This is a genomic window from Micromonospora sp. BQ32 (assembly GCF_059358895.1).
In genome coordinates this window covers 1-57,545 of the sequence record NZ_JCADBI010000016.1, presented here as the reverse complement: position 1 = coordinate 57,545, position 57,545 = coordinate 1, and the positions used below count along the sequence as shown (strand labels likewise).

Sequence of the window (57,545 nt, the reverse complement as noted above, 5' to 3'; positions counted from 1 at the left end):
GGGGCTGTCGGCCCTACCAATACCCCTGGGGGGTAGTTACGCTGTGGTCATGCGCGAACGGGTGATCCTCGTCGTCGGGTACGACGGGGCGGAGCTGCTCGACGTCGCCTGCGTCACGTCCAGTCTCGACATCGCCAACCGGATTGGCGCCGCGCCGCCGTACCGGATTGTCCTGGCCACCCCCGGTCAGCGGGAGATCACCTGCGACTCCGGGTTGCGACTCGCGGGCGAGGCGAGCCTGGAACGGTTCACCGGGCCGGTGCACACGCTGCTGGTGACCGGCGGCCGTGGGCACGAGCAGGCGGCGGCGAGCCCGCACCTCGTCGGTCACGTCCGGCGGCTGGCCGGTCTGGCGCAGCGGGTCGCGTCGGTCTGCACCGGGTCGACGGTGCTGGCCGAGGCCGGTCTGCTCAACGGCCGACGGGCCACCACGCACTGGATGTACGCCCACCGGTTGGCGGAACGGTTTCCCGACGTACGCGTCGACGCCGAACCGATCTACGTCCGGGACGGGAACGTCGCGACCTCGGGTGGCATGACGAGCGCCCTGGACCTGACCCTCGCCTTCATCGAGGAGGATCACGGGGCGGCCCTGGCCCGGGGCGTGGCGATGGGCACTGTGGCGTACCTGCAACGGCCCGGCGGGCAGGCCCAGATGAGCATGTTCCTGGCCCGCCGGACCACCGACGACGTCATGGTCCGCGAGATCAGCGACCACATCGTGAGCCACCTCGCCGACGACCTGAGCACCGCGGCGCTGGCCCGGCTCACCGGCGTCAGCGAACGTCACCTGTCCCGACTGTTCGTCGAGCACCTCGGGCAGACGCCGGGGCGCTACGTGCGCCGGGTGCGGACCGAGGCCGCCGCGCAGCTGCTGACCTCCACCGCTCTGCCGCTGGTGGCCGTGGCACGACGGTGCGGATTCGGCTCACCGGAGTCACTGCGGCAGGCGTTCGTCGACCGGTACGCGATGCCGCCCGCCCGCTACCGAACGACGCAGGCGGCACCCACGGGTTGATGCCACGGCTTCGGCCCAGCGCCCCAGCGATTCGGACACGATCGATCCCGAAGCGGTGCCGACCGCGGCGACGCCGGCAGGATCAGGGCCATGACTGAGCAGCCGTCAGTGCGCCGGCCGCGATGGGTCGACCGATGGCCGATCGCGGTCGCACTCGTCGTCGTCGCGGGCGCGGCCACCGTGATCGCACTGGTGAACGAGCAGGCCGAGCTCTTCGGGCCGGCAGTGGCCACCATGGCTGGTATCTACCTCATGGCGTACGCCCTCGGCCGGCCGTGGACCGCGTGGCTGGCATTCGTCATCCTGAGCGCCGTGGTGACCGGCCTGCACCTGCTGGCACGACTGCTCACGCTGCCGGTCGACCCGGCGGTCGGGATGACGCTGCTGCTGGTGCCGTTGTGGGTGTGGGCGGCAACTCGACGTCGCTTCAGCCCGACCCGGACGTTCTCGGTGCAGACCGCCGGCATGATGGTCTTCGGCGCGATCACTCTGCTGACCGCGACGACGCAACCGCAGGTGGGCACCGCCGTGGCGGGTGTCGGCTTCCTGGCACACGGCATCTGGGACGCCTACCACTACCGCGTCAGCCTGGTGGTGAGTCGCTCGTGGGCGCAGTTCTGCGCGGTTGTCGACCTCGGCGTGGGCATCGCGCTGCTCATCGCGGCCATAGGCTGACTACCCGACACACACCATTGTCAATGGAGAATCCGCAATGACCACACGTAACGGCAAGGTGATCGCCAACCAGACCATCTCGGTCGATGGATACTCGGCCGGGCACAACCAGACCGAGGACCGCCCGTTCGGCGACGACGGCGGTGACGGCTGGGGTCGCGGGCTGCATGCCTGGATGTTCGACGGCGCTGAGGAAAACCGGGCCGAGGTCGACCAGATCGACGCCGCCTCAGCGGTCATCATGGGGCGCAATATGTTCGGCCCGGTGCGGGGCGAGTGGGATCGGGAGTGGAACGGCTGGTGGGGTGACGACCCGCCGTTCCACGTCCCGGTTTTCGTGCTCACCCACCACGCGCGCGAGCCGCAGCCGATGAAGGGCGACACCACCTTCCACTTCGTCACCGACGGAATCGAGTCGGCACTCGCGCAGGCGCGCGCGGCGGCCGGTGGCGGCGACATCTCGATCCACGGCGGCGCGACCACCATCAACCAGTATCTCGCCGCCGGTCTGGTCGACGAGCTGCGGCTGCACATCGTGCCGTTCACCCTCGGCTCCGGCGTGCGGCTGTTCGACGGCGTCCCGCCACTGAAACTCGAACAGCTGACGTCGCGTGCGGCAAGCTCGGTCCTGCACGTGACCTACCGGGTGCTCGTCACTCCCTCTCAGTAGCCTGCCCGACGGGCCGGCGGAGAGCCGCAGCGGCAGAGTCGTACGAGGGAGAGTGTGGTGTCCGCTATCGCGTCACTGACCCTGGTCCCCAGGGACAGCATCACCGAGCTGGCCCGCCTGGCCCGCACATCGCCGTCGTCGTTCCGCGCGTACCTGGCGGAACACGCAAGCACGGCACGGCAGGAGTACGACTGGTCCGGATACTGCATGCTCTACGTCCTGACCTATCTGGAAGAGCGCGGCATCGACCTGGAGCCGTCGGAGTTCAATGCGGAGTCGGAGGCCATCAACAGCGCGTACGGCCTGACCACGCTCATCACTCCAGCCCGGCGGTTACTGGATCAGCTCGACCCCGCTGAGCACCGCGCGGAGAAGTTGGCCGCCCACTTCGAGGAGATGGGGGTGGACTTCGAGGACAGCGACACGGCCGGTCTGGCCGGCCTGGACACGCTGACGCTGTTGCGCGACTGCATCTCCGACCTCCGCGACGACCAGGTCTTGCTGCTCAACATCGGCTGAGGCCGACTCATCCGGGCGACGTCACCACCGCGCGATGGGTTGGCAGGGCCCGGCCGAGACGATGAACGCTCAGGCCGAGCGTGTGGTCTGGTGGGCCGTGAGCTGGAGTAGAAGTTCGACCGCACGATGTGTTCCGCCTTCGGAGCGCACCAGCTCTCCAATGTCGGCGGCCCTACGGGGCATCGTGGTGTCGGATCTCGTCGCTTCGACTGCCTCGATGAGGCGTTCGGCGGTGATCTGCCGCTGTGGGATGGGGTCCGGGGCGACGCCGATGGAATGCATTCGTCCGGACCAGAACGGCTGGTCACCGGTGAAGGGGCAGATCACCTGTGGGCGTCCGGCGCGCAGCGCGGCAGCTGTCGTTCCTGCTCCGCCATGGTGGATGATCGCTGCGGCGCGGGGGAAGAGCCAGTCGTGCGGAGCTTCGTCGACGACGTGGACGGAGTCGGTGTTCGAGCCTCCCATCGCGATCCCGCCGGCGCCGGTAGCGACAACGGCTCGCAGCCCGGCTGCCTGAACCACCTGTTGGACCATCTCGCCGATCGCCTCGGGGCTCTGGCCTCGCATACTGCCGAAGCCGACGTAGATCGGCGGTGCTCCGTTGTCGAGGAACCTGGCCAGGGCGGGCGACGGGCCCCTGCCTTCGCCGGCGAGGGTCCAGTATCCCGTGACAGGCGCGTATCCGGGCCAGTCGGCCGGCTGCGGCAGGACATGGCGACTGAACGCCTGCAGTACGAAGGCGGGGCCTCCGTCGGGGCGGCGGAACGGGTCACCGGACCCACGCCGAGACCCCAGCCCGAGTCGTGCACGCCACTGCTTCCCTACCGGTCCGAGGAGCATCTGAGGTGCGAGCGCGGCCGGTCGGTAGCTCAGACGGTTGAAGGGTCCGGGCAACCACGGCGGGGCCCACATCGGGCACGGAAAGGCGGCGGTCGGAACCCAGTTCGGTTGAAGTGCCACCGGGACTGAGGGCACACCGAGGGCCTCGGCGAGGTGCTGGCCGGGGAGCATGGTGTGGTGCACAACGACGTCGGTGTGGGCGGGAACGGCCGCGGTGATGTCGTCGAGCACGGCGGCCATGTACTGCCGGGTGCGGCGCACCACCTCGATGGCGGTCCGTTTCGCCTTCAGCCCGCGGTAGTTCGTCGCGAGTGCCTCCTGGATGTGGGGCTCGTCGGTGAGGCGGTTCCACTGGTCGTCGACGGGCGCGAACGGAACGCCGTGGGCAGCAGCGAGTGACTCGTAACACGCCGGCCCGGCCACCAGTACCTCGTGGCCGGCGTCGGACAGCGCGCGCCCCAGGGCGACGAACGGCTGTACGTCGCCGCGCGTCCCGAACGCGAGCACGAATGCCTTCATCCTGCTGAGATCCCCTCTGACCTGGCTGAAATTTCAGTACCGAGCATGTCTGACGTGGCCGGGATGGTCAAGTCCGGTTCGCGGAGAGCGGGCGATGTCGCCTGGGATCGGGGTGGCGAGCGGGCTAGGGTTTTCTCCTATGACCGACCAGGGCGCGACGGGGGAGGCTTCGCTGACGCAGCAGGCCTACACGGCTCTGCGTACCCGCATCGTGACCTGTGAGCTGCCGCCGGGGTCGACGCTCACCGAGCGGGGACTGGCCCGCTCGACGCCGTACGGGCTGACTCCGATTCGTCGGGCGCTCGCTCGCCTGGACCGCGACGGGTTGATCATCACGCTGCCCCGGGCCGGTTACGTCGTCAGCCCTCTCGACGCTCAGGACGTGTCGGAGCTGGTCGAGGCGTGGGACCTCATCGGCCCCGAGCTTGTCCGCCTGGGCTTGGAACGCCTTTCCGACGTCCAGGCGCAGGAGCTTGCCGGGCTGCTGAGCGAGTGGTCCCCGCCCGACACCGACGGTGAGTATCAGTTGGAAGCGGTCCTACGCTTCTCCGAGCTGTCCATGCGTGTCTTCCAGGTCCTGGCCATCGCGAGCGCGAACCGCTGGTTGCGGTCAGCCTTCGACCAGCTCTCGGACCAGATGTCGCGCCTGTGGGTCACCCTGCTCAAGGACCGCGAAGCCCCGGAACAGCTACAGCAGCTCATAGACCGCTGGAATCGACACATCACAGGCCGGCAGCCCGAAGAGATCGCCGAACACCTACCGCAGTTGATCAAAGACAGTGGCCGAGCGGCACGCGACCTGTTCCACGACCTCGCGACGACACCAGGTGGGCATCGACCGTTGTAGGGTGCGTGCCGTGGGATATTGGGTAATGCCTACAGGCCGTCTGCACCTCCCGGAGTCGGACGACGCAGCTGCGGTCGCCGCTGTCCAAGCGGCCATGGCTGAACGAGGTCTTTGGCACGAGCCGGATGGCTTTCCGTCGAATGCCACGCTGGTCGACCTGGCGGAGTCAGCCAGAGCCAAGATCGTCCGCGACGGAGACTGGATCGAGTTCGGGTACGACGACGAGGGCGACCCCAAGTGGTCGAACGAGGTAACGGTTTTCTACGTCGCGATCGCGCCGTTCGTTCGCTCGGGAACCCTCGATATCGTGGGCGAGGACGATTCCCGCTGGTCCTACACCTACGCCGACGGTCAGATCACCCAACAGGGTTGGAACGGTTGGGATGGATCCATCGAGCCGTTTGGCGAGTATGTGGACCACCCGTAAGCGTGGTCACTCACCGGCCGCCAGGACTTTGGAGAGCGGATCTCCTCGCCGGACAATCTCCCAGACCGGCCGCTGGGGCTCGTCGTTGTGCACGACGATGTCGGCGTGCTGGGTCGGGCGGGCCGTGGCGAGGTAGAGCTGCTGCGAGGGGATGTAACGCTCGCGCCAGCGTCGTTCGATGTCGGCCCGGGTTGACACCCGATCCTCCCGGATCACGGCACGATCCACGGTCTTCACCAGTGCCGTCGACACGAAGATGCGCAGATCCCACCGATCAATCAGTTCCGGGCGCAGGAGGAAGACGCCATCGAAGACGAGCACGGCGTCGGCGGGGGCGGTCGTGACCGGCGGGGACAGCGCGGCATCCGTGGCGCGGTCGTAGACCGCGGGTTGGAAGCGTCGGTCTCCCCCCGGGCCGAGCGGATCGAGCAGAACCCGGTTCAACGCCTCGTAGTCGTGGGCATCGTAGTAGCAGCTTTCGGCCGAGTACTCGCCGCGCGGATAGCGCTGTGCCCGGGGGAACAGGAAATCGTCGATCGTGGCGCGGATGACGTCACGGCCCTGGTCGCGCAGGACGACGGCCAACTCGTCGGCGAGGGTGGTCTTGCCTGCGGCGGGCGGTCCGTCGATGGCAACCCGCGTCGGGTGGGCGACCGTGACGGAGCCAACCGCCTCAGCCAGGCGCCCGAGCAGCTCGTCGCGCGTGCCTTGAACCATGCCCTGCCCCTCTGTCACTTCACCGCTCGCCGGTCGGGCCGGATTTGCACCCCCATCGAAGCCGGTCACACATCACGTAGGGTCTTCGGATGGTCGCACGGATCCTGGCGCACCTCCGCCCGCCGCTTGTCGTCTGCGGACACCTGGTTGCCCTGGTGTTGCTCGTCCTGGACGCGCGCCGTGAATGGAGTGCGTACGGGCTTGTCATGCTCCTCCTGTTGCTCGGTGCGCTTGCCGCGATACCAGCGGCGTTGGTCGACTGGCCAGGGTTCCGGCTGATCAGCCTGATCGCACAGACCGTCGGAGCCTGCGTCGTCGCGTTGGCTCTCCATGACTCGGCCGACAAGCGGGCTCTCTGGGTGTACGCACTGTCCGCCCTGGTGGCGGTGATCTCGCCGACCAGCCGGCCAGGGCTTGGCCGGACGACCATGATCGGCGTGGGGGCGGCAGTGGTGCTCACCATCGGCGTGTCGGCTCCAGCACTGGCCTGGGGTGGTGGTCAGCCCGAGGCGCTGGTTTGCGTGCGGCAGGGGCAGTCCGCTGAGGAGCTGGTGCGCGAGAGCCACCACTTCGACCCGGATCAGGTGATTTCGGGCTTCGGGTCGGAAGGGCCGCAAGCGCCGTGCCTGGAGGTGCTGTTCGATCCCGGTGCCACCGCTGGCGACGCCGCCGACGTCGTCCGCCGCTACTCCGTGGACCCGAGGGTCTCGTCCGTCAGCCGGACACGCTGACACTCAGCGCACAGGTGCGACCGAGGGACTATGAGATCAGGACGGGCGATCCGGTGACCTGCGCAAGGGGTGCCCTACCAGCGGAGACGCCTCTCGGCATCTCTCACCACTCCCCCGCCGGGCCGAGAGAGGAGACCTGCGTCGATCAGTAGAGCCACCGGTCGAGCACTCCGGGCCAGAAGTGGGTTGTATGGTCGCCGTCCCCGAACGCGGGCGGGTCAAGGGCCTTGATCCGCTCCAACAGGTCGGCGAGCTCCGCAAGTGCTTCGTCTTCGGCCTGTCCGTCTTCCTCCCAGCGGTCGATGACGGTCGAGCTGGTCAGCCAGCTACCAACCATGTGCAGCGAACACAGCCAGTGGGTGATCGTTGAGTTGACGAACCCGGTGCTGCCGTCCGACGACCAGATCTTCACCTCACCGCTCCCCGGCGCGGCACCGTACACCCAGTCCAGGTCATCGGCGTTCGCCAACCGGTACATCGTCGGCTCCGCGTGGAATGACACCGCACTCACGAGGCCATCGATCAGCGGTACGCCAGAGGAGACCAGCGCGGCCTTCTGCGGCTCGGGAAGCCGCCACGTCGCCACGTCCAGCTCGGTAGCACGCACCACCCGCCCAGTACCGGCCCAGCCCGTGACCGCCTCGAAGGCGGGAGGCAACGGAAGATCATCAACGGGCACGCCAATGAGGGTAGTCCGGCCACGGTTCCAAGCAGGCAGTGTGCGTTGTAGCGGCCAGGCATTCGATCATTGACCGGGCGGCGGGTCGTGCTGCTGCGGACTCAGTGCGGACCGAGGGTGTCGGTCTGGACCTCGATGCGGTTTGCCTGGGTCGTCGGCAGCATGGCCGACAAGGGGAATTGCGTGGTGGGGCGGGCGGGACTCGAACCCGCGACCGAGGGATTATGAGTCCCCTGCTCTAACCGGCTGAGCTACCGCCCCGAACACCGCGCCGGATCTTATCCCGCTCGGCGATCCGCAGCCAGCACCGAGCCGGCCGGGCGGGAACGCCCGCACCAGCACGATGGGCAACAGGAATATAACAGCGTGCTCGGGTACGCCTGTCAGCCGGCGCGCAGCTCGTCCAGCACGGCGCCGGCGGCGCGCCAGCCGCTGGTGAGAGCGCCCTGGATCGATGGGCTGTCCCGGTGGTCGCCGGCCACGAACAGGCCCTCCCCCAACGCCACCGGCTTGCGCAGCCGCCCCTGCGGTGGCGGTGCGGCGGGTAGCGCCTCGGGGATGGCCACGGTGGTGAGGTGGGTCCAGTCGGCGGTGGAGCGGCCGTACAGCCGGGTCAACTCGGCTCGGATGGTCGGCTCGGGTGGGGCCGTCGGGCCGACCACCGAGGTGGCGATCAGGTGCCGTCCGGTGGGCGCGTACGTGGTGGCGGCGTTGCTGAGCACCACCGTGTTGGCGACGAGTTCGCGTCGGTCGCCGTCGACGAGCAGGATCGGCTCGCTGAGCGGCGGCTCGGGCGCGCTGTGGTAGTAGGTGGTGTAGCTGTGCATGCGTACCGTCGCCAGGGCCGGCAGCAGCGCGGCCGCGGCGGGCGGGTCGACGGCGACCACGACGGCTCGGCAACGGATGTCGCCGGCCTGGGTGCGGACCCGACCCGGGGCGACCTCGGCGACCGGGGTGTCCAGGTCGAGCAGGTCGGCCGGCAGCGGTGCGGCGATGGCCCGGGGCAGCGCGGCCATCCCTTCGGCGGGCAGGCCGATCCGGCCGCGGGCGAAGGAGCGCAGCACCATCGCCAGTACGTGGCTGGAGGTGGAGAGTTCCCGGTCGATGAACACACCGGAGAGGAACGGTCGCAGCAGCTCCTCGATGATCGCGTCGGAGAGGCCGGCGCGGCGCAGCGCCGTCTCGGTGCTGGTTTCCGGCGCGGCGAGCAGCCGGGACGCGGGGAGGGTGGCGCAGCCGGTGGCGAGCGCGGCGAAGCGCAGCCGGTCGAGCAGGGAGCCGACCCCGGCGAGCGCGGTGCCAGGCCCGCCGGTCGGCTCGCGCAGCGGGTTGACCAGCCGTAGCAGCTTGTCGCCCTTGCGGACCAGCACGCCGGAGGTGAAGTACCCGAGGTTGAGCTGGTCGGTGTCGAGCAGCGTGCCGAGCCGGGGGTAGGCGGTGTTGAGCACCTGGAAGCCCCGGTCGATGAGGTGACCGTCGACCACGTCGGTGGCGACCCGGCCGCCGAGCCGGCCGTCGGCCTCGACCAGCCGCCAGGGCACGCCGGCGCGGTGCAGCCGGCGGGCGGCGGCGAGGCCGGCCAGGCCGCCGCCGACGATGACCACATCGGTTTCAGCCAGCACCGCGCGCCTCCCGCTCACCGTTCGCCCGGGACAACCGGCCCGGCCACCAGATCTTCGGCCCGATGTCGTACGCGAGTGCGGGCACCAGCAGCGACCGGACGATGATGGTGTCGATCAGTACCCCGATCGCGACCGCCGTACCCAACTCGACGAGCACCACCAGTGGCAGGACGGCGAGGGCGGAGAACGTCGCGGCGAGCACGATGCCGGCGGAGGTGATCACCCCGCCGGTGACGGCGAGGCCGGCGAGCACCCCGGCGCGGGTGCCGCGCTTGACCGATTCCTCGCGGACCCGGCTCATCAGGAAGATGTTGTAGTCGATGCCGAGCGCGACCAGGAAGACGAACGCGAACAGCGGGAACGACGAGTCCACGCCGGGGAAGCCGAAGACGTGGCGGAACAGCAGCGCGCAGAGGCCGAGGGTCGCCGCGAAGCTGAGCAGCACGGTGGCGATCAGCAGCACCGGGGCGAGCAGCGCGCGCAGCAGCAGGGCCAGGATGACCGCGATGACCACCAGCACCACCGGGATGATGACGTTCTGGTCGCGCTTCGCGGCGTCCGAGGTGTCCACGTTGATCGCGGTGAAGCCGCCGACCACCGCGTCCGCGCCGGGCACCTGGTGTACGGCCGCCCGCAGCTCGCGGATGGTCCGCTCGGCGCCGTCGCTGTCGGGTGGGTCGGCCAGGGTCGCCTCCAGCTGCACCCGCCCGTCGACGACCTTGGGGGCGGCGTTCTCCTCGGGTGGGCCGGTCTGCGGGCCGGCGGTGAGGGGGCGAATGTCGGCGACGCCGGGCACGTCCTTCGCGACCTGGGCGACCTGCCGGGCGGTCTGCTCGGTGGTGAAGATGGTGGCCGGGCTGCCGGTGCCGGCCGGGTAGTGCCGGGAGATCACTTCCTGGCCGTCGACCGAGTCGGTGCGCTGGGTGAACAGGTCGGACTGGCCGAGGGTGGTGGCGCCGAGCTGGGTGAGGCCGAGCGTCAGGAGGGCCAGCACGGCGGCGGTGGTCAGCCAGATCGGCCGGGCGTGCCGGGCGACGAAGCCGGCGACGCGGCTCCAGATGCCGTGTTCGGCCCGCGGGTCGGCCTGGTCGGCGCGGGGCCGTCGGGGCCAGAACGCCCACCGCCCGCCGAGCACCAGCAGCGCGGGTAGGAAGGTGAGCATCACCAGCAGGGTGGCGGCGATGCCGATGGCGGCGACCGGGCCGAGCGCCCGGTTGGAGTTGAGGCTGGACAGCAGCAGGCAGAGCAGGCTGACGATGACCGTGCCGCCGGACGCGATGATGGCCGGGGCGGCGCCCTTCCAGGCGGTCTTCATGGCGCCCCAGGGGCGGTCGTGCCGGTGCAGCTCCTCCCGGTAGCGGGCGATCAGCAGCAGCGCGTAGTCGGTGCCGGCGCCGAAGACCAGCACGGTGAGGATGCCCTGGGCCTGCCCGTTGAGCTTGACCACGTCCGCGTCGGCGAGCAGGTAGACGAAGACCGAGGCGAGGGCGTACGACATCCCGGCGGCGAGCAGCGGGAAGATCCAGAGGACCGGGCTGCGGTAGACAACCAGCAGGATGACCAGCACCACGACCAGGGTGACCAGCAGCAGCGGTCCGTCGATGGCGGCGAAGACCTCGATCAGGTCGGCGAGCAGGCCGGCCGGGCCGGAGACGTCCACGGTGAGGCCGTCCCGGTCACCGCCGGTGATGTCGCGCAGTTGCTCGACGACAGCGCCGATCTCCTCGCCCTCGGCGTCGTCCACCGGTACGACGACCTGGAGTGCCTGGCCGTCGTCGCTCGGGATGGGCGGGGGCAGTGGGGTGACCACGCCGGGGACCTGGGCGAACCGGGCGGCGTCGGCGCTGACCCGTTGCCGGTCCGCGTCGGTGATCCCGGCGGGCCGCTCGTAGACGACCAGCGCCGGGATGGTCTGCCGGTCGACGAAGTCACCGGCGAGGCCCTGGGCGCGGGTCGCCTCGGCGTCGGTGGGCAGGAAGGCGGCGTTGTCGTTGGTGGCGACCTCGCTGAGGCGCCCCGCGTACGGGCCGGCCACGCTGCCGATCACCAACCAGGCCAGGACGACCGCCACCGCGATCAGCGTGGCCCTGCCGCCTCGTCCGGACATCCGCACTCACCCCAGGGATCGATGCATCAATCGACGCAGCGGGAGCCTCAGTCGACATCGACCATCCTGCCGGGCAAGCAGGTCGAGGGTGGGTGAAACTGGGTCACACACACGAAACGCCCGCCGGCCGGCGAGCGGCTGACGGGCGTGTGTGAAGCTCCCCCGATTGGACTCGAACCAATAACCTGCCGGTTAACAGCCGGCTGCTCTGCCAATTGAGCTACAGGGGATCGTGCTCCGCGCGACTTCGGATCTCCCCGACGCCGTGCGACGGGACAAGAGTACAGGACATCCCCGGGTGGTGGTCCAGTGGGTTCCCTCCCCTCCGTCACATTGACAATCGGGGTAAATCGCCATCCCGGCACAAGCATGCTTGAGCGGAGAGCAGGATGGGTAGTTAGCTGCGGACAGAGGACGCAGGCGCGAACAGGTCGCCTTCCGACGGGGCAACTCGCCGGGGCGACGGCGCGTCAGGTACGGAAGGAGCCGCCATGCGCGGAAAGATCATGTTTCTTGGCGGGCTGGCTGCGGGATTCGTCCTGGGCGCCCGTGCCGGCCGGGAAAAGTACGAAGAGCTCGTGGTCCGGGGCCGCAAGGTGCTCGACCACCCGACCGTCCAGGAGGCGGCCGGGGTCGCGCAGGCCCAGGCCAACAAGCTCTACAGCGAGGGCAAGGACAAGCTCGGCCAGACCAAACTGGGCGAGAAGCTGGGCACCGGTAACGGCAGCTCCGGCAAGCAGGAGTTGACCGCCGCCGACGACGCGTTCGCCGGCACGCCCGCCACCGTGGGCGCCAAGGCGGGCACCAGCACGGTCGGCACGACCTCCGGGTCGCCGTCGTCCACGAACCCCCGCACCAAGCCGTCCGGCTCGGGCACGAACGCCAGCACGCTCTGACCAACCGCACGTCGACGGGCCGGTCGCCGCAGGGCGACCGGCCCGTGGTCTGTCCGACGTGCGGTCAGTCCTTGCTGCTGAACGCCGCGTCGAAGGCGGCGCTCGGTGCGTCGAAGGCGAGCCGGCGGACGAACTGCAACGCCTCCGGGGCGCCGACCAGCCGGTCCATTCCGGCGTCTTCCCACTCGACCGAGATCGGGCCGGTGTAGCCGATCGCGTTCAACGCGCGGAAGCAGTCCTCCCAGGGCACGTCGCCGTGGCCGGTGGAGACGAAGTCCCACCCGCGGCGCAGGTCGGCCCAGGGCAGGTGCGAGGCGAGCCGGCCACGCCGGCCGTCGCCGGTACGCACCTTCGCGTCCTTGCAGTCCACGTGGTAGATCCGGTCGGCGAAGTCGAAGATGAAGTTCACCGGGTCCAGCTCCTGCCAGACGAAGTGCGACGGGTCCCAGTTCAGCCCGAACGCGGGCCGGTTGCCAATCGCCTCCAGCGTCCGCTTCGTTGTCCAGTAGTCGTACGCGATCTCACTCGGGTGCACCTCGTGCGCGAACCGCACCCCCACCTCGTCGAACACGTCGAGGATGGGGTTCCACCGGTCGGCGAAGTCCTGGTAGCCGCGCTCGATCATCGACGGCGGCACCGGCGGGAACATCGCGAGGGTGTGCCAGATCGACGAACCGGTGAAGCCGACGACGGTCTTCACCCCGAGCTTCGCCGCCGCCCGCGCGGTGTCCTTGATCTCCTCGGCGGCCCGCTGACGAACCCCCTCGGGCTCCCCGTCGCCCCAGATGCGGCCGGGCAGGATGTCCTGGTGCCGCTCGTCGATCGGGTGATCGCAGACCGCCTGACCAACGAGGTGGTTGGAGATCGTGAAGACCTCAAGGTTGTGCTTCGCGAGGGTCTCCCGCTTGCGCTCGACGTACGAGTCGTCGGCGAGCGCCTTGTCGACCTCGAAGTGGTCGCCCCAGCAGGCGATCTCCAGACCGTCGTAGCCCCACTCGGAGGCGAGCCGGCAGACCTCCTCGAACGGAAGGTCGGCCCACTGGCCGGTGAAGAGCGTGATGGGTCGCGCCATTGTCCTTCTCCCCTGTTGTGATGGGGGATTCCTTGTGCGGACCGGGGCGAGGGTGACCGGACGTACGTGGCGGTCGGGCGGTCACCGGTGGGTGCGGAACACACCTGAGCCCGGCGGGTTGCGCCTCCCACCGGGTCACCGGCCACCAGCACGGTCGCCGACCCCCACCCTATTTCCGCACGCCCCCATCGGGGAAGCCCTGCGGTCGGCCGATCATCCGACCATTTCCTCGGGCGCGGGCAGGACAGCCCGTACGGTGAAGCCGCCACCGGCGCGCGGGCCGGCCGAGAACGTGCCGCCGAGGCGCTCGGCGCGCCTGCGTACCCCGAGCAGACCTCGCCCGGCGGCCTGGCTGCCGCCGCCGGACGGAGCGGGACCGGCACCCTCGTCGCGGACCTCGATGGTGATGCCGGCGGCGTCGTAGCGCAGGCGGACCCCGACCGGAGCGCCCGGCGCGTGCCGGCACGCGTTGGTCAGCGCTTCCTCGATGATCCGGTACGCCACCACGTCGACCGGGCCGGGCAGCGGCCGGGGTTGCCCGGCCATGCTCCACCGCACCGGTTGACCGGCGGTGAAGCCCTCCACCAGCGCGTCGAGACGGTTCAGGCTGGCTGTCGGCTCGGACGGGTCGTCGGGCTCGTCCGCCCGGCCCAGCGCACCGAGCAGCTGATGGCCTCGCGCCAGCACCGTCCCACGCCACTGCGCGAACAACCCCATGCAGGTCAAGGTACGGCAGCCCGCTGCGAGCCGTCCCCCGGCGTCGCCCGAACGCGCCCACCCGTCGGCGTTCTCGAAGGCACCGCGTCGACGGGCCGCGTGCGACGGGCGAGATCTGCGAGTCGGGGCACCCATCGCGGGTGACACCACTTCCCGAGCCTCATTGCTCCGCCAGAGCCGACCAGCCCGGCCGGTCGGGGCACACCCGGCCCGGCATGGTCGGCGCTGGGCGGGAGGGGCCGACGCCGTGAGCGTCGACCCCTCCAGCTCTAGTCGGTCAGGGCAGGGTCCACTTCTGGTTGGCCGCGTTGAGGCAGGTCCAGAGGTGCACGATGGTGCTGTCGGCGGAGTTGTTGCCGGAGACGTCCAGGCACTTGCCCGACGACGGGTTGCGCAGGGTGCCGTCGGACTGGGCTGCCCAGTTCTGCGCGCCGCTGCCGTTGCAGGTCCAGAGCTGGATCTTGGTGCCGTTGGCGGTGCCGCTGCCGGAGACGTCCAGGCACTTACCGAGCGCCTTGATCGTCGAGCCGGACACGGTCCAGCTCTGCGCCGTGCCGCCGTTGCAGGTGTAGATCTGGATCTGGGTGCCGTCGGCGGTACCGCCGCCGCGTACGTCCAGGCACTTGCCGGCGAGACCCTTGATCGGGCCGACCCCGGGAGTGCCGCCACCCTTGACCAGGGTGAAATCGTCCAGGTCGAAGAGCCCCGTGCCGCTACCGGTGAAGGTGAGGTAGAGGTTCTGGGTGCCGGACGGGACGTTGGACAGCGCCGTGGTGACGTTGGCGTACGTCGTCCAACTGCCGGTGTTGGGCACGGCGACCGAGCCGAGCACCGGGCCGGTGGCCGAGCCGGTGCGCACCTGGATGGTGCCACCCGCCCCGCCGGAGACGACCCGGGCCGTGAACGAGGTGACCCCGGTCAGGTTGACCCCGTTGTACGCGGCCCAGTCACCCGGGTCGACGTAGCCGACGGTCTGCCCACCGTTGGCGCCCTCCTTGGTGAACGCGGAGACGCCGTTGGCCGAGCTGAACGTCTCGGCCTGGATCGTGCCGGTGGGCGGCGGGGTGGTGCCCAGCTCCTTGATCCGGATGTTGCGGAAGAAGGTGTCGTCACCGGTGCCGTGGTTCTGGATGCCGATGTGGCCGGCGAGCGAGCGGACCGGGTCGGTGTTGGTGAAGTCGTTGATCTTCACTCCGTTGAGGAAGACCTGTAGCCGTTCCCCCTCGACCAGCAGCTCGTAGGTGTTCCACTCCCCCGGTGCGTTCAGCGCCGCGTCGCGGGCGGCGATGTCGGCGGCCTTGTACGTGTAGATCGCGCCGGTGGTGCGGTCGACCGCGTCGGTGGCGTCGATCTGGACCTCGTAACCGTTGTTGATCGCCGAATACGGGTCACTCGACGGCGGGAACCCGATGAAGACGCCGGAGTTGTCGTCACCGGCCAGCTTCCAGTCCAGCTTCAGCGAGTAGTTGGTGAACTGCTTGGCGTTGTACCAGTACAGCCCCATGCCGCCGACCGAGGTCAGGGTGGCGTCGGAGTTGGTGAAGCTGCCCGGGCCGGCCTGTGACCAACCGGCGGTCGAACCGTTGTAGAGCGGGGTGTAGCCGGTCTCCGGCCGGCAGTCGGCCTTGCTGCGACCGGAGGCGTACCGGATGCCGCCGAGCAGGTGGTTCCGGAACCCCGACTCCGCGTACGACGCCTGGGTGTGCCCCGCCCCGGTGTAGAAGGACCGGCCACCGCTGTAGCTCTTGCACCAGCTCAGCGGGTGGTCGGCACCCATCCCGCCGCCGGAGTACGACGACTCGTCCAGGGTGGCCAGCACGTGCGCGCTCGACCGGGCGTTGGTGCGGTAGTTGTACCACTCGTCGGTGCGGGTCCAGGTCTGCGGCAGGTGAGCGGTGGCCGCGTGGCCCCGGTCCTCCACCTTCATGTTGGCCTGCTGGATCGCGGGGTGCGAGGCGAACCACGCGCCCACGAGGTTGCCGTAGAACGGCCAGTCGTACTCGGTGTCGGCTGCGGCGTGCACACCCACGTACCCGCGGCCGGAGCCGATGTACGACTCGAAGGCGGTCTGCTGGCTGGCGTTGAGCACGTCGCCGGTGGTGTTGAGGAAGACGACCGCCTCGTACTGGTTGAGGTTGCTCGTGGTGAACGCGGCGGCGTCCTCGGTCGCGGTGACGGTGAAGTTGTTCGCCGCCCCCAGGTCGCGGATGGTCTGGATGCCGACCGGGATCGCGTCGTGCCGGAAACCGGCGGTCTTGGAGAAGACCAGCACGTCGTACGGGGCGTCGGCGGCGCTGGCCGGGGTGGCCGGGGTGGTGCAGGCGATGACGGCGAGTGCGGCCATGGCCGCACCGAGGACGGGTCGCAGGCGTCTGCGCATATCGCTCTCCTAATTGCGGTTAGGAGGGGCCCCTCACACCACACTAGGCGTTGTCGAAGGGCCCCTCCCGCCAGCTCAGGGCAGGGTCCACTTTTGGTTGGCGGCGGTGGTGCAGGTCCAGAGGTGGACCACCGTGCTGTCGGCGGAGCTGTTGCCGGAGACATCGAGGCACTTGCCCGACGACGTGTTGCGGAGCGTGCCGTCGGCCTGGGCGGCCCAGTTCTGGGCGCCACTGCCGTTGCAGGTCCAGAGCTGGATCTTGGTGCCGTCGGCGGTGGCACCACCCGAGACGTCCAGACACTTGCCCAACGACTTGATCGTGGAGTTGGGGGTGACCGCCCAGGTCTGCGCGGCGCTGCCGTTGCAGGTGTAGATCTGGATCTGCGTGCCGTCGGCCGTGGCGGCGTTGCGCACGTCGAGGCACTTGCCACCGAGGCCCTTGATCGGCCCGGCCCCGCCGGCCGGGGGCGTCCCGGTGACGAAGGTGAAGGCGTCCAGGTCGTAGAGCGCCCCGGTGCCCGACCCGGCGAAGGTCAGGTAGAGCGTGGTCGTGCCGGTCGGCGGGTTGGTGATCGTCCCGTTGACCGTGGTGAAGGTTTCCCAGCCACCGGTCACCGGGACCGTGGCCGAGCCGAGCACCGTGCCGGTGGCCGAGCCGGCCCGGACCTGGAGGGTGCCACCGGCACCCGCCGAGGAGACCCGGGCGTTGAACGAGGTCACGTTGCCCAGCCGGTACGGCTGGAACGCGATCCAGTCGCCGTTGTTGATGTCACCGACGGTCTTGCCCCCCTCGGCCGGGGTCTTGCTGAACACGTTGATCCCGGACGAGGTGCCGTAGAACTCGGCCTGGCGGTGCCGCGGCGGCAGCGTGTGCTGGGTGTGCGTGGTCAGCCCACCAGCGTCGGTGTACTCGGCGTCGAAGATCGCGAAGATGTTCGCCGCGTCGTCGTGCTCACCGTCGACCGGGATGGTGATCGAGCCCGAGCAACCGGTCTTCGAGGTGATCTGGTGCCCGTGCTGGTCGTGCCCGAGCACGTAGGTCATCTTGACCTTCGTGCAGTCGATGGTGCCGTCCTCCGGATCGGTGACCGTGATGCTGTACGGCACCGTGTCCCCGAAGCCGAACAGCTGACCGTTGCCCGGGTTGTTGATCGTGACTGTGGGCGCGGTGTTGCCGACGCTGATCTGCACGCTGCTGGTGCCGGTGGCACCCTGCGGGTCGCGCACCGTGAGCGTGGCGGTGTAGGTGCCGTTGGCGCTGTAGGTCTTCGTCGGGTTGGCAGCGGTCGAGGTGGTCCCGTCACCGAACGCCCACGAGTAGGTCAACGCGCCGCCCTCGGGGTCGGACGAGCCGGCCGAGGAGAAGGTCACCGCGAGCGGGGCCGCACCGGAGGTGCGGTTGGCGCTGGCTTTCGCGGTGGGCGCCCGGTTGCCGCCGCCGACGTAGTCGAAGCGGTAGAGCGCCGAGTTGGCGTCACCGTTGAAGTAGCCGGTGCCGTAGTCGAGCACGTAGTACGCGCCGTCCGGGCCGAACGCCGAGTCCATCACCTGCTTGCCGACCCAGGGGAAGGTGTCGATGACGCCCCGGGAGCCGTCGGCGTTGACGTGGATCGGCTTGATCCAGCCTCGGCCGAACTCGGTGGCGAAGAACTGCCCGTCGAACGACTGCGGGAACTTGGTGGTGGAGGTCGACGAGGCGTTGTACCGGTAGACCGGGCCGCCCATCGGCGACTCGGAGCCACCGCCGAACTCGGTCGGGGTGCCGGCGTCGCCGGCGTACCGGATCCAGGCCGGCTGGGCGGGCGGCAGGGTGGTCAGGCCGGTGTTGCGGAACGAGTTGTTGGTCGGCCCGCCGGTGCAGTTGTACTTCGCACCGCTGGCGCTGGTCGCGAAGTCGAACTCGTTGTACGTCTCGGTGGTGGTGTTGGTGCCGGTGCAGTACGGCCAGCCGTAGTTGCCCGGCGCGGCGACCCGGTTGAACTCCACCTGGCCGGACGGCCCGCGGGTGGAGCTGGTCGAGCCGGCGTCCGGCCCGTAGTCACCGACGTAGACCACCCCGGTGGCCTTGTCCACGCTGATCCGGAACGGGTTGCGGAACCCCATCGCGTAGATCTCCGGCCGGGTCCGGGCCGTGCCGGGGGCGAACATGTTGCCCGACGGGATGGAGTACGTGCCGTTGGCGTTCACCTTGATCCGCAGGATCTTGCCACGCAGGTCGTTGGTGTTGCCGGCGCTGCGCTGCGCGTCGTACGCGGGGTTGCGGTTGGTCCGCTCGTCGATCGGCGAGTAGCCGGACGACTCGAACGGGTTGGTGTCGTCGCCGGTGGAGAGGTAGAGGTTGCCGGCGGCGTCGAAGTCGATGTCCCCACCGACGTGGCAGCACACGCCCCGGCTGGCCGGGACGTCGAGCACGTCGACCTTGCTGGCCTGGTTGAGCGTGAAGTCCGAGTTGAGGGTGAACCGGGAGAGCCGGTTGACGCCGTTCCAGGCCGAGAAGTCGGTGCCGGTGGCCGGCGCGTCACCGCCGGGGGTGGAGAGCGGCGGGGCGTAGTAGAGGTAGATGTGGCGGTTGCTGGCGAAGCCCGGGTCGATCCCGACGCCCTGCAACCCTTCCTCGTCGTGCGTGTAGACCGACAGGGTGCCGATCACGGAGGTGGTGCCGTTGGCGTCGGTGCGGCGCAGGGTGCCGTTGCGGGCGGTGTGCAGGACCGAGCGGTCCGGCAGCACCGCCAGCGACATCGGCTCACCCATGTCGGTCACGCCGCGGGCCAGCTCGACCTGCTGGAAGTCGCTGGCGACGATCGTGTGCGCCTGGGCGGGGGCCGAGCCGGCGGCGAAGGTGACCGTGCCGGCGGCGACCGCCAGCAGCAGCGCTGATCCGGCGGAGAACCATCGTCGGGACCGTTGTCTGGGAGCGTCCTTCATGGACATTTGTGCTGTCCCTTCCTGACGAGTGACTGCCAGGCCGGGCGCGCGCCGTCGCGCCGGATGCCGTAGCGGTGGTGGGGGTCGATGGGTTACCGCGCCGCCGGTTCACCTCGACGAAACATTGTCGTGTTGGTCACGACACTAAGTCGCACGTGTCGATGTGTCCATACCTTCCGGCGGTTCAGCATCAACTTTTGTCGATTTGATCGAAAGTCGCCGGTCAGGCGCGTCGGTCGATCGCCTGCCCGGCCAGCGCAACCAGGGCCGCGCGGGCCTCGTCGGCCACCACGGCGCTCTGCAGAGCGGAGAGCGCGGCCTCGGTCCGGACCCGGATCATCTGCTCGATCCGCTCCCGGGCGCCGGTCGCCTCGATGATGTCGCGCAGCTCCGCCGCGCCCTCGGCGTCCAGCGCCGGGTTGCCGAACAGCTCGCGCAGCCGGATGGTCTGCGGTCGGTCGGCGGCGCTGCGGGCCAGCGCCATCATCACCGTGGGCTTGCCCTCACGCAGGTCGTCCAGGACCGACTTGCCGGTGACCGCCGGGTCACCGAACACGCCCAGGACGTCGTCGCGGAGCTGGAACGCGTCCCCCAGCGGGTCACCGAACTCGCCCAGCGCGGCGATCAGCTCCGGCCCCGCGCCGGCCAGGGCCGCGCCGATCTGCAACGGGCGGGTGACCGTGTACCGGGCCGCCTTCATCCGGATCACGGTGAGCGCGCTGGCCACCGAGCCATCCCCCACGCCCGAGACCAGGTCGAGGTACTCCCCCGCGATCACCTCGGTCCGCATCAGCGCGAACACGCTGTACCCCCGGTGCACCTGCTCGGTGCTCAGCCCGCACTCGTGGAACATCTGATCCGACCAGGCCGCGCAGAGGTCCCCACAGAGCAGCGCGGTGTTGCGGCCGTACGCCTCGGGGTCACCGCGCCACGAGGAGCGGGCGTGCAGGTCGGCGAAGAGCCGGTGCACCGAGGGCTCACCCCGGCGGCGGTCACTGCCGTCCAGGATGTCGTCGTGGATCAGCGCGAACGCGTGGAACAGCTCCAGGGCCGCCGCGGCCACCACGATCGGGGTGCCGTCGGCCGCCCCGGCGCCGCGCCAGCCCCAGTAGCAGAAGAGCGGTCGTAACCGCTTGCCACCGGCCAGCACGAACCGTTGGAGCGCGGTGAACACGCCTCGCGGCGCCCCGTCCGGCCAGTCCGGGCCCTGCCGGCTGAGAAACCCGGCCAGCTCCGCGTCGAAGCGCGCCCGCAGCTCGCTGGCGTCGGTGGGCGCGACGGTGACCGTCATGAGCCCTCCCCCGACCCGCCCGTACCGCCGGGGCTGAGCCCGGCCAGCTCCAGCAGCAGCGCCTTGACCTCGGTCGCCGCGATCTTGTCCCGGGCGGCGGTCGGGTCGGAGCAGAGCAGCACCGGGCCGTCCGCCGGGTCGTCCGGCAGCCGCCCGTGCGAGCCGCGCACCGCCCGCGCGCCGGCGTCCAGGCCGACCGCGCTCATCAGGTACCGCATGCCGAGCTTCTTGCGGGCCAGCGCCACGCCGGCGCGGGCCTTCGCGGCACCGGGGTTGGCCGGGTCGAAGAACAGCTCCGCCGGGTCGTAACCCGGCTTCCGGTGGATTTCCACCAGCCGGGCGAAGTCCGGTGCCTGGGCGTCGTCCAACCAGTAGTAGTAGGTGAACCAGGCGTCCGGCTCGGCCACCAGCACCAGCTCACCGGCGCGCGGATGGTCCAGCCCGTGTGCGGCCTTGCCCTCGGCGTCGAGCACCTCGGCCACCCCGGGCAGGTTGGCGCAGAGCTTCGCCACCGCCGGCACGTCGGCCGGGTCCCGGACGTAGACGTGCGCGATCTGGTGGTCGGCGACCGCGAACGCTTTCGACGTCCACGGGTCGAGGTACTCCATGCCCGCCTGGGTGTGCACCCGCAGCAGCCCCTCGGCGCGCAGCAGCCGGTTGACGTCCACCGGCCGGGACACGTCGGTGATGCCGTACTCCGACAGCACCACCACTGTGGCGTCCCGGGCCCGGGCGGCGTCCAGGAGTGGGCCGAGCACCGCGTCCAGCTCGGCTGCCGCCGCGGCGGCCTGGGCCGACGACGGACCGAAGCGTTGCAGATCGTAGTCCAGGTGCGGAACGTAGACCAGCGTCAGGTCGGGTGACACGTCGGCGAGGATCTGCTCGGCGGCCTGGCAGATCCACCGCGACGACGGCAACCCGGCGGTCGGCCCCCAGTAGGTGAAGAGCGGGAACGTGCCCAACCGCCCGGTGAGCGCGTCGTGCAGCTCCGGCGGGTCGGTGTAGCAGTCCGGCTCCTTGCGCCCGTCGGCGTAGTAGACCGGGCGGGGCGTCACCGTCCAGTTGACGTCCGCGCCCATGGCGTACCACCAGCAGACGTTCGCGACGGTGTAGCCGGGTTCGGCCCGTCGGGCGGCCTGCCAGAGCTTGTCCCCGCCGACCAGCGCGTTGTGCTGCCGCCACAGCAACACCTCGCCCAGCTCCCGGAAATACCACCCGTTGCCGACGATCCCGTGCCCGCTGGGCGGCTCGCCGGTGAGGAACGTGGACTGCACCGAGCAGGTCACGGCGGGCAGTACGGTGCCCAGCTCGGCCCGGAAGCCGCCGTCGGCGACCCCCCGCAGCCGAGGCATGTGTGCCAGTAGTCGGGGCGTCAACCCCACCACGTCGAGGACCACCAGTCGCCGGCTCATCGCGTCACCCCCATGCTCACGGATCGCTCTGCGGTCAGGCCGAGGCCGACCAGTTCGTCCCGGGCGAAGGCCAGCTCCGCGGCGATGCCGGCGGCCAGCTCCGCGTCGGTGCCGGGCCGTCGGGCGGCCGGCAGCACCCCCCAGGTGTACGTCTCGACGTCGAGGTGGTCGCAGCCGGCGGTCGGGCCGTCGAAGAGCGCTCTCAGGGCCGCGCGGAGCACCGGCAGGGTCGAGCCGAGCGGTTCCTCGGGCGGGGCGTGCAGGGGCACGTGGTAGTGCACCCGCCACGGGCCGGGCAGTGCCCGGTCCAGCGCCTCGTCCAGGTCGTCGGCCGCGTACGTCGGGTCGGCCGGGTCGGCCAGACCGGCGCATCCGGCGCCCCGGGTCTGGTGCAGGAAGCGTGGCTCCACCCAGCGGCGCAACGCCTCGGCCCCACCCTCCGGGTCGGCGGCCTCGACGGCGGCCGAGACCTGCACCTTCACCACCGGCAGTCCGGCCGTCCGCAGTCGGTGCAGCGCCTCGGCCGGCTCCTCCCAGGCGCAGGCCAGGTGGGCCAGGTCGAGGCAGACACCCAGCCGTTCGGTGTCCATCCCGGACAGCAGCTCGGCCGCCTGACCGGTGCTCTCCACGACACAACCGGGCTCCGGCTCGAAGGCGACGCGCACCTCGCGGCCGGTGTCCCGCTGCACCGTGGCGAGGCCGGCGGCCAGCTGCTCCAGCCGGCGGCGGGCCGCGTCGGCCCGGCCGGTGTCCCACGGTTGACGCCAGGCCACCGGCAGGGTGGAGATCGAGCCCCGGGCGGCGTCGTCGGGCAGCAGGTCGGCGAGCACCCGGGCCAGATTCAGGGTGTACGTCAGGCGTTGCTCGGTGGTCCAATCCGGGTGGTACACGTCCTGCTTGACCACCGGAGCCTGGAAGGCCGCGTACGGGAAGCCGTTGAGGGTGACCACCTCCAGCCCGCGCGCGTCCAGCTCGGCGCGCAACCGGCGGCGTAGCGTCGGGTCGGCGGCCAGCTCGGCGGCGACCGGGGCGGCCAGCCACAGGCCGAGCCCGAGCAGGTCGCTGCCGAGCGCCTCGCGGACCGGCACCGCGTAGGTGTCCAGTTGACCGAGAATGCCGGCGAGGTCCTCGGCCGGGTGCACGTTGGTGCAGTAGCCGAGGTGGACGGTCTCGCCGCCGGCATGTCGCAGCCGCATCAGCTGCCGCCGCGCAGGATCGAGTTGCCGGTCTGCGGGTCCACGGCGGCGGCGGCGTCCAGGTCGCTGAGATCCAGCCGCCCCGACTGACCGTAGAACTCCACCGGGTTTCGCCACAGCACCTGGTCGACGTCGTCGTCGCTGAAGCCGGCCAGCAGCATCGCCTCGCCGGTGGCCCGGGTCAGCAGCGGGTCGGAGCGTCCCCAGTCGGCTGCCGAGTTGACCAGCATCCGTTCCGTGCCGTACTCCCGCAGCAACTCCACCATCCGCTGCGGGGTCATCTTGGTGTCCGGGTAGATGGAGAAACCCAGCCAGCAGCCGCTGTCGCGGACCAGTTTCACGGTCACCTCGTTGAGGTGGTCGACCACCACCCGACCCGCGTCGATGCCGGATTCGGCGACCACGGCGAGGGTCCGCTCGCAGCCGCGCGCCTTGTCCCGGTGCGGGGTGTGCACCAGCGCCGGCAGGTCGTACGCCACCGCGAGGGCGAGCTGCGCCGCGAACGCCTCGTCCTCCTCGGGCGTCATCGAGTCGTACCCGATCTCGCCGACCGCCACCACCGCGTCCTTGTCCAGGTAGCGGGGCAGCAGGTCGAGGACCGGGCGGCAGCGCGGGTCGTTGGCCTCTTTGGGGTTCAGCGCGATGGTGGCGAAGTGGCGCACCCCGAACTGCCCGGCCCGGAACGGCTCCCAGCCGATCAGCGAGTCGAAATAGTCGGTGAACGAGGCGGCGCTGGTGCGCGGCTGACCCAGCCAGAACGCCGGCTCCACCACCGCGCGTACTCCGGCGGCGGCCATCCGTTCGTAGTCGTCGGTGGTGCGCGAGGTCATGTGGATGTGGGGATCGAAGATGCGCATTCACGCCTCCCGGGGCAGTGCGGCGGTGAGCCGGTGGAGCAGGTCGGTGGCGTCGGCGGGCAACTCCCGGCCGGCGGCGTGCCGTTCGGCGGCCAGCGCGGCCAGCATCGCGGCCAGCTCGCCGTCGGCCCGGGTGTCCAGGTCGGCCACGGCGGCCAGGGGGACGCCGCTGAACACGCACTTGAGCACCGCCTGCCGCCAGGCGGCCGGGTCGAGGTGCCGCGCGTACGGGCCGAGCGCGGCGGCGACCAGCCGGGTGTCGTTGGTCCGGATCGCGTCGTGCAGCAACGGGACCCCGTCGGCGCCGATCGGCAGCAGGGGCAGGGCGCGCAGCACGGCTCGTCGTTCGGCCGCGTCACCGTGTTGGTAGAGGCGCTCGGCGTACGCCGCGTGCTCGCCGGGCAGGCTGGTGAGCAGCAGCACCCGGGCCGCGTCGTCGGCGGTCCAGCCGGGGGCGTCGGGCAGCGCGGCCCGACCGCAGCGTCGGCCGACGGCGGGAAAGAGCCGGGTGATCGCGGTGGGCTCGGTGGTGACCCGGCGCAGCGCCGTGTCCAGCCAGTCGGGATCGGGTACGCCTCCCAGCGCGGCCCGTAGTGAATCCGGTGTCATCCCGTCTCCTCCCTTGTGCTGCTCCCCGGTGCCCCGCCACCCTTTGCTCTGCACCTATATATGCACCGGGGCCTCTTCCGCGGGTTGCGCTTTGGCGGGTGTCGCCTCGGCAGGTGTCGCCTCGGCAGGTGTCGCCTCGGCAGGTGCAGAGCAAAGGGTGCGGGCAGGGTCCTCATCGGTTGCCGCGGCGGCCCGCAGGAACTCGATCGACCGGGCGGCCACGGCGGGTGCGGCGTGCGAGTCGCGGGGCAACTCCACCGCGACCAGCCCCTGGTAGCCGGCCGCCGCCAGGGCGGCCAGCACCGGCGGGAAGTCGATCTCGCCGACGCCGAACTCCAGGTGCTCGTGCACGCCCCGGCGCATGTCGTCGATCTGCACGTTGACCAGGTGGTCGGCCACCTCGGCGACGCACTGCGGCACCGGCCAGGGTTCCAGGCACCGGCAGTGGCCGATGTCGAGGGTGATGCCGAACCGGGCCGGATTGTCGAGCGCGGCGTGCAGTCGACGCCAGTCCGCGATGTCCTGCACCAACATGCCCGGCTCCGGTTCGAAGCCGAGGGTGACGCCGGCGGTGTCGGCCGCGTCGACCACTGTGGCGCAGCCGGCCACCAGCCGGTCCCAGGCGCACTGCGGTGACACCGCCTCGGGCCGGACCCCGGCCCAGAACGAGACCGCCTCCGCGCCCAGGTCGGCGCCGACCCGCACGGCCCGGCGCAGGAACTCGATCCGCCGGGTCGGGTCGTCGTGCAGCAACGTCGGGGCGTGCTTGTGCCACGGGTCGAGCAGGTAGCGGGCGCCGGTCTCGATGACCACCGCCAAACCCAGCGACTCCAGCCGTCGGCCGACCGCGGCGACCCGGCGGGTGAGCCCGGGCGCGAACGGGTCCAGGTGGTCGTGGTCCAGGGTGAGCGCGACCCCGTCGTAGCCGAGATCGGCGATGACGGCGAGCGCGTCGTCGAGCCGGTGGTTGGCGAAGCCGTTCGTGCCGTACCCGAGGCGCAGCGTGCTGGCGTCGGCGGCCGGCGCGCCGGGTCGGGGCGCGGGGACGCTCATGTCGGGGAGACCTTCCGGGCCAGCCGTCGACCCAGCGGCGCGGCCGCCGCGACGGCCACCCCGAGCAGACCCGCTCCACCCCGCGCCGTGAGGGCCCCCTGGAGGGCCGGCAAGCCGGTGATCCCGGCGCCGACGGCCGCGCGGACCCGCCCGGCCGACGGGTCCCGGACCACCTCGGCCTGGGCCGCGCCGTACCGGGCCGCGTACCAGCCGGCCAGCACGGCGGGCAGCACCGCCGCGATCGTGGCCGATCGGCTGCGACCCGCGCGCACACCGTTCTCGCCGTGGGTCTCGGCCCGGTCGGTGACCCCGGCCTGGTCCGTCGTTCGGAGGGCGGCGCGTCGGGTGCCCGGCAGGGCGACGGCGGCGCTGGCGGCGACCAACGCGGTGCCGGCGAGGGTGCGCATCGGCAGGGTGGCGTCGGCGCCGGTGACCTCCCGGCGGGACAGCGCGGTGACCGTCCAGGTGTGCGCGGCGACGGTGGCCGCCGCCGGCAACGCCCGGGTCATCCGGCCGCCGGACGCGCCGAGCAGCACGTCCAGCCCTCGGCAGGCGGCCATCACGGCCGGGCCGGCGGCGGTGTTCTTGGCCAGCAGGTCGTACCCCCAGATGGTGGCGGCCAGCGGCACGGCGAGCGCGGCGGCGCGGCGACCGCCCACGGCGGCGGCCAGGCCCACACCGGCGGCCGTGAGGCCCGCCGCGAGACCGACCGCGGCGGCCGGGGTGACCCGCCCGCTCGGGATCGGCCGCTCGGGCCGTTCCTCGGCGTCCAGACGCCGGTCGGCCCAGTCGTTGGCGGCCATGCCGGCCCAGTAGAGCAGCACCGAGGCGCCGGCCAGGGCCGGGGTACGCGGGCTCAACGCGCCGGCCGCCGCGGCCCCGGCGATCACGTCGCCGGGCACCGAGAGCGCGGCCGGCGCCCGGACCAGCTCGGCGAGATCAGCCAACGTTGTCATGGACACTGTCCCCGCCGTCGTGCAGTTGCCGGGTGAAGGCGGTCAGCCGGGCCCACTGCTCGCCCAGTGAGTGGGTGGGCGCGCCCAGCGGGTCCTTGAAGAAGAAGCCCAGGTCGGCCAGCGGCCCCACCTGCCCGGCGGCGTGCGCGGCGGCGGTGAGCCGGGCCAGGTCGAGCACCAGCGGCGCGGCCAGCGCGGAGTCGCAGCCGTGCCAGGTGAACTCCATCCGCATGCCGGTGCCGAGGAAACCGCTGAAGGTGATCAGATCCCAGGCGGTCTTGAAGTCGCCCAGTTCCTCGACGTACTCGATGCGGGTGCCGCCCTGCGGGACGTAGCCCAGCGTCTCGCCGAGCACCCGCTGCTTGCTCTGCACCTTCGCCGCGTTCGCGGCCGGGTCGGCGAGGGTGGCGCCGTCGCCACCGCCGAGCAGGTTGACCCCGGACCAGGAGCCCACGGCCAGGTTGCGCATCGCGAACATCGGCGCGAGCACCGACTTGACCAGGGTCTCCCCGGTCTTGCCGTCGTGCCCGGCGTACGGCAGGCGGGCCTCCTCGGCCAGCGCGGCCAGCGCCGGCAGCCGCAGCCCGGTGGACGGGGTGAAGTCGACGTACGGGCAGCCGGCCACCACTGCCGCGTACGCGTAGAGGGAGCTGACCGGCAGCACCTCGTCCGGCCCGTCGAGGGCGGCGCGCAGCGCGGCTGGGTCGGCGTGCCCGGGGTGCGGTCGAGGGGCCGGCTCGGTGGCGGAGACGTTGACCACCACCACCCGGCCGAGCTCGTGCCGCTCGCGGAAGCTGGTGAGATCACGGACCACGGCGGCGGCCCGATCGGCCTGGGTGACACCGTCCGGTGCGGGGCGCAGCTCCTGCTCGACCACGCCCAGCTCGTCGCGGAGCGCGGCGACCAGCCGCCAGGGGATGACACCGGCGTCGGCCAGCGCCTCGGCGCGCTTGCACAGCGGGGTGGTGACCAGGTCGTGTCCGCCGAAGACCAGATCGGCGAAGGCCGGCAGGGCCGGGCCGCGCAGCTCGGGCAGCTCGGTGACGCAGCCGGTGGGCCCGGCCAGGCCGGCCCGCAGCGCGAGCCCCCCGACGATGCTGGTGGTCGCGACGGAACCGCGCGCTCCTACCAGCCAGACACCTGTTCGCATGGTGCTCCTTCCCCTTCACGAGGAACCGTCGGTACCGCTAAATATAGGAATATCAGAATATGTTTCGGAAAGATACGGCCCGGTTTCGGAAAGTTTCGGCCCGGGTGGATGGGCCCCGTCCGCCCGCCCCGCACCGGAACAGCACCGGCTTCCGACGTCGGCGTCGGCGGCGACGACGCCGGACCGGATCCCGGCAGGTGCGAGCAGACGGGGCTGGTAGGCAGGGTCGGGTCGGCGTCTCGACCCTGCCTCCCCCGCATCCGGCCGGTCGGGGCGTTGGCACACCCCGGCCGGGCGTCTCAGGCCGCCGCGCCCACCGGAACACTCACCGAACCACGATCCGCCGGAACCGGCGAGCGGGTGCGGTACGGGTGGGGGCGGCGGCGGGCGGTGTCATCAGGTCCTCCGGATCTTCACCGGTGGTGGCGGTCCTCCGGTGCGGCCGGGGAATCCCGGTCCGGTCGCACCGGACGACCGTCCTGCTCGTGCGCCACCGGGCCGTACGGCCCGGCTGCACGCTCTCCGATGCCGACCTCTGTCCCGGCCACGGGGCGCAATCCGTGGCTGGTCCCTCGCCGGTCGGCTTCGGAAAGCCGGTCGGGCGATGGCGGTGCGAACACCGCCGTCGCGGATGGTCAACGGTCAGACGGCCGCTGGGGTCAGCGTCGGCTCCACCTCGGCCCACGAGGAGCCGAGCTCCGCCGAGCGGGCCACCGCGTCCAGCACCAGCTGGACCTGCAACGCGTCGGCGAAGGAGGGAGTCGGGTCGACACCGGTGGCGACCGCCTCGATGAAGTCGCGCATCTCGTGCGTGAACGAGTGCTCGTAGCCGATGATGTGGCCCGGGGGCCACCACGCCGACATGTACGGGTGCTCGCCCTCGGTCACCAGGATGCGGCTGAAGCCCTGCTCCACGGCCGGGCGGGTCGCGTCGTAGAACTCCAGCTCGTTGAGGCGCTCCAGGTCGAAGACCACACTGCCCAGCGAGCCGTTGATCTCGACCCGCAGCGCGTTCTTACGGCCGGTCGCGAACCGGCTCGCCTCGTACGTGGCCAGAGCGCCACCGTCGAGCCGCGCCACGAAGACCGCGGCGTCGTCGACGGTGACCGCCCCGGTGGGCGCCGTGTGGCCGTCCACCGTGGCCGCCAGACCGCTCGACTCGGCGGGCAACGGCCGCTCCTTGACGAAGGTCTCGGTGACCGCGCTGACGCCGCTGATCCGCTGACCCGTGACGAACTGGGTCAGGTCGATGATGTGCGCACCGATGTCACCGAGCGCGCCGGAGCCCGCCCTGTCCTTCTGCAACCGCCAGACCAGCGGGAACTGCGGGTCCACGATCCAGTCCTGCAGGTACGTCGCACGGACGTGTCGAATCACCCCGAGCCGTCCGTCGGCGACCAACTGGCGCATCATCGTGACCGCGGGGACCCGGCGGTAGTTGAACCCGCACATCGACCGCACTCCGGTGGCCCGGGCGAGATCCGCCGCAGCGGTCATCGCCCGTGCCTCCTCCACCGTGTTGGCCAACGGCTTCTCGCACAGGACGTGCTTGCCTGCGGCCAACGCGGCGAGAGCGATCTCGGCGTGACTGTCGCCCGGGGTGCAGATGTCGACGACGTCGATGTCGTCCCGGTTGATCAGGTCACGCCAGTCGGTGGTGTACGCGTCCCAGCCGAGTGTGTCGGCGGCGTCAGCCACCTTCGCTGTGTCTCGGCCGCAGATCAACGCCATCCGGGCCCGCGCCGGCAGGTCGAACACGCGGTTCACGGTGCGCCACGCCTGTGAGTGCGCGGCGCCCATGAACGCGTAGCCGACCATGCCGACCCGCAGTTCTTTGTCTGTCGTGGACAAGGTGGGTCTCCCCCCGGTATGTCAGAACCCGAGCTTGTCGTAGCTGCTCGCGTTCTCCTTGGTGATCGTCTCCGAAGCCAGGGTCACTTCCTTGGGCACCTGCAGCTCCGTCAGGTCGCCCAGGCCCCGACCCTGCGCGATGAGCCGCGCGAGCGAGACCGCCGAGGAGGCCATCGACGGGTTGTAGGTGACCGTGGCCTTCAGCACGGTGTTGTCGGCCTTGATCGCGTCGATCGCGAGCTTGGAGCCCGCGCCGCCGACCATGAAGAACTCCGACCGGTTGGCCTGCTTGATGGCCGCGAGCACACCGATGCCCTGGTCGTCGTCGTGGTTCCAGATCGCGTCGATCTTCGGCAGCGCCTGGAGCAGCTGGGACGCCTCGCGCTGGCCGCTGTCCGAGGTGAACTCGGCCGAACGACGGTTCCTCACCGTGAACCCGTAGGTCGCCAGGGCGGCCTTGAAGCCGGCGCTGCGCTCGACGGTCAGCGGAATCTCCAGACCGGCGATCTCGCCGATGACCGGGTTGGCGATGCCCTTGTCCTTGAGCATCTTGCCGATGAAGTGCCCGGCCGAGACGCCCATGCCGTAGTTGTCGCCCTTGATGACCAGCCGCGAGGCCAGCGCGTCGGGGAACGCCCGGTCGAGGTTCACGATCGGGATGCCCGCCTGCATCGCCTGGAGGGCAACAGCGTTGACCTCCTTGCCGTCGTGCGGCAGCACGACGATGATGTCCGGCTTCTGGGCGATCAGGGTGCCGAGCGTGGAGCGCTGGGCCTCGGAGTTCGACCCACCGTCGACCTCCTTGAACTCCACGTCCGAGTAGGCCGCGGCCTGAGCCTTGGCGTTGGCGTGGATCGCGCCCATCCAGCCGTGGTCGGCGGCCGGGGCGGAGAAGCCGATGACGACCTTCTTGCCCGGGGCGTTGTTGCCCTCACTGTTTCCGGCGGCCTTGGTCTGGGTGCTGGCGGCCGGGGTCTCGTTGCTGGTGCAGGCAGTGAGGAGGGTGGCAGCGCCCACTGCGGCTCCACCGAAGAGCAACCGGCGGCGCGACAGGTCGCGACTGTGCTGGGTCATGAATGACCTCCTGGGAGCGGGATTTGACTTATTGAGGGTGTGCGAGGCCCGGCCACCGTCGAATTTCTCGACGTCGCCAGGACAACGGTGCGGTGCGTCAGGTTGCGGTGGTGACCCTGTTCCGCGCGAGGAGCCGAGTGACGGACTTGAACTGGAACTGCTGGACCAGGACGGCGGCGACGATGATGCCGCCCTTGACCATGTTCTGCGCCTCGATGGAGAGGCCGTTGATGGCGAAGAGGTTCGTGATCGTGGCGAAGATGATGACGCCGAGCAGCGAGCCGACGATCGTGCCTCGACCACCGCTGAGCAAGGTCCCGCCGATGATCGCCGCGGCGATCGCGTCCAACTCGTACAGGTTGGCCATCGCCGCCTGCGCCGAGGTGGCCTGCGAGGTGAGCATGATGGCGGCGATACCGCAGCAGAGACCGGAGAGCGCGTAGAGCAGCATGGTGTGCCGCCGGACGTTGATACCGGCCAGCCGGGCCGCCTCCGGGTTACCGCCGACGGCGATGGTCCGCCGGCCGAAGGTGGTGCGGTTGAGCACGACCCAGCCGGCCAGCACGACCGCGCCGAGGATGTAGACGAGGATCGGGATCCCGATCACCTTGCGCGCCGCGATGTCGTTGATGAAGGTGCTGCTCGACACCTGGGTCTGCTTGTTGGAGATCGATGCCGCGAGCCCACGCGCGGCCACCAGCATCGCGAGCGTCGCGATGAAGGGGACCAGCCGCCCGTACGAGATGAGCACACCGTTGACGAGGCCGACGCAGATGCCGACCGCGAGGGCGGTGAAGATCATGCCGCCGGCGCCGTAGCTCTGGGTGGCCACCGTGGTGCACCAGACCCCGGCCAGCGCGACGATCGCGCCGACCGACAGGTCGATGCCACCACCGATGATCACGAAGGTCATCCCGACCGTGACCACGCCGACGACCGAGGCCAACTGGAGGATGGCCAGGACGTTGTTCCAGACCCAGTTCGGGTCGCCGTACAGGTCGGGCTTGGTGACCGCGCCGACCACGATGAGCGCGGCCAGCACCCCGATCAGACCGAGGTTGCGCTTGGCGCCGTCGCCACCGTCACCCCGCCACCAGGAGAGCTTGCCCCCGGATCCTGCCTTGTTGCTGGCCACCGCCGTCTCCGCCGGGTCCACCGGCGGCGACTGCGCCGGAAGCTGCGGGCGCTCCGGTGTCGCGGTGGGAGTGGGAGTCGCGTCGCTCATGCCGGTGCGCCTTCCATCAAGGACCCCGCCATCACGAGGTCAAGCACAGTGTTCTCGTCGAGTTCGCCGGCCGCGGCTTCGCGGACGACCCGCCCTTCCCGCATCACCAGCACCCGGTCGGCCAGACCCAGCACCTCGGGCACCTCGCTGGAGACCAGCAGCACCCCCACGCCCTGAGCGGCCAATGCCCGGATGACCTGGTAGAGCTCAGCCCGGGCGCCAACGTCCACGCCCCGGGTCGGCTCGTCGAGAAGCAGCAACTTGGTGCCGCCGAGCAGCCAACGCCCGACCACCACCTTCTGCTGGTTACCGCCGGACAGCGTGCGTACCGGCCGGTCGACGTCCCGGGGCCGCAGCTCCAGGGTCTCCGCGATCCGGTCCGCCTCGGCGCGTTCCTTCGCGGCGTTGGTGAAGCCGAGCCGCGCGTACCGGCCGAAGGTGGCCAGCGTGACGTTGCGGTAGATCGGCTCGCCGAGCAGCAGCGCCTGGCTCTTGCGTTCCTCCGGGGCCATTCCCATGCCGGCGCGAACCGCCGCGCCGACGCCGGGCCGCAGGGCCTTCCCGTCCATCCGCACCGTGCCGGCCTCCGGGAGGCGGGCACCGTAGATCGTCTCCAGCAGTTCGGAACGACCGGAGCCGACCAGCCCCGCGATGCCCACGATCTCCCCGGCACGCACGCTCAGCGACACGTCGGCGAACTCGCCCGCGCGGGTCAACCCCTCCACCTGGAGCAGGTCGGCACCCGCGGAGTCGTCGGTCGGCCGGTCCGGGAAGACGTACTCGATGGTGCGGCCGGTCATCCGGCTCACCAGGTCGCGGGTCGGGGTGTCGCGCGCCGGCAGGTTCGCCGCCGTGGTCCGGCCGTCCTTGAGTACGGTGACCCGGTCGCCGATCTCGCGGATCTCCTCCAACCGGTGGGAGATGTAGATGACGGCGATGCCCTGTGCGGTCAGCTCACGGATGATCCGGAACAGGTTGCCGACCTCGTCGTGGGCCAGCACCGCGCTCGGCTCGTCCATGATGATCAGTCGGGCCTCGTGGGACAGCGCCCGCGCCATGCTGACGATCTGCTTGCCCGCCGCCGGCAGTGACCGGACCATCCGCCCCGGCGGAATCTCACCGTGGCCGAGCCGGCTGAGGATCTGCCGGGTGTGCCGGGCCATCCGGCCGCGCCGGACGAACCCGAAGTTGCGGTACTCGTGCCCGAGGAACGCGTTCTCCGCCACCGACAGGTCCTCGACGAGGTCGAGCTCCTGGTAGATGGTGGCGATGCCCGCCTTCATGGCGGCCTGCGGGTTGGCGAACGTGGCCGGCTCACCGCGCCACTCCACCTGCCCGGAATCCGGTTGGTGCACCCCGGCGAGCACCTTGATGAGGGTGGACTTGCCGGCGCCGTTCTGCCCGAGCAGGCAGTGCACCTCGCCGGCACGCACCTCCAGCTGCACGCCGTCGAGCGCGCGTACGCCGGGGAAGGTCTTCACCAGGTCGGTGAGGCGCAGGACCACCTCGCCCGCGACGGTGTCGGCGGGAGCCTCGACCAGCGGCGCCTCGGCGACGGCCTCGGCCGACGCGGTGGCGGGGTCATCCTCGGGCAGAGCCACAGTCTCCTCCTCGCTCACGACGGAACCTCGAACAGCTTCATGCGGCTTCCCCGAAGGCGACGTCGCTCGCGAGCACCGCCGCGCCGGTGACACCGGCACGGCCGCCCAGCTCGGACAGGACGACGGGAAGGTTGCCGGTGGCCAGCGGCAGTGACCTGCGGTAGACCACACTGCGGATCTCGGCGAGCAGGATGTGGCCCAGCTGGGCCAGCCCGCCGCCGATCACGATCATCGACGGGTTGGTGAAGCTGACCAGGCCGGCGAGCACCCCGCCGACCCGCCGTCCGCCGTCCCGGATCAACTGAATGCAGGTCACGTCGCCCTCGACAGCGCCCTCGGCGACGTCCAGCGCGGTGACGACACCCCGCAGCGCCAGCCGCTCGGCCAGCGCCGGCGACGTCCCGCTGCGGGCGGCGGCTGCGGCGTCCTTGGCCAGCGCGGCGCCGCTGAACAGCGCCTCCAGGCAGCCGACGTTGCCGCAGGAGCACATCGGACCGTGCGAGTCGACCTGAATGTGGCCGATGTCGCCGGCACAGCCGTCGGTGCCCCGGTAGACCTCGCCGGTGAGGTAGATGCCGCACCCGATGCCGGTGCCGATCTTCACGAAGAGGAAGTCGTCCACCGAGTGGGCGACCCCACCATGTCGCTCGCCGATCGCCATGATGTTGACGTCGTTGTCGACCACCGCCGGGCAGCCGTGCTCCCGGCTGAGCAGCTCACGCACCGGGAACCGGTCCCAGCCCGGCATGATCGGTGGTGAGACCGGAACGCCGTCACGGAAGCTGACCGGGCCGGGTACGCCGATGCCGACCGCGTCCAGTCGCTCGTACGCGCCGTCGACCCGGGCCTTGTGCAGCAATTCGTTGACCCGTTGCAGGGTCACCTTCGGGCCGTTGCGGATATCGGCTGCCTCGGCGTAGTGGGCCACCGGTTCGAGGCGGCCGTTGACCACCTCGACGTCCATCGAGCTGGCGCCGAGGTCGACGGCGGCGAAGCGCAGCTTCGGGTTCAGCTCGACAAGCGTCGAGCGACGCCCACCTCGGGATGCGGCGAGCCCGGCCTCGGCCACGTAACCCAGCGTCACCAGGCGATCCAGCTCGGCCAGCATGCGCGGACGCGGCATCTGGAGTCGATCGCCCAGCTCGGCCCGGGACACGGCGCCCTCGTCGCGGAGCAGCCGCAACAGGCGCACGTGCAGGGGGTCGACGGTGCGCACCCGGGTCCCCCTCTTCTTTGGCAGCGTTCACATCGACGCAATGTCGATGTGTTGTGTCCGACACAGTAAGAGCGTTCCACGCCGCCTGTCCAGAGCTTCAGCCGTTCCGAGACCAACTTTTGTCCGAAAGAACAAAAGCTACTAGTCGATCAAGGAAAGGATCACGGAACGCCCGCGTCCCCTCGCCGGCAGTTCCATCGACGGACACGCAATCGCCCCGCCAGCCGATCCTCGGTGGCGGGGCGATTGGCGCGGGGCGGTGGCCGCGGGCGATCAGGGCTGAGCCGTCAGCGACGGCCGGCAGAATTTCGCTTCTTGCGGAGCTTGCGGTCGTCGCGCAGCTCGACGTACGGCTCGTCGTCGACCGAGTGCCCGGCCGAGATGGCGCGGCCCCGCTCCAGCTCGGCGTCGAACTCGGCGCCCAGCAGGATCGCGATGTTGCTCAGCCAGAGCCAGACCAAGAAGATGATCACCCCGGCGAGCGCCCCGTACGTCTTGTTGTACGAACCGAAGTTGCTCACGTAGAAGGCGAACAGGCCGGAGATCACCAGCCAGATCACCACGGCCAGCACGCCACCCGGGCTAACCCAGCGGAAGCCGCCGTGCCGCGCGTTCGGCGAGGCCCAGTAGAGGATCGCGAACATCAGGCTGACCAGGATCAGCAGGACCGGCCACTTGGCGACGTCCCACACCGTGACGGCCGTCGAGCCCAACCCGATCACGTCACCGACCGATTCGGCGAGACGCCCGGTGAAGACCACGATCACCGCGCTGACCAGCAGCAGCACCCCGACCACCGCGGTCACGCCGAGCCGGATCGGGAGCGTCTTCCAGATCGGCCGCCCCTCCGGCACGTCGTAGATGGTGTTGGACGCACGCATGAACGCACCGATGTAGCCGGACGCGGACCAGAACGCGGCCAACAGACCGACGATCGCCGCGATGCTGGCCAGGCCGCCGTTTTGCTGCGCCGTATTGATCGCACCCTCGATGATCTTCTGGATGCTGTCGTTGGGCACCGCCTGGTTGACGGTGTCCTTGACGCCCTCGGTGGCGCTCTCGCCGAGCAGGCCGAGCAGGGAGATCAGCACCAGCAGGCCGGGGAAGATGGACAGCACCCCGTAGTAGGTCAGTGCCGCCGCCCAGTCGGTCAGGCTGTCGTCCTGAAATTCGGTGATCGTCCGGCGCAACGCCGCCTTCCAGCCACTGCCGGGCAGGTCGGTGGGGCTGTCCGGGCCCGCGTCGGGCCCGACCGGCGTGGTGGCGGGATCACGCTCACGCTGGGCGGAAGACTCGTCCGAGGCCATCGCCCCTCCTCCTGATCGGCGGTGTCACCTCCGGACATGCCCCGTCGACGGGCGCGGATAACCCCTATTTGTAGAGCAACCTGCCCATCCGGCGAGAAGCCACCAGCAGGCCGATCGCCACCATCGCCACCAGGTAGACCACGTCGAGCAGCCAGAGCCACCCACCGCCGCCCAGCGCGACCCCCCGGATCAGGTGCACCGCCCGGTACAGCGGAGTGATCTCGACGAGCCAGTGCAGCACTGTCGGATATGCCTGCGCCGGCACGAAGGTGCCGGAGAAGAGGAAGAGCGTGAACTGCGCGGAGCCCATCAGGTCGAAATCCTGCCAGCTGCGCATGAAGGTGGAGATCGCCATGCCGAGCGCCCCGAACGCGAACCCGACCAGCACCGCAGCCGGTAGGGCGGTCAGCGCGCGGGTGACGCTGGTCAACTCCAGCGCGACCATCACCCCGAGGAACGCCGCCGAGTAGGCGCTGCCCCGCAGCATCGCCCAACCCAACTCCCCCACGGCGATCTCGATCGGCCGTACCGGGGTGGCGATCATCCCGTCGTACAGCTTCATGTACTTCATCTTGCCGAAGAAGTTGAAGGTGGTCTCCGCGAGCGCCCCGGTCATCGCCGAGGAGGCGAGCATCGCCGGGGCCACGAACTCGGCGTACGAGACCAACCGCCCGTCGGGCAGCGGCAGGTCGCCGACCAGTGCGCCGACGCCCACCCCGATGGAGAGCAGGTAGAGCAGCGGCTCCACGAAGCCGGAGAGCAGCAGCAGCCAGTAGACCGACTTCAGCGCCGCGACGTTGCGCCCGATCACCGACGCCGACCGCCGGGACGCGGCGGAGACGTCGACCAGCCGGGGCAGGATCAGCGTGATCACGACACCCTCTCTGCTTGCTCTTTGGGTTGCTTTTCAGACGACGAGCTTGCGACGGAACGCGCGCACCGCCAGCAACCAGCCGGCGACCGCCCAGGCGGCCAGGTAGAGCAGGTGCCCGACGACCGACCACTGTGGGGCGACGCCGAGCGTGGCGGCGCGGCACAGGTCCACGGCGTGCCACAACGGCGTCGCGTACGCCAGCCAGCGCAGCGCGTCGGGCAACGACTCGACCGGAAAGAACACCCCGGCGAAGAGCGTCATCGGGATGACCGCGAACCGGAACAGCATCGCCAGCCAACTGTCGCTCGACACCGACGCCGCGTACGCGAAGGTCGGCGCGGCGACGGCCAACCCGAGCAATGCCACCACCGGCAGGGTGGCCACCGCCCACGGCGACCGCAACGCCCCGAACAGCCCGGTGACCAGCAGGAACGCCACGATCGTGGTGAGCACCCGGAACAGCACGAAGGCCAGGTGCCCGGCCACGATGTCACCCACCCGCAGCGGCGACGCACCCTGCGCGAAGTAGGTCTTGACCCACTGGAAGTTACTGAACACCGGCCAGGTCGAGTCGCCGACGGTCACCTGGAGCGCGGTCGAGGCGATCAACCCGGGGACCAGCCAGTCGAGGTAACGCACCCCGCCGACGCCCTGGTCGATGTAGGCGCCGACGCCAAACCCGAAGCCGAGGACGGTCAGCACCGGCAGCAGGAACGAGGAGAACACCCCGGCCCGCCAGGTGCGCCGCAGACCCACCAGGTAGTGCTCGAACACCGCGTACGCCGGCACCCATGGGAACCGCGCCGATCCCGCCACACTCACCCGACCACCCCGCCCGCCGCGCCGGTCACCACGACCTGTCTACCCCCGGGGTACGACAGACCGCCGGTCACCCTATGACGACCCCCGCGACGGTGTCGCCCGGGTTTCGCGGCGTCGCCCGGCCACGGCGTCGCCCTTGATCGACTCGGCTTCCTGAAAGTCGGGGTGTCAGAGCCACCCCGATGCCGCGACTTCCTGAAAGTCGAGTGGATCTAAGCGGCGTGGCCGCTAGCTACCGGCCAACGGCGTCGGACTCGACGAATGCGCGCCACGCGTCGGGCGGGAAGACCAGCGCGGGGCCGATCGGGTCCTTGGAGTCGCGCACGGCCACCAGCCCGGGCAGGTTGCTGGCAACCTCCACACAGTTGCCGCCGCTGCCGTTGCTGCGGGTGCTCTTGCGCCACCGGGCGCCGGTCAGCTCCATGTCTCCGCCACTTCCGCGATCAGGTCGAGGGACTGCTGCTGCGATAGTGCCTCACCCCGGATCGACTCCCACACCTCGACCATCTGCCGGACGTACTCGGACCGGTCGATCACCTGCCCGTGGCGCTGCCCGTCCAGGTAGACGACGTCCTCACCGGTGGCGGCGGTGGCGATCACGAAGGGACCATCGAGCCCAGCGTACGCACCGGCCGACAGCGGCACGACCTGGATTCGGACCCGGGGCAGGGCCGAGCCGAGCTTCACCAGGTGACGCAACTGCTCGCGCATCACCTCCGGCCCGCCGACGCGGCGGCGCAGCGCGTACTCGTCGACGACCAGGCTGAGTAGCGGTGGCCGGTCCCGGGTGAGCACGCCCTGTCGGTCGAGCCGGGCGGTCACCTGCTGCTCGACCTCGTCCGTCGCGAAGAGCCCGGCGCCGGCCAGGATGGCGCGGGCGTAACCCTCGGTCTGCACCAGACCCGGCACGTAGAGCGGCTCGAACGAGCGCAGCGCGGTGGTCTCCTGCTCGATGCCGGCCCAGTCGCGGAACCACGGCACCACGGCCTCCCGGCTGATCCGCCGCTGGATGCGTTCGAACCGACCGTCGGCTGAGAACACGGCGTCACACCGGCGGGCGAAGTCCAGACTCGGCCGGCGCTCGGATGTCTCCACCTTGGCGACCAGCGCCCCGGAATAGCTCAACGCCTCGGCCAGCGCCGTCTGTGACATCCCGTTGGCGGCTCGGGCCAGCCGCAGCTCCTCGGCGAAGTGCTCCAGCATGGACGAACTCTCCACGGACAACCCCCGTACATTCCCGTACCGTGCCGGGCCGATCGCCGTACGCGCTGGTCGTCGGCGTGCGGAACCTCCCACCGTAGTCGGCTTCTCACCAGACTGTCACGCAGCGGAACCGCTCACGGGATCAGACGGCGGGCGGAACCAGGCCGGAAGCGCCCCGTGACCCCCGATCCGGGGCGCTCCCCACCCACCCGATGGAGGTTCCCCCGTGCGACTCACCTGGTCGACTCATGACGGTGGCGGGCGCTGATGCCCCGGTACCGCCCACACGTGGCGGCCCGCCCGTCCTGGCGCTGCCGGGTCTGCGGCGCGGCGTGGCCCTGCTCGCCGGCCCGCCTGGCGTTGCTCGGCGAGTACCGCGAGGACCGGATCGGCCTGCTCATCTACCTCGCCACGGTGCTCTACGAGGCGGCCGGGGACCTCGCCGGCCAGGCCGGTCACGACCGACTGAGCGACCGATTCATCACCTGGGCCAGATCCCGTTGAGCGATGATCGTTGGCAGCTCGGCAGCTCGACACACGGGAACGGTTGCTGCTGAGCTGCCAACGATCGGATGGTTGAACCGTCAATGGTCGGACCGGGTGCTCGGTGGCCGGGCCGAGGTGTCGACGGGCGGGCAGCCCCGACCTCGGCGGCTACGCCGGTCGGGCCGGCCGGTACCCGCGGACCAGCGCCTGCACGGCGTACCCGAGCAGCAGCACTCCCGCGCCGGCGCCGACCACCAGACCGGCGGAGACCGCCGAGGCGAGGCCGGTGACGAGGCCCGCCGCCGCCACCAGGCACAGCGCGGCACCGAGTGGACGCAGCAACGGATCCCGCAGGAGCGGGGCGAGCGGGAAGAAGTGCAGACCGACCACCAGGCAGACCAGCACCGGGACGTACTCGGACCAGCCGGCGGCGACCAGCACGGCGGCACCCAGCCCGGCGGCGGCGAATTCGGCGACGACGATGAGCAGGTACGGGCGATCGGCTGCCCGGTCACGAGGGCTGCCGCTCCCCTGGAGTCGGGCCGACAGCACACCGCCCGCCACAGCGGTGAGCAGTGCGACGATGCTGCCCACCACGAGCAGGGCACGCAGCGGTTGCTCCGCCGCCGGCACACTGAACCAGACCATCGCGAAGATGCCCAGGTAGAGGGCGGTGAGCCCGGCCTGACGTCGGTTGGCGGTCACCAGATCAGACATGAAACTCCCCCGGGTTACGACAGACCGCCGGTCACCCTACGACGGCCCCGTCGCCTTTGTCGCCCGCGTTCCACCGCGTCGTCCGGAGCCCCGCCCGAGGCCCGGCGCTGCCGGCTCCCGGCCACCTCGCCCTGAGTCCCGACCGCTTGATCGACTCGGGTTTCAGGAAATCGGGCGGTCCGCGCGGCCGCAACACCCCGACTTTCAGGAAGTCGAGTGGATCTTCGTGGGTGTGGGGCGGTTTGCCGGAAATGTCACGGGCGGACCCGCCAACGCCACTCGCCGACGGTCAGTCGACCAGGGTGCGGCCGGTCAGGTGCAGGAAGACGTCCTCCAGGCCGCTGCGCCGGACCAGCACGTTCGCCGGATTGAGCCCCAAAGCGCTGACCTCGGCGACCGCCGCGTCGCCGTCGGGCACGTAGAGCAGGACCCGGTCGGGCAACACCTCGACCCGCTCCCCCAGCCCGTCGAGCTTGCCGGCGAACGGCTCCTGCGACTCGGCGGCGAAGCGCAGCTCGACCATCTCGCGGGTCGAGTGCTGCTCGATCAACGCCCGGGGCGAGCCCTCCGCGACGATGCGCCCGCCGTCCATCACCACCAGCCGGTCGCAGAGCTGCTCGGCCTCGTCCATGTAGTGCGTGGTGAGCACCAGCGTGACGCCCTGCTGCTTGAGCCGGAACAGCCGCTCCCACACCAGGTGCCGGGCCTGCGGGTCCAGCCCGGTGGTCGGCTCGTCGAGCAGCACGATCTCCGGATCGTTGACCAGCGCGCGGGCGATGGTCAACCGACGCTTCATGCCACCGGAGAGCGGCTCGACCTTGCTATCGGCCCGCTCGGTGAGCTGGACGAAGTCGAGCAGCTCGGCGGCGCGCTCCCGAGCCGCCCGACGGGAGATGCCGAAGTAGCGGGCGTAGACGGTCAGGTTTTCCCGGACGGTCAGCTCCGGGTCGAGATTGTCCAGTTGGGGGCACACCCCGAGGCGCGCCCGGATCGCCGGCCCGTCAGCCACCGGATCCATGTCGAGGATGCGCAGCTCACCCCCGCTCGGTGGGGAGATGCAGCCGACCATCCGCATGGTGGACGACTTACCCGCGCCGTTGGGACCGAGGAAGCCGAACGCCTCACCCGGGCGCACCTCGACATCGATGCCGTCCACGGCGGTGAAATCGCCGAACCGCTTCACCAACCCGCGAGCCTGAATCAGTGGTCGCCCCGAAGTCACCGCCCGACCCTAACCGCCGGGTCCGACAGCCCTCCACGCAAATACACGCCGCGTGCAGGGACGTGCGACGCGAGAGGTGCGGGGCGGCGACGCCCGCGACCCGCCGGTCACCCCGAGCACGGGCGACGAAACGCCGATCGATGCCCCACCCGTCAGCCAATCGACGTGTATCGTCCTTCCGTGTCACCCATCAGCGCGCCCGATGGTTCGTCGTCACCTGCCCGACCAGCCAACTCTCCCGCCGATGGGTCCGCAGCGAGCCCCGACGGCGGGCCACCCCGACCACGACCGGAAGCCGAGCCTGCGGAGCCCGGCGGGGCCCAAGCGCCCACCACCACCACCCTCGCGACCGAGCCCGACCAGACCAGGCCCGACGCGCGCAAGCCCGCCCAGACCCGGCCCAACGCAAACGAGGCCGACCCGGGCCAGGCCGATCCCGGCAAGCCCGAACCGAGCGGGCCGAGCGTCGCCGAGCCGGCGACCCGGGACCTGGCCGCCCAGTTCGAGGACGAGAAGCCCGGACGGGTGCTCACCGGGCCGGCGGGTCTGCTCCTCACCACGGCGGCGCTGGCGGTCGGCGCTCTCGCCCTGTGGCAGGTGTTCCGCCCCCTGTCGCAGGGCAGCAAGTACTACCTGATCATCTTCCTGACCGGCGTACTCCCGCTGGTCTTCCTCGCCTACCCGGCCGACCTGCGGCTGCCGGCCCGCCTACGCGCCCGGCGACCACGCACCAACCGCGCCGAGGGCACCGAGAGCGACAGCGACAGGCGCACCCCGGCACTGGCGTCGACGGGGCCCACAGTGGTCGACTGGGTTCTGGTCGCCCTGGCGGTCGGGGCCTGTCTCTATCCCGTCCTGCCGATCCAGATCGGCAGCGGTGGCGGCGGCTACAACGCGTTCCTCGACCGGCAGGGCCTGCTGGCGCCGACGGACCTGGTGCTGGGCACCGTCCTGCTGCTCCTGCTACTCGAAGCGTGTCGACGTACCACCGGTTGGATCCTGCCCGCGGTCTGCCTGTTGTTCCTCGGCTACGGCTACTACGGCGGGTTGCTGCCACAGTCCTGGCCGGTCGCGCACGCCGGGCTCGACTTCAGTCAACTGGTCGACGCGTTCTACAACTCCGACAGCGGCTTCTACGGCACGCCACTGGACGTGGCCGCCTCGTACATCGTGCTGTTCACCATCTATGGCGCGGCGCTGGAGCTGTCCGGGGCCGGGCGGTTCTTCGTCGAGCTGTCGGCCGCGGCGTTCCGGCGCTCGCGTACCGCCGCCGGCCGGACGGCGGTGGCCTCCGGCTTCCTGCTCGGCACCGTCTCCGGCTCCGGCGCGGCGACGACGGTGAGCATCGGCGCGGTCACCTGGCCGCTGCTGCGCCGCGCCGGCTACCCGCCGGAGCGGGCCGGCGGCATGTTGGCCGCGGCCGGGGTGGGCGCCATCCTCTCCCCACCCACCCTGGGTGCGGCGGCGTTCATCATCGCCGAGTACCTGGGCGTCTCGTACCTCCAGGTGCTGGGCTGGGCAACGGTGCCGACGGTGCTCTACTACCTCGGCATCCTGCTCGCCGTGGAGATCGACGCCCGCCGCTCCGGCGTACGCCCCGTGGTGATCGACGTCGGCTCACCCTGGCGTCTGCTGGCCCGGTTCGGCTACCACTTCGCCTCGCTGATCGCCATCATCGTGTTCCTCGCGATCGGCATGTCCGCGACGAGAGCTGTCGTCTTCGCCATTGTGCTCACCGTCGCGTTGTCGTTCCTGGCCCCCAGGAACGACCGCGCGCACCGGCTTACCCCGGGCCGGCTGGTGACCGCACTCGTCACCGGCGTACGCGGCGTCCTCGCCGTCACCGCGGTCTGCGCCGCCGCCGGCATCATCACGGCGACCACCACGAAGACCGGTCTCGGGCCGCAGGTGGCGGCGCTGCTGATCGGTGGGGCGCAGGCGGTCACCTCGGACCCGACGCTGGTGCTGGTGCTCACCGCGCTGCTCGCCGCCGTCGCGCTCAGCCTGCTGGGCCTGGCCGTGCCGGTCACCGCGTCGTTCGTGATCGGTTGGGTGATCGTCGGTCCGGCTCTGCTCGACCTGGGCGTCACCGCGCCGGCGGCGGCGATGTTCGTCTTCTACTTCGCGGTGCTGTCCGAGGTGTCCCCACCGACCGCGCTCGCCGCGGTGGCCGCCGCCGCGGTCACCGGCGGCCGGCTGGTGCCGACCATGTGGCAGACCCTGCGGTACGCGCTGCCGGCATACCTGACCCCGATCGCGTTCGTCATCACGCCGGCCGGGCTCGGTCTGCTCGGCATCGGTGGCGTCCAGCGGATCGCCTTCGCCGCCGCGGTCACCGCGCTCAGCGTGGCGGTGCTCGCCGTCGCCGCCGGCGGCTGGCTGCCCGGTGTGGGCCCGGCCGGCACCCCGGAGCGGGTGCTGGGCGCCCTCGCCGGCGTCACCCTGCTCTGGCTCGAACCCGTGCCGGTCACGGTCGGCGCGGCGCTGGCCGCCGTCGCGGCGGCGGGTGTGTTCATTCGACGCGGATCCGCCAGCCGGCCATCGTCCGGATCACCAGCCAATCCTGTGGAGGAACAACTGTGAGACGAATCGACGTACGGCTCGCGGCGGGCCTGAGCGTGCTCGCCCTCGTCACGGTCGGCACCGCGGGTTGCGGGGGTCAGCAGGGCGGCGCGGCCAAGGACGACGCGGCCAGCGAGGTCACCTGCGAGGTGACCCGGGAGACCCGCGTCGGCATCGCCACCGGCAACGCGACGGGCGTCTACTACGTGGTCGGCAACGCCCTGGCCGGGCAGTTGTCCGGGGCGACCGGCGGCAAGCTCACCGGCACCGCCGCAGAGACCGGCGCCTCGGTGCAGAACGTCGAGCAACTGGTCGGTGGCCAGTACGACGTGGCGTTCTCGCTGTTCGACACGGCGGTCAACGCGGTCGAGGGCAAGGGCAGCTTCACCGCGCCGCAGCCGGTGGAGGCGCTGGCCCGCATCTACGACAACTACACCCAGGTGGTGGTCCGCAACGACTCCGGGATCACCTCGGTGGCCGACATGCGGGGCAAGCGGATCTCCACCGGTTCACCGAAGTCGGGCACGGAGGTGATCGCCAACCGGCTGTTGGAGGCCGCCGGCCTTGACCCGGCCAAGGACATCCGGGCCCAGCGGCTGGACCTGACCAAGACGGTCGAGGGGATCAAGGACGGCAGCGTCGACGGCTTCTTCTGGTCCGGCGGTCTGCCCACCGGGGGCCTCACCGACCTGTTCACCACCGCCGGCGGCTCGGTGAAGTTCGTCGACATCTCGCCGTTGCTGCCGAAGATGGCCGCGCTGAGCCCCGGCTACCAGGAAGGCACGATCGGCCGGGACGCGTACAAGACGGCGGCCGACACCCCGACGATCGTCGTACCCAACGTGTTGTTGGTCCGTAAGGACCTGGACGCCAACGTGGCCTGCGCGATCACCCGGACGGTGTTCGACAAGCGCGACGCGCTGGCCCAGGCGAACCCGGCAGCCAAAGGGATCTCGCTGGAAAAGGCCCGCAGGACCCTGCCGGTGCCGCTGCACCGCGGCGCCGAGAAGGCGTTGAAGGACCTGGGCGCGAACTGACCCGGCCGGTCAGGTGTCGGCCGGCGCGGTGGCGGCGCGGGCCACGCCGACCAGCCGGTCGGTCTCGGTGAGCAGGGCCTCGTCGTCCGCCGGAGTGCCGGGGTCGAGTCGGACCGTCCAGGTCAGACCGTCGACCCCGGCCACGCGCCGGGCCGCGACCCGCGCCGCGCCGCCGGGCACCGGCTGATGCTCGGTGTACGCGACCGAGCGGGTCACCCGCGCGCGCACCTGGTGCGGCAGCTCCCCCGGGTCGAGCAGCAGGTACGTCTCGGCCGGACCGTCGGCGACCACCGTGTAGCCGTCCCGCTCGGCGACGGGCTCGGCGGGGGTGACGGTCAGCTCCCGGCCGGACCAGACCGCCTTGAGGATGGCGTGCCAACCGAGCCGGTGCCCGCGACCGGGCAGCCACATCCCGAGGTTGGTGGCGACCACCACCCCGTCGCCCTCGCCGTTACCGGCGGCGGCCCAGGCCAACACCCGCTCGTCGGCGGTCAGTGGCGGCCGGTCGGCCGGCGGCAGCTTGGGCTTGCGGCTGAACAGTCCCATCTAGAGGCCTCCCGCAGCCTGCTCGCGCAGCGCCCGGGCGTGCTGCTCCAGGGACAGCAGCTCACCGAACGCGGCGAAGTACTCGTCCTTGTTGTTCACCGGGTTGATCCGCTGGATGCGTGACTTGAGGTCGCGGACCCGGGCGGTCACCGACCCGAACTGCACTCGGGCCATGGTGATCGACACGTAGCGCGGGTCCGGTTCGCCGTCGATCCGCAGTGGTTCGACGGCCAACTCACCGACCAGCGCCGCGGCTGCCAGGTCCTCGCAGGCGTCGCGGACCGACTCGATCCAGACCGCGCCGCCGGTCGCCGACGCGGCACCACCGGCCGCCGCGATGGCCGTACGCACCGCGACGTGCACCGGGTGGCGGTATTCGGTGGCCTCGACCGCGTCGAACATCGGCCCGGCCAGGACCGGTTGCTGGAGGGCGAGTTTGAGCGCCTCCCGCTCGACCATCGACTGCGGGCTGTCCACCGCCGGCTCCGGGCGGGCCGAGGTCGGTCGGGCGGCGGGGGCGGCGTCGCGGGTGCCGGGCGGCGGGGTGTTGCCGGCGGCGAGCACCGCCCGCTGCACCGGCTCGATCTCCATGCCGAGGTCCATGGCGAGCTTGCGGACGTACTCCGGGCGCTTCTCCCGGTCCTTGAGGCGCGCGACCAGCGGCGCGGCGTGCCGCATGGCCTCGACCCGACCGTCGACCGTGTCCAGGTCGAAGCGGCTGATCACGTGTCGCAGCGCGAAGTCGACGAGCGGCTCGCGGCGGGCGACCAGGTCACGCACCGCCAGGTCGCCCTTGGCCAGCCGCAGGTCGCACGGGTCCATGTTGTCCGGGCTGACCGCGATGAAGGTGCGCCCGACGAAGCGCTGATCGTCCTCGAAGGCGCGCAGCGCGGCCTTCTGCCCGGCGGCGTCGCCATCGAAGGTGAAGATGATCTCGCCGGCCACCTCGTCGCTGTCGAACAGGAGCCGACGCAGGACCGAGATGTGGTCCGCGGCGAAGGCGGTGCCGCAGGTCGCCACCGCCGTGGTCACCCCGGCCAGGTGGCAGGCCATCACGTCGGTGTAACCCTCGACGATCACCGCCCGACCCTGCTTGGCGATCTCCCGCTTGGCCTGGTCGATGCCGTAGAGCACGTGCGACTTCTTGTAGATCGGCGTCTCGGGGGTGTTCAGGTACTTCGGGCCGTCGTCGTCGTCGAAGAGCTTGCGCGCGCCGAAGCCGATCACGTCGCCGGCGAGGTCGCGGATCGGCCAGAGCAGCCGGCGGCGGAACCGGTCGATCAGGCTGCCGGAGCGGGCCTCCCGGGACAGCCCGGCGGTGACCAGCTCCTGGTGGGTGAAGCCCTGCTGGCGCAGGTGCTTGGTGAGCAGGTCCCAACCGTCCGGCGCGAAGCCACAGCCGTAACGCTCGGCGGCGGCCCGGTCGAAGCCCCGTCGCGCCAGAAACTCCCGTGCCGGCCGGGCGCCGGCGGTTGTCAGTTGCCCACGGTAGAACTCGACGGCGGCGGCGTGCGCGGCGACCAGGCGCTGCCGCTGGCCCTGCTGCGGGCGAGGGCGCGGGGCGCTCTTGTCGTCCTCGATGTAACGCAGTTGGATGCCGGCGCGGCCGGCGAGCCGCTCGACGGACTCCACGAAGCTGAGGTGGTCGGCGTCCATCAGGAACTTGATCGCGTCGCCGCCGGCCCCGCAGCCGAAGCAGTACCAGACGTTGCGGGCCGGGGACACGTTGAACGACGGGCTCTTCTCGTCGTGGAACGGGCACAGGCCCTTGAGGTTGCCGCCGCCGGCGGACTTCAGGGTGACCGTCTCGGAGATCACATCCCCGATCGAGGTGCGTTCCCGGACCAGTGCGATGTCCTCGTCCCGGATCCGCCCAGCCATGCGCCACCCCCTCGCCGTACATCCTGCCCTGCCGGACCGACGACACGCCGGCCGGGGGACGCCGGTGTGGCGGCGGCCGCTGCCGGCTGGCCGGTTCCGGCCCGCACGCCGGGTTCGCACGGGGACCATGACCAGATGCGCAGGGTACGGACCGACGTCCCCCGCCTGCCCAGATGGCTGGCCGGTCGGATCGGGCTGAGCGGACAGGCCCCGCCGGCAGACGAGGCCGGACACCGCCACGCCACCTGGTTGGAGCTCTTCCTCGACGTCATCTTCGTGTACGCGCTGGCGGCGGTGGCGGCCCGGCTGGGCGTCGACCCGACCCCGACCCCGCGCGCCGTGCTGGCCGTGATCGGGCTCTTCGTGGTGATCCAGTGGGCCTGGGTGGGTCAGGTCTTCTACGACACCCGGTTCGACCCGGACGACGCGCTGCACCGGGTGCTGGTGCTCTTCGCGTTGGTCGGCGCGGGGGCGATGACACTCGGCGTCGACGAGGTGCCGGAGAGCGTGCTTCTACCGGTCGGGTACCTGATCGTGCGGGGGGTGCTGCTCCTGCTGTACCTGCGCGCCTGGCCGACCAGCCCGATGGCCCGCCTGGTGACGACGATCTACCTGATCGGCTTCGGGGCGGGTTGGCTGATCTGGCTGGTGTCGCTGACCACGCCCACCCGACAGCGCCCGGTGCTCTGGGTGGTCGCGATGGTCATCGAACTGGCCACGCCCTGGGTCGGTACGCGCTGGCTCAACCGCTGGCCGGTGGACAACCGGCACCTGCCGGAACGGATCGGCCAGTTCACGATCATCGTGCTGGGTAGCGCGCTGGCCAGCCTGCTCTTCGCGGTGCCCGACCACCCCCCACCCCACATGATCCTCACCGCCGGGTTGGCCTTCCTCATCCCGGCGGCCGTCTGGTGGGTCTACACCACCTTCGTCACCACCCGACTGACCCAGAGCCGGCTGCGGGGTGGGCAGGCGTACAGCTACCTGCACATTCCGCTCGGCGGTGCGCTGTTGCTGCTCGGCTGGGCGCTCGGGCAGGTGGTCCGGTTGGTCGACGCCGACGCGCCGCGGCTGCCGTTGGAGCTGCGGCTGCTGCTGGCCGCCTCGATGGTGATGTGGACGGTATGCGGCCTGGCCCTGTATTGGCTGTGGACCCGGCCGAGTCTCGCCCGGCTGGCGATCGCCGCCTACGGGGTGGTCTCGGTCAGCGTGATCACCACGACGGTGCATGAGCCGAAACTGATGCTGGCGCTGCTCGCTGTGGCGGTCGTCGGATACGCCGTGCTGCTCAGCCGTCGACTCGCCGGGGCCAGCGAGTCGAACCGGACGCCCGAGGGGTGAGCGGCGCTCAGGCCGCCGCCGCAGCCGGCTCCGGGAGGGCGACCTCCTCGGCCGCCACCTGCTGGTTCCAGTCGGCCTTGGTGGAGCGCCAGCCCTCGTCGTCCATGCCGCGCCGCCAGTAGCCGGAGATGGAGAGCCGATCGAGGGGTACGCCCCGCTCGCCACGCAGCAGCCGGCGCAGCTCCCGGACGAAGGCGGCCTCACCGTGCACGAACGCGTGCACCTGACCAGCCGGGAACTCCAACGCCCGCACCGCGGCGACCAGCGCCTCGCCCACCGGGCGCTCACCGCGATGCAGCCAGGTCAACTCGACCGCCCCGGCGCTGAGCAGCTTCTGCTCCTCCGCCGGGTCGGCGATCTCCACGAAGACGTGGGCCGGGGCACCCACCGGCAGGCGCTCCAGGGCGGCCGCGATGGCCGGCAGGGCGCTCTCGTCACCGACCAGCAGATGCCAGTCCGCGTCCGGGTTCGGGGCGTACGCGCCGCCGGGGCCGACGAAGTGCACCGGATCACCGGGGCGCAGCGCGGCGGCCCACGGGCCGGCCAACCCCTCGTCGCCGTGGTGCACCACGTCGACGGTCAGCTCCCCGGCCAGCGGATCCCAGCGCCGCACCGTGTACGCGCGCAGCCGGGGCCACTGCTCCCGGGGCAGGTCCCGGCGGATCGCGGCGAGGTCCCACGGCTGCGGGTACGCGACACCCGGCTGTGGGAACACCACCTTGATGTAGTGGTCGGTGAACTCGCCCACCGGCAGGCCAGCCAGTTCGTCCCCGCCGAGGACGAGCCGGATCAGGTGCGGGGTGGGCCGCTCGGTGCGCAGCACCCGGGCCGAGGTGACGTTCCTGGGGCGTTCCGTCATATCAGTTAGGTTAGCCTAAGCTGGCTCGTGGTCAGTCAGGGGTGCGCCATTGCCGACCAGGCGGGTGTGCCAGGTCACCGCCGCCGGGTCGGTGAGCGAGGCGACCTGGTCGATCACCACCCGCAGTCTGGCCCTGTCGTCCGGGGCGGCCCGCCACATCGGGGCGAAGATCGGGTCGAGCCCCTCCGGGGCGCGCCGGACCAGCGCGGCGACCAACTCGGCCAGCATCGTCCGCTGCCGCTCGTAGCGGCCCCGGAAGCCACTGCGACGCATCACGTACCGGAGCGCGATGCCCTTGAGCAGGGCGCACTGCGCCCGGACCAGTCGGGGCACCACCAGGTCCGCGCCGTAGCGCCGGTGCGGGCCCGGACCGAAGCGCTCCTCCGTGGCAGCCACCGCCGCCGACACGAACAGCCCGGTCACCCCGCTGGTGGTGGCCTTCAGCGCGACCTGCGCGCGATGGCTGCCGTCGTACCCCGCGAACGGGGCGAGCAGCGGACCGGCCAGCAGATCGACAAGCACCTCGGCCAGGTCGGTGGCGGACTCCCCGGAGTAGGCGGCGGCCACGTCGGCACAGAGCGCGGCCCGCTCGTCGGCGTCGGTGAGCAGCGGGTGCAGCGTCACATAGCCACCGTGGATGCCGTCCTCCACGTCGTGCACCGAGTACGCGACGTCGTCGGCCCAGTCCATCACCTGGGCCTCCAGGCAACGCCGGTCACCGGGTGCGCCGGCCCGGATCCAGTCGAAGACGGCCGCGTCGTCGGCGTACACCCCGAACTTGCGCTCCCCCGGCCGACGCGGCCACGGGTACTTGCCGATCGCGTCCAGCGACGCCCGGGTCAGGTTCAGCCCGGCGGACGAGCCGTCCGGGGCGAGCACCTTCGCCTCCAGCCGGGTCAACACCCGCAAGGTCTGCGCGTTGCCCTCGAAGCCGCCGCACGGCGTGGCGAGCAGATCCAGCGCAGCCTCGCCGTTGTGCCCGAACGGCGGGTGCCCGAGGTCGTGCGCGAGCCCCGCGACATCCACCACGTCCGGGTCGCAGCCCAACCGGGCACCCATCTCCCGGGCGATCTGGGCCACCTCCAGCGAGTGGGTCAGCCGCGTACGCAGGAAGTCGTCGGTGCCGGCGGTGTGCACCTGGGTCTTGGTGGCCAGCCGGCGAAACGCCGCCGAGTGCAGCACCCGGGCCCGGTCGCGCTCGTACGGCGACCGGCGATGCCCGGTGTCCTTGGGCGGCTCCTCGACCAACCGCGCGTCCGCCGCCCCCGACTCACTCCTCGCGCTCACAAGGCCCCTGTTGTTCGCGACTGCGGGGCTCGCAAGACCGGCTCACTCCTCGCGCTCACGGAGAACGCAGAACTCGTTGCCTTCCGGGTCGGCCAGCACCGTCCACTCCACGTCGCCCTGACCGATGTCGACGTGCCGGGCACCCATGTCGACCAGGCGCTCGACCTCGGCCTCCTGATTGGCCGGGCGCAGGTCGAGGTGCAGCCGGTTCTTACGCTCCTTGCCCTCGGCCACCGGGCCGAAGAACAGGGCGGGCAGCTGGTCCGGGGACTGGCGGATCTCCACGCCGCTCGGCGTCTCGGTGACGACCTGATAGCCGAGCGCCTCGGCCCACCAACGGGCCAGTCGGGCCGGATCGCGGGCGTCGACAGTCAGGCTCTCCCAGACACTGGTCATGCAGTCACCTCTTCCCGTTCGACGCGGCGCCCAATCGGCCGTGTGCGAGCGAGCCAAGATTACGCCCGCCCCCACTGCTCGACCCGCTCACGACGCATCGACGAAGGGCACACAACCACCGATTGGCCCGCAGTTGCCAACCGATCGCCGAGGGTTACGGGCTCGCGGCCGAAAGTCGCCACCGGTAGCGTTCCCAGCGCGGAACGTGACCAGCCGACTGACACGCAGAGCCGACCGGTGAGGGGTAACGCTCGTGAACGCAGACACGGTGATGGGAACGGAGCTACGCGGGCTGCGCCGGCGCCGACCCGACATCGCCGGCACGGTGCTGGCGGGCACCGACGGCCTGCTCATCTCCAGCGACCTGCCCAGTACCGACGCCACCCATCTCGCCGCGCTCGCCGCCGCCAGTTTCGGGCTCGGTCACCGGGTGGCCGACACCGTCCGTCAGGGTGAGTTCCGGGAGTCGGTCGTGTGCACCACCGCCGGTTGCGTGGTCACCTACCCGGCCGGTCGCAGCGCCCTGCTGACCCTCGTCACCGTGTCCGAGGCGGCGGATCTGGAGGCGCTGCACGAGGAGGCACGGGCGGTGGCCCGTCGGGCGGGATCGTTCCTGGACGTTCGCGGCGGAGGCGTCGGCGCGGCCTCCGTGCCGGACGCGCACGCCCCGCTGGCCACGCGTACCCCGATGGCGACCCTGCCGGCGCAGTTGCGCCGCTCGGCCCGACCCACCTGGCGTCGCCCGCCGATCTGAGCGCCGGCGGCGGCCGGGTGACCAGGCCGCCGCCGACGTGCGTCAGCGGCTGTCCGACCCGCCGCTCTCCACGACCGCCCGCCCGGCCTCCAGCCGGGCCACCGGCACCCGGAACGGCGAGCAGGACACGTAGTCCAGGCCGACCTCGTGGAAGAAGTGCACCGAGTCGGGGTCGCCACCGTGCTCACCGCAGATGCCGAGCTTGAGCCCGGGCCGGGCCGCCCGCCCCTCCTCGGCGGCGATCCGCACCAGCCGACCGACGCCGTCACGGTCGATCGACTCGAACGGCGAGATGCCGAAGATGCCCAACTCCAGGTAGCGCCAGAAGAACGCGCCCTCCACGTCGTCGCGGGAGAAGCCCCAGCCCATCTGGGTCAGGTCGTTGGTGCCGAAGGAGAAGAACTCCGCGGCCTCGGCGATCTGCCCGGCGGTCAACGCCGCCCGGGGCACCTCGATCATGGTGCCGATCAGCACCTCGACGCCGCTGTCCCCGACCACCTCGGCAATGATCTTCTCGGCCTCGGCGCGGACCGTCTCCAGCTCCTGCACCGCCCCGACCAGCGGCACCATGATCTCCGGCTTCGCCACGCCCCCGTTACGGGCGCAACTGACCGCCGCCTCGGCGATGGCCCGGACCTGCATCGCGAACAGGCCGGGGATGACCAGGCCGAGGCGGACGCCCCGCAGCCCGAGCATCGGGTTCTCCTCGTGCATCCGCCGGACGGCGGCGAGCAGCGCCTCCTCCTTGGCCACGTCCTCGCCGCGCTCCTGTGCGACGGCCACGTTGACGGCGAGCTGCTCCAGCGGCGGCAGGAACTCGTGCAACGGCGGGTCGATGAGGCGGACGGTGACCGGCAGGCCGTCCATCTCGCGGAAGATCTCCTCGAAGTCGGCCCGCTGCAACGGCAGCAGCGCCGCCAGGGCGGCCTCCCGCTCGCCCGGGGCCCGGGCCAGGATCAGCCGCTCGACCAGCTCCCGCCGGTCGCCGAGGAACATGTGCTCGGTGCGGCACAGCCCGATGCCCTCGGCACCGAAGCGCCGGGCCCGGGCGGCGTCCGCACCGGTGTCGGCGTTCGTGCGGACCGCGAGCCGCCGCTTCCCGTCGGCGTGCGTCATGATCCGGTGTACGGCCCGGACCAGCGCGTTGTCGATGTGCTCGGGGTCGAGGCTGCCCTCGAAGTACTGCACGACCTCGGAGGGCATGACCGGCACCTCGCCGAGGTAGACCTTGCCGGTGGTGCCGTCGATGGACACCACATCGCCCTCGGTGACGGTCTGCCCGGCCACGGTGAACCGCTTCGCCGGCACGTTCACCTCGATCTCGTCAGCGCCGGAGACGCAGGTCTTGCCCATCCCCCGGGCCACCACCGCGGCGTGGCTGGTCTTGCCACCGCGCGAGGTGAGGATGCCCTTCGCGGCGATCATTCCGTTCAGGTCGTCCGGGTTGGTCTCCCGGCGCACCAGGATCACCGACTCCCCCTCGGCGGCCAGCTCGACGGCCCGGGCGGAGGTGAAGACCACCGTGCCGGACGCCGCGCCGGGCGAGGCGCCGATGCCCTTGGCGACCGGCTGGAACTCGTGGTCGAGCTGGAAGCGCGGGAACATCAGCTGGGCCAGTTGCGCGCCGTTGACCCGGTGCAGCGCCTCGTCCAGGTCGATCAGACCCTCGTCGACCAGTTGCCCGGCGATGACGAACGCGGCGGCGGCGGTCCGCTTGCCGACGCGGGTCTGCAACATCCACAGCTTGCCGCGTTCGATGGTGAACTCGATGTCGCACAGGTCCTTGTAGTGCTCCTCCAGCCGGGCCATGATGCCTAGCAGTTCGTCGTAGGAGGATTTGTCGAGCTGCTCCAACTCCTGCAACGGCACGGTGTTGCGGATGCCGGCGACCACGTCCTCACCCTGGGCATTGGCCAGGTAGTCGCCGTAGATGCCCTGCGCGCCGCTGGCCGGGTCACGGGTGAACGCGACCCCGGTGCCGGAGTCGGGCCCGAGGTTGCCGAAGACCATGGTCACCACGTTGACCGCGGTGCCGAGGTCGGCCGGGATCCGCTCCTGGCGGCGGTAGAGCACCGCGCGCTCGGCGTTCCACGACTCGAAGACCGCCCGGATGGCCAGGTCGAGCTGTTCGCGTGGCTGCTGCGGGAACTCCCGACCGGTGTGCTTCAAGAAGATCTTCTTGTACGCGTCGACCAGCCCACGCAGGTCGTCGGCGTCCAGATCCAGGTCGTTGTGGGTGCCCTTGGCGTGCTTGGCCTCGTCGAGCGCGTGCTCGAACTCCTCGCCCGGCACCTCGCAGACGGTCTTGCCGAACATCTGGATGAGTCGGCGGTAGGAGTCCCAGGCGAACCGGTCCGCGCCGCCGGAGGCGGCCTGGCCAGCCGAGCCTCCCGCCTGTCGTGCGAGTCCTTCCACGCTCTGGTCGTTGAGACCGACGTTGAGGACGGTCTCCATCATGCCGGGCATGGAGAACTTGGCACCGGAGCGGACGGACACCAGCAGTGGGTCCTGCGGGTCGCCGAGGCGCTTGCCCATCGCGCGCTCCAGCGCTTCCAGGTGCGCCTCGATCTGACCGGCGAGCCCGTCCGGCTCCCGTCCCGTCGCGAGGTACGCCTGGCATGCCTCGGTGGTGATGGTGAAGCCGGGCGGAACGGGCAGGCCCAGGTTGGTCATCTCGGCGAGGTTCGCCCCCTTGCCGCCGAGCAGGTCCTTGAGATCCTTGTTGCCTTCGGAGAAGTCGTAGACGTACTTGTGATCGACGGTCTCTTGCGCTGCCACCAGAGCCTCCACAACACACGCGCCGGATTGACACTTAACGAAGGTTCAGTTTTCTTCTTCCCCGGGACGGACCGCCGGTAATCCCGGGGTCAACGTCGATCGGTGCGCGAAGGTTAAGCGAACATCGAGTGACCTGGGACCGTTCGGTGACAATTGGCACAGCCATCACGACTATCCGTGTTCGTACCGGTTTTTGGGAACGCTTCCATGCGCACCATCACGCATCCCGGTCGAGCGTCGTACGCTTGACGCCACGCCAGCCGGTGAACCTCACTTTTGCCATAACCGACGCGAATACACCCCTCGGAGTCGCCGCCGTGTCGACCACCCCCTCCCCCGGCCCCACCGCCGTCCCCGCGCCGCTGTCGGCAGGGGAACCGGACGCGGCCACGCTGGCCCGCGCGGCCGAGCAGACTGCGGGCGCGTTGCTCGCCCCGGCGGCCCCGCACCGGCTGGCCGACGTGGTGCCCGCCCCACAGCAGGTCCAGCCGGACCCGACCGCCGACTGGGTGCTGTCGGCCGACGCGGTCATCGTGTCCAGCGCCAACCAGGCCGCGGTGGCCGTCGCCGAGCAGCTCGCCCAGCTCCTGCGCCCGGCCACCGGCTACCCGCTGCCGGTCACCGACGCCACCACGCCGGAGCCCGCCGGTGGCATCGCGCTGGTGCTCGACGACAGCGCCGACCTCGGCGCGGAGGGCTACCGACTCGACATCACCACCGACGGGGTACGCGTCACCGCCACCACCGCCACCGGCCTCTTCTACGGCGTACAGACGCTGCGCCAGCTGTTGCCGGCGGCGATCGAGAGCCCGACCCCGGTCACCGAACGCTGGGCGCTGCCCGGCGGGACCATCACCGACGCGCCCCGGTACCCCTACCGGGGCGCGATGCTCGACGTCGCGCGGCACTTCTTCGCCGTCGAGGACGTGCTGCGGGTGGTCGACCACCTGGCCCGCTACAAGCTCAACCACCTGCACCTGCACCTCACCGACGACCAGGGTTGGCGGATCGCCGTCGACTCCTGGCCGAAGCTGACCGCCGTCGGCGGGACGACCGAGGTCGGCGGCGGCCCCGGCGGGCACTACACGAAGGCCGACTACCAGCGGATCGTCTCCTACGCGGCCACCCGCCACATCACCGTCGTACCGGAGATCGACCTCCCGGGGCACACCAACTCGGCGCTGGTCGCGTACCCCGAGCTGGCACCGGACAAGATCGCGCCGCCGCCGTACACCGGCACCGAGGTCGGCTTCAGCTACGTCGACCCCGCCGACGAGCGGACGTACGACTTCGTCGCCGACGTGTTGGGCGAGGTCGCCGCGCTCACCCCCGGCCCCTGGCTGCACATCGGCGGCGACGAGGCGTTCAAGGTGAAGGGCGAGGTCTACACCGGTTTCGTCGAGCGGGTCCAGCGCATCGTGGCCGACCTCGGCAAGACCGTCGTCGGCTGGCACCAGCTCGCGCCCGCCGCCCACCTCGACGGGCGGGTCCTCCAGTGGTGGGGCACGAACGGCGAAGACCCCACCACCGTCGACGCCGTACGACGAGGCGCCCGATTGATCGTCTCCCCTGGCAACCACGCCTACCTGGACATGAAGTACGCCCCGGACACCCCGATCGGACACGACTGGGCCGGCCTCATCGACGTACAAAAGGCCTACGACTGGGATCCCGGTACGCACGTCGCCGGCGTGCCCGCCGAGGCTGTGCTCGGTGTGGAGGCCCCGCTCTGGACCGAATCGGTCACCTCGCTGGCCGACATCGAACTCCTGCTCCTGCCCCGCCTCCCGGCCATCGCCGAACTGGGCTGGTCTCCCCGGTCAAGCCACGACTGGGCCGGCTTCCGCGACCGACTGGCCGGCCAGGGCCCGCGCTGGACGACCGCCGGGATCACCTTCCACCGCGCGCCCGAGATCCCCTGGTCGACCACACCGACCATTCCGACACAGCGCACCATGCCCCAAACCGACACCGCCACGCCCTGATCCCCGCCTCGAACCGGTCTGCCCGGCGTTCCGGCCGGCCGGGCCGGCGCGCTCCGGGCCGGCCGGTCCGTTCGGGCCGGCGCTCCGGGCCGGCCGGTCCGTTCGGGGCCGCCGCTCCGGGCCGGCCGGTCCGCTCCGCTCCGGTCCGCATGGCCCCTACCCCTGCGCCGACCCGGGTCGTGGTGCGCCAACGCCGCAGAACGGCATGATCCACTCGGCTTTCATGAAGTCGGGCTATCCCCGGCCGCTGGACACCGCGACTTTCAGGAACCCGAGTCGATCACGCCGCCGCGCCGGTTCGCATATGGCACGTGGGCCCTCGAGTAGGACCAGTCCACGTGGCGCCCTGCCCCTGAGTTGGCCCGGTCGGCGCGCGAACCGCGCAAACCGGCATGATCCACTCGGGTTTCATGATGTCGGGGTATCCCCGGCGCCCAGACACCGCGTTTTCAAGGAACCCGAGTGGATCAAGCCGTCGTGGCCGCGGTGTCCGCTTTGCCAAGGAGACGGGTGGCCGGTTTAGCCGGGGGTGTCGGGTGGTCGGGGCCACCCCGGCGGCGGAATCGGCGGCCGGGTCGGGTCGTTATACCTGGCAGACCACCGCGACTCCCCCCGGTCGTGGGATGCGGCAGCCGC

At 71.0% G+C, this 57,545-nt stretch carries 49 protein-coding genes and 2 tRNA genes; 14 read left to right on the top strand and 37 right to left on the bottom strand.

Going from position 1 to position 57,545, the window contains the following annotated elements:
* Nucleotides 1-49 precede the first annotated feature (49 nt).
* From AC5L30_RS25975 to AC5L30_RS25960, 4 genes are all read left to right on the top strand, one after another.
* The gene (locus AC5L30_RS25975; RefSeq protein WP_494870229.1) at nt 50-1,018 is read left to right on the top strand and encodes a GlxA family transcriptional regulator; all 969 of its coding nucleotides are present in this window, start codon (nt 50-52) and stop codon (nt 1,016-1,018) included.
* 90 nt (nt 1,019-1,108) lie between these two features.
* Nucleotides 1,109-1,693, top strand: a complete 585-nt coding sequence (locus tag AC5L30_RS25970; RefSeq protein ID WP_494870228.1) for a hypothetical protein — start codon at nt 1,109-1,111, stop codon at nt 1,691-1,693.
* A gap of 37 nt (nt 1,694-1,730) precedes the next feature.
* Entirely contained in the window at nt 1,731-2,363 is a 633-nt protein-coding gene (locus tag AC5L30_RS25965) for a dihydrofolate reductase family protein (RefSeq protein WP_494870227.1), read from the top strand.
* Between the two features lie 57 nt (nt 2,364-2,420).
* A complete protein-coding gene (locus AC5L30_RS25960; RefSeq protein ID WP_494870226.1) occupies nt 2,421-2,882 on the top strand; it encodes a hypothetical protein in 462 nt (153 codons plus the stop codon).
* 69 nt (nt 2,883-2,951) lie between these two features.
* On the opposite strand, the gene AC5L30_RS25955 is transcribed toward AC5L30_RS25960, so the two are convergent.
* Nucleotides 2,952-4,241: a glycosyltransferase gene (locus AC5L30_RS25955; RefSeq protein ID WP_494870225.1), complete on the bottom strand. Its 1,290-nt coding sequence runs from the start codon at nt 4,239-4,241 to the stop codon at nt 2,952-2,954.
* Nucleotides 4,242-4,380: 139 nt separating this feature from the next.
* Here AC5L30_RS25955 and AC5L30_RS25950 point away from each other — a divergent pair, with 139 nt between their 5' ends.
* Nucleotides 4,381-5,088 (top strand): GntR family transcriptional regulator, encoded by a 708-nt coding sequence (locus AC5L30_RS25950; RefSeq protein WP_494870224.1) that lies wholly within the window; start codon nt 4,381-4,383, stop codon nt 5,086-5,088.
* Between the two features lie 10 nt (nt 5,089-5,098).
* A complete protein-coding gene (locus AC5L30_RS25945; protein WP_494870223.1) occupies nt 5,099-5,515 on the top strand; it encodes a hypothetical protein in 417 nt (138 codons plus the stop codon).
* A gap of 6 nt (nt 5,516-5,521) precedes the next feature.
* Here AC5L30_RS25945 and AC5L30_RS25940 read toward each other — a convergent pair whose 3' ends face one another.
* Complete coding sequence (locus tag AC5L30_RS25940) at nt 5,522-6,232, bottom strand: cytidylate kinase family protein (protein WP_494870357.1); 711 nt, start codon at nt 6,230-6,232, stop codon at nt 5,522-5,524.
* Nucleotides 6,233-6,387: 155 nt separating this feature from the next.
* Here AC5L30_RS25940 and AC5L30_RS25935 point away from each other — a divergent pair, with 155 nt between their 5' ends.
* Nucleotides 6,388-6,963, top strand: a complete 576-nt coding sequence (locus tag AC5L30_RS25935) for a hypothetical protein (protein ID WP_494870222.1) — start codon at nt 6,388-6,390, stop codon at nt 6,961-6,963.
* Nucleotides 6,964-7,108: 145 nt separating this feature from the next.
* Here the strand turns inward: AC5L30_RS25935 and AC5L30_RS25930 are convergent, their stop codons facing one another.
* The 5 genes from AC5L30_RS25930 to AC5L30_RS25910 form a co-directional block, all read right to left on the bottom strand.
* Entirely contained in the window at nt 7,109-7,642 is a 534-nt protein-coding gene (locus AC5L30_RS25930) for an SUKH-4 family immunity protein (protein ID WP_494870220.1), read from the bottom strand.
* 184 nt (nt 7,643-7,826) lie between these two features.
* A tRNA-Ile gene (locus AC5L30_RS25925) sits at nt 7,827-7,903 on the bottom strand.
* A gap of 122 nt (nt 7,904-8,025) precedes the next feature.
* A complete protein-coding gene (locus tag AC5L30_RS25920; protein WP_494870219.1) occupies nt 8,026-9,264 on the bottom strand; it encodes an FAD-dependent oxidoreductase in 1,239 nt (412 codons plus the stop codon).
* Entirely contained in the window at nt 9,254-11,371 is a 2,118-nt protein-coding gene (locus AC5L30_RS25915; protein ID WP_494870218.1) for an MMPL family transporter, read from the bottom strand. Before AC5L30_RS25915 ends, AC5L30_RS25920 begins: the two co-directional genes overlap by 11 nt.
* A gap of 157 nt (nt 11,372-11,528) precedes the next feature.
* Nucleotides 11,529-11,601 (bottom strand) — tRNA-Asn (locus tag AC5L30_RS25910).
* Between the two features lie 261 nt (nt 11,602-11,862).
* Here AC5L30_RS25910 and AC5L30_RS25905 point away from each other — a divergent pair.
* Complete coding sequence (locus AC5L30_RS25905) at nt 11,863-12,267, top strand: hypothetical protein (protein WP_494870217.1); 405 nt, start codon at nt 11,863-11,865, stop codon at nt 12,265-12,267.
* A 64-nt stretch (nt 12,268-12,331) separates the two neighbouring features.
* Here AC5L30_RS25905 and AC5L30_RS25900 read toward each other — a convergent pair whose 3' ends face one another.
* The 22 genes from AC5L30_RS25900 to AC5L30_RS25795 form a co-directional block, all read right to left on the bottom strand.
* Complete coding sequence (locus AC5L30_RS25900) at nt 12,332-13,339, bottom strand: sugar phosphate isomerase/epimerase family protein (RefSeq protein ID WP_030488695.1); 1,008 nt, start codon at nt 13,337-13,339, stop codon at nt 12,332-12,334.
* Nucleotides 13,340-13,552: 213 nt separating this feature from the next.
* The gene (locus AC5L30_RS25895) at nt 13,553-14,056 is read right to left on the bottom strand and encodes a sensor histidine kinase (protein ID WP_494870216.1); all 504 of its coding nucleotides are present in this window, start codon (nt 14,054-14,056) and stop codon (nt 13,553-13,555) included.
* Nucleotides 14,057-14,333: 277 nt separating this feature from the next.
* The gene (locus AC5L30_RS25890) at nt 14,334-16,436 is read right to left on the bottom strand and encodes a ThuA domain-containing protein (RefSeq protein WP_494870214.1); all 2,103 of its coding nucleotides are present in this window, start codon (nt 16,434-16,436) and stop codon (nt 14,334-14,336) included.
* A gap of 75 nt (nt 16,437-16,511) precedes the next feature.
* Entirely contained in the window at nt 16,512-19,367 is a 2,856-nt protein-coding gene (locus AC5L30_RS25885) for a PQQ-dependent sugar dehydrogenase (RefSeq protein ID WP_494870212.1), read from the bottom strand.
* A 217-nt stretch (nt 19,368-19,584) separates the two neighbouring features.
* Entirely contained in the window at nt 19,585-20,652 is a 1,068-nt protein-coding gene (locus AC5L30_RS25880; RefSeq protein WP_494870211.1) for a polyprenyl synthetase family protein, read from the bottom strand.
* Nucleotides 20,649-22,064: an alkaline phosphatase family protein gene (locus AC5L30_RS25875; protein WP_494870210.1), complete on the bottom strand. Its 1,416-nt coding sequence runs from the start codon at nt 22,062-22,064 to the stop codon at nt 20,649-20,651. The genes AC5L30_RS25880 and AC5L30_RS25875 overlap by 4 nt, the downstream gene beginning before the upstream one ends.
* Nucleotides 22,061-23,260, bottom strand: coding sequence for a metabolite traffic protein EboE (gene eboE / locus AC5L30_RS25870; protein ID WP_494870209.1), 1,200 nt, complete (start codon nt 23,258-23,260; stop codon nt 22,061-22,063). Before eboE ends, AC5L30_RS25875 begins: the two co-directional genes overlap by 4 nt.
* A complete protein-coding gene (locus AC5L30_RS25865) occupies nt 23,260-24,117 on the bottom strand; it encodes a TatD family hydrolase (RefSeq protein ID WP_494870208.1) in 858 nt (285 codons plus the stop codon). Before AC5L30_RS25865 ends, eboE begins: the two co-directional genes overlap by 1 nt.
* Nucleotides 24,118-24,726, bottom strand: a complete 609-nt coding sequence (locus AC5L30_RS25860) for an EboA domain-containing protein (RefSeq protein WP_494870207.1) — start codon at nt 24,724-24,726, stop codon at nt 24,118-24,120.
* 54 nt (nt 24,727-24,780) lie between these two features.
* Nucleotides 24,781-25,779: a sugar phosphate isomerase/epimerase family protein gene (locus AC5L30_RS25855; RefSeq protein ID WP_494870206.1), complete on the bottom strand. Its 999-nt coding sequence runs from the start codon at nt 25,777-25,779 to the stop codon at nt 24,781-24,783.
* Nucleotides 25,776-26,735, bottom strand: a complete 960-nt coding sequence (locus AC5L30_RS25850) for an SCO3242 family prenyltransferase (RefSeq protein ID WP_494870205.1) — start codon at nt 26,733-26,735, stop codon at nt 25,776-25,778. Before AC5L30_RS25850 ends, AC5L30_RS25855 begins: the two co-directional genes overlap by 4 nt.
* Nucleotides 26,719-27,885 carry an inositol-3-phosphate synthase gene (locus AC5L30_RS25845; protein ID WP_494870204.1) on the bottom strand — a complete coding sequence of 389 codons (1,167 nt, stop codon included), beginning with the start codon at nt 27,883-27,885 and terminating at the stop codon, nt 26,719-26,721. The genes AC5L30_RS25850 and AC5L30_RS25845 overlap by 17 nt, the downstream gene beginning before the upstream one ends.
* Before the next feature lie 642 nt (nt 27,886-28,527).
* Nucleotides 28,528-29,703, bottom strand: a complete 1,176-nt coding sequence (locus AC5L30_RS25840; protein WP_494870356.1) for a Gfo/Idh/MocA family protein — start codon at nt 29,701-29,703, stop codon at nt 28,528-28,530.
* 54 nt (nt 29,704-29,757) lie between these two features.
* Entirely contained in the window at nt 29,758-30,810 is a 1,053-nt protein-coding gene (locus tag AC5L30_RS25835) for a substrate-binding domain-containing protein (RefSeq protein ID WP_494870203.1), read from the bottom strand.
* A gap of 97 nt (nt 30,811-30,907) precedes the next feature.
* The gene (locus AC5L30_RS25830; protein WP_238661840.1) at nt 30,908-32,035 is read right to left on the bottom strand and encodes an ABC transporter permease; all 1,128 of its coding nucleotides are present in this window, start codon (nt 32,033-32,035) and stop codon (nt 30,908-30,910) included.
* Nucleotides 32,032-33,540 (bottom strand): sugar ABC transporter ATP-binding protein, encoded by a 1,509-nt coding sequence (locus tag AC5L30_RS25825; protein WP_494870354.1) that lies wholly within the window; start codon nt 33,538-33,540, stop codon nt 32,032-32,034. The genes AC5L30_RS25830 and AC5L30_RS25825 overlap by 4 nt, the downstream gene beginning before the upstream one ends.
* A gap of 133 nt (nt 33,541-33,673) precedes the next feature.
* Entirely contained in the window at nt 33,674-34,852 is a 1,179-nt protein-coding gene (locus AC5L30_RS25820) for an ROK family protein (protein ID WP_124819665.1), read from the bottom strand.
* 287 nt (nt 34,853-35,139) lie between these two features.
* Entirely contained in the window at nt 35,140-36,159 is a 1,020-nt protein-coding gene (locus AC5L30_RS25815) for a YihY/virulence factor BrkB family protein (RefSeq protein WP_494870202.1), read from the bottom strand.
* A gap of 64 nt (nt 36,160-36,223) precedes the next feature.
* Complete coding sequence (locus AC5L30_RS25810) at nt 36,224-37,033, bottom strand: ABC transporter permease (protein ID WP_494870201.1); 810 nt, start codon at nt 37,031-37,033, stop codon at nt 36,224-36,226.
* Between the two features lie 33 nt (nt 37,034-37,066).
* Nucleotides 37,067-37,855: an ABC transporter permease gene (locus tag AC5L30_RS25805; protein ID WP_494870200.1), complete on the bottom strand. Its 789-nt coding sequence runs from the start codon at nt 37,853-37,855 to the stop codon at nt 37,067-37,069.
* 232 nt (nt 37,856-38,087) lie between these two features.
* Nucleotides 38,088-38,279 (bottom strand): DUF397 domain-containing protein, encoded by a 192-nt coding sequence (locus AC5L30_RS25800; protein WP_494870199.1) that lies wholly within the window; start codon nt 38,277-38,279, stop codon nt 38,088-38,090.
* On the bottom strand, nt 38,270-39,058 hold the full coding sequence (locus tag AC5L30_RS25795) for a helix-turn-helix domain-containing protein (RefSeq protein WP_494870198.1): 789 nt from the start codon (nt 39,056-39,058) through the stop codon (nt 38,270-38,272). Before AC5L30_RS25795 ends, AC5L30_RS25800 begins: the two co-directional genes overlap by 10 nt.
* A gap of 267 nt (nt 39,059-39,325) precedes the next feature.
* Between AC5L30_RS25795 and AC5L30_RS25790 the strand changes: the two genes are divergently transcribed.
* A complete protein-coding gene (locus AC5L30_RS25790) occupies nt 39,326-39,562 on the top strand; it encodes a flavin reductase (protein ID WP_494870197.1) in 237 nt (78 codons plus the stop codon).
* Nucleotides 39,563-39,712: 150 nt separating this feature from the next.
* Here the strand turns inward: AC5L30_RS25790 and AC5L30_RS25785 are convergent, their stop codons facing one another.
* Together AC5L30_RS25785 and AC5L30_RS25780 are read right to left on the bottom strand one after the other, a co-directional pair.
* On the bottom strand, nt 39,713-40,261 hold the full coding sequence (locus tag AC5L30_RS25785) for a hypothetical protein (protein WP_494870196.1): 549 nt from the start codon (nt 40,259-40,261) through the stop codon (nt 39,713-39,715).
* 289 nt (nt 40,262-40,550) lie between these two features.
* Nucleotides 40,551-41,483, bottom strand: coding sequence for an ABC transporter ATP-binding protein (locus tag AC5L30_RS25780; protein WP_494870195.1), 933 nt, complete (start codon nt 41,481-41,483; stop codon nt 40,551-40,553).
* A 180-nt stretch (nt 41,484-41,663) separates the two neighbouring features.
* Here AC5L30_RS25780 and AC5L30_RS25775 point away from each other — a divergent pair, with 180 nt between their 5' ends.
* Together AC5L30_RS25775 and AC5L30_RS25770 are read left to right on the top strand one after the other, a co-directional pair.
* Nucleotides 41,664-44,066, top strand: a complete 2,403-nt coding sequence (locus AC5L30_RS25775) for a TRAP transporter permease (protein ID WP_494870194.1) — start codon at nt 41,664-41,666, stop codon at nt 44,064-44,066.
* Nucleotides 44,063-45,082, top strand: coding sequence for a TAXI family TRAP transporter solute-binding subunit (locus AC5L30_RS25770; RefSeq protein ID WP_494870193.1), 1,020 nt, complete (start codon nt 44,063-44,065; stop codon nt 45,080-45,082). Before AC5L30_RS25775 ends, AC5L30_RS25770 begins: the two co-directional genes overlap by 4 nt.
* Before the next feature lie 9 nt (nt 45,083-45,091).
* Here AC5L30_RS25770 and AC5L30_RS25765 read toward each other — a convergent pair whose 3' ends face one another.
* Nucleotides 45,092-45,628 (bottom strand): hypothetical protein, encoded by a 537-nt coding sequence (locus AC5L30_RS25765; RefSeq protein ID WP_494870192.1) that lies wholly within the window; start codon nt 45,626-45,628, stop codon nt 45,092-45,094.
* Nucleotides 45,629-47,509: a DNA primase gene (gene dnaG / locus AC5L30_RS25760; RefSeq protein ID WP_494870191.1), complete on the bottom strand. Its 1,881-nt coding sequence runs from the start codon at nt 47,507-47,509 to the stop codon at nt 45,629-45,631. It abuts the gene before it with no gap.
* Between the two features lie 135 nt (nt 47,510-47,644).
* On the opposite strand from dnaG, the gene AC5L30_RS25755 reads away from it, so the two are divergent.
* On the top strand, nt 47,645-48,850 hold the full coding sequence (locus AC5L30_RS25755; RefSeq protein ID WP_494870190.1) for a low temperature requirement protein A: 1,206 nt from the start codon (nt 47,645-47,647) through the stop codon (nt 48,848-48,850).
* A gap of 7 nt (nt 48,851-48,857) precedes the next feature.
* Here the strand turns inward: AC5L30_RS25755 and AC5L30_RS25750 are convergent, their stop codons facing one another.
* The 3 genes from AC5L30_RS25750 to AC5L30_RS25740 are packed head-to-tail and all read right to left on the bottom strand — an operon-like array spanning nt 48,858 to nt 51,392.
* Nucleotides 48,858-49,709 carry a siderophore-interacting protein gene (locus tag AC5L30_RS25750; protein ID WP_494870189.1) on the bottom strand — a complete coding sequence of 284 codons (852 nt, stop codon included), beginning with the start codon at nt 49,707-49,709 and terminating at the stop codon, nt 48,858-48,860.
* A gap of 15 nt (nt 49,710-49,724) precedes the next feature.
* Nucleotides 49,725-50,996: a deoxyguanosinetriphosphate triphosphohydrolase gene (locus AC5L30_RS25745; protein ID WP_494870188.1), complete on the bottom strand. Its 1,272-nt coding sequence runs from the start codon at nt 50,994-50,996 to the stop codon at nt 49,725-49,727.
* A gap of 42 nt (nt 50,997-51,038) precedes the next feature.
* Complete coding sequence (locus tag AC5L30_RS25740) at nt 51,039-51,392, bottom strand: VOC family protein (protein WP_112675786.1); 354 nt, start codon at nt 51,390-51,392, stop codon at nt 51,039-51,041.
* Nucleotides 51,393-51,645: 253 nt separating this feature from the next.
* On the opposite strand from AC5L30_RS25740, the gene AC5L30_RS25735 reads away from it, so the two are divergent.
* A complete protein-coding gene (locus AC5L30_RS25735) occupies nt 51,646-52,146 on the top strand; it encodes a roadblock/LC7 domain-containing protein (protein WP_494870187.1) in 501 nt (166 codons plus the stop codon).
* Nucleotides 52,147-52,188: 42 nt separating this feature from the next.
* Here the strand turns inward: AC5L30_RS25735 and ppdK are convergent, their stop codons facing one another.
* Nucleotides 52,189-54,924, bottom strand: a complete 2,736-nt coding sequence (gene ppdK, locus AC5L30_RS25730; RefSeq protein WP_494870186.1) for a pyruvate, phosphate dikinase — start codon at nt 54,922-54,924, stop codon at nt 52,189-52,191.
* Nucleotides 54,925-55,286: 362 nt separating this feature from the next.
* On the opposite strand from ppdK, the gene AC5L30_RS25725 reads away from it, so the two are divergent.
* A complete protein-coding gene (locus tag AC5L30_RS25725; RefSeq protein WP_494870352.1) occupies nt 55,287-56,909 on the top strand; it encodes a beta-N-acetylhexosaminidase in 1,623 nt (540 codons plus the stop codon).
* Nucleotides 56,910-57,545 lie beyond the last annotated feature (636 nt).

Excerpts from the sequence above, each read along its gene's own strand:
- AC5L30_RS25860 (WP_494870207.1), bottom strand. The coding sequence starts at position 24,726 with ATGACACCGGATTCACTACGGGCCGCGCTGGGAGGCGTACCCGATCCC.
- AC5L30_RS25905 (WP_494870217.1), top strand. The coding sequence starts at position 11,863 with ATGCGCGGAAAGATCATGTTTCTTGGCGGGCTGGCTGCGGGATTCGTC.
- AC5L30_RS25940 (WP_494870357.1), bottom strand. The coding sequence starts at position 6,232 with ATGGTTCAAGGCACGCGCGACGAGCTGCTCGGGCGCCTGGCTGAGGCG.
- AC5L30_RS25880 (WP_494870211.1), bottom strand. The coding sequence starts at position 20,652 with ATGACGGTCACCGTCGCGCCCACCGACGCCAGCGAGCTGCGGGCGCGC.
- AC5L30_RS25885 (WP_494870212.1), bottom strand. The coding sequence starts at position 19,367 with ATGTCCATGAAGGACGCTCCCAGACAACGGTCCCGACGATGGTTCTCC.
- AC5L30_RS25915 (WP_494870218.1), bottom strand. The coding sequence starts at position 11,371 with ATGTCCGGACGAGGCGGCAGGGCCACGCTGATCGCGGTGGCGGTCGTC.
- AC5L30_RS25955 (WP_494870225.1), bottom strand. The coding sequence starts at position 4,241 with ATGAAGGCATTCGTGCTCGCGTTCGGGACGCGCGGCGACGTACAGCCG.
- AC5L30_RS25830 (WP_238661840.1), bottom strand. The coding sequence starts at position 32,035 with ATGAGCGACGCGACTCCCACTCCCACCGCGACACCGGAGCGCCCGCAG.
- AC5L30_RS25895 (WP_494870216.1), bottom strand. The coding sequence starts at position 14,056 with ATGGGGTTGTTCGCGCAGTGGCGTGGGACGGTGCTGGCGCGAGGCCAT.
- AC5L30_RS25855 (WP_494870206.1), bottom strand. The coding sequence starts at position 25,779 with ATGAGCGTCCCCGCGCCCCGACCCGGCGCGCCGGCCGCCGACGCCAGC.
- AC5L30_RS25785 (WP_494870196.1), bottom strand. The coding sequence starts at position 40,261 with ATGTCTGATCTGGTGACCGCCAACCGACGTCAGGCCGGGCTCACCGCC.
- AC5L30_RS25755 (WP_494870190.1), top strand. The coding sequence starts at position 47,645 with ATGCGCAGGGTACGGACCGACGTCCCCCGCCTGCCCAGATGGCTGGCC.
- AC5L30_RS25900 (WP_030488695.1), bottom strand. The coding sequence starts at position 13,339 with ATGGCGCGACCCATCACGCTCTTCACCGGCCAGTGGGCCGACCTTCCG.
- AC5L30_RS25850 (WP_494870205.1), bottom strand. The coding sequence starts at position 26,735 with ATGACAACGTTGGCTGATCTCGCCGAGCTGGTCCGGGCGCCGGCCGCG.
- AC5L30_RS25740 (WP_112675786.1), bottom strand. The coding sequence starts at position 51,392 with ATGACCAGTGTCTGGGAGAGCCTGACTGTCGACGCCCGCGATCCGGCC.
- AC5L30_RS25765 (WP_494870192.1), bottom strand. The coding sequence starts at position 45,628 with ATGGGACTGTTCAGCCGCAAGCCCAAGCTGCCGCCGGCCGACCGGCCG.
- AC5L30_RS25890 (WP_494870214.1), bottom strand. The coding sequence starts at position 16,436 with ATGCGCAGACGCCTGCGACCCGTCCTCGGTGCGGCCATGGCCGCACTC.
- dnaG (WP_494870191.1), bottom strand. The coding sequence starts at position 47,509 with ATGGCTGGGCGGATCCGGGACGAGGACATCGCACTGGTCCGGGAACGC.
- eboE (WP_494870209.1), bottom strand. The coding sequence starts at position 23,260 with ATGCGGCTGCGACATGCCGGCGGCGAGACCGTCCACCTCGGCTACTGC.
- AC5L30_RS25840 (WP_494870356.1), bottom strand. The coding sequence starts at position 29,703 with ATGGTCGGCTACGCGTTCATGGGCGCCGCGCACTCACAGGCGTGGCGC.
- AC5L30_RS25790 (WP_494870197.1), top strand. The coding sequence starts at position 39,326 with ATGCCCCGGTACCGCCCACACGTGGCGGCCCGCCCGTCCTGGCGCTGC.
- AC5L30_RS25875 (WP_494870210.1), bottom strand. The coding sequence starts at position 22,064 with ATGAGCCGGCGACTGGTGGTCCTCGACGTGGTGGGGTTGACGCCCCGA.
- AC5L30_RS25815 (WP_494870202.1), bottom strand. The coding sequence starts at position 36,159 with ATGGCCTCGGACGAGTCTTCCGCCCAGCGTGAGCGTGATCCCGCCACC.
- AC5L30_RS25950 (WP_494870224.1), top strand. The coding sequence starts at position 4,381 with ATGACCGACCAGGGCGCGACGGGGGAGGCTTCGCTGACGCAGCAGGCC.
- AC5L30_RS25750 (WP_494870189.1), bottom strand. The coding sequence starts at position 49,709 with ATGACGGAACGCCCCAGGAACGTCACCTCGGCCCGGGTGCTGCGCACC.
- AC5L30_RS25970 (WP_494870228.1), top strand. The coding sequence starts at position 1,109 with ATGACTGAGCAGCCGTCAGTGCGCCGGCCGCGATGGGTCGACCGATGG.
- AC5L30_RS25975 (WP_494870229.1), top strand. The coding sequence starts at position 50 with ATGCGCGAACGGGTGATCCTCGTCGTCGGGTACGACGGGGCGGAGCTG.
- AC5L30_RS25795 (WP_494870198.1), bottom strand. The coding sequence starts at position 39,058 with ATGCTGGAGCACTTCGCCGAGGAGCTGCGGCTGGCCCGAGCCGCCAAC.
- AC5L30_RS25800 (WP_494870199.1), bottom strand. The coding sequence starts at position 38,279 with ATGGAGCTGACCGGCGCCCGGTGGCGCAAGAGCACCCGCAGCAACGGC.
- AC5L30_RS25835 (WP_494870203.1), bottom strand. The coding sequence starts at position 30,810 with ATGACCCAGCACAGTCGCGACCTGTCGCGCCGCCGGTTGCTCTTCGGT.
- AC5L30_RS25965 (WP_494870227.1), top strand. The coding sequence starts at position 1,731 with ATGACCACACGTAACGGCAAGGTGATCGCCAACCAGACCATCTCGGTC.
- AC5L30_RS25845 (WP_494870204.1), bottom strand. The coding sequence starts at position 27,885 with ATGCGAACAGGTGTCTGGCTGGTAGGAGCGCGCGGTTCCGTCGCGACC.
- AC5L30_RS25865 (WP_494870208.1), bottom strand. The coding sequence starts at position 24,117 with ATGCGCATCTTCGATCCCCACATCCACATGACCTCGCGCACCACCGAC.